Source organism: Polaromonas sp. (assembly GCF_016185115.1).
Lineage (GTDB): Bacteria > Pseudomonadota > Gammaproteobacteria > Burkholderiales > Burkholderiaceae_C > Polaromonas.
Window position 1 is genome coordinate 228326 of sequence record NZ_JACPOF010000029.1, and the last position, 57671, is coordinate 285996.

Here is a 57671-nt window from a genome sequence, read left to right on the forward strand (position 1 = left end):
GACCGCCTGGTTGGGTTGCGCAAGCAACTGCACAACCAAACCCGCGACCGGCGAGCTGATCACCTGCTCCGCGCTGGGTGGCAAGACTGTCTGCGCAGGGTAGCTGACACGTACGGGCTCGCCCTGCGCGCGCAGCGCAAGCGTTTCGATGCCAAGGAGCTGCAGTTGACTGGCTGCGACGGTAAACCGGATCGGACCGTTTGCCGCATGGACGGCTTGTATCGGCGCCAAAGTGAGGACAAGAACGGCAGCGAGCGTGCAGGCCCGGGCGTGCGTGTGGAAAGGGGCAGGAATCAAGTTCATCGCTAACCTCAAGGGAGATGACCGAAAGTTCGGATGTGGTCAGGCCGTCAAACCGGCCGACAAATACAGATACGCTCCGCTACCCGAATGCGGAATGCGGAATGCGAAGAAGATGAGCGCAGCCACCGCGTTCGGTGGCTGGCTTCACGCGAAAGCTGAGCTTCGGGGCGGACGGAACGGTGACTCAGGCACCGCCAGGAGAAGGCGGCGGTTGCTGGACAGCGCTGTCAGGACGTCCGTTGCAAAGTCCCAGGAGAAGTTTGCCGCACTGGCGGTGACCAGATGGATAGTTCCTACGGCATGCAGCAGTTGATGTTCAAGTTCCTCTGAGGAATCCGATGCATCAGCATGCGTTAGATCATTCTGGTTTGCGGTAAAGACTTCAGGATGCGCATGATCAAAAGCCAAAGGCGGCGTGTTGCCATGGTGGTCAAGGTCGTGGGCGAATTCTTTCGGATGAAACCCGAAGCCGCCCGCGCTGGTCATCAAGAAGACCAGTGCCATGAACATCGCGATGAACCTTGGCGCGCGGTGCATCTAGAGATACTTGGAAATGTCTTTGAATTGTGCAATTGAGGCTTGCATGCCTGCTGCGCCATTCCCTGCGATGCCTTCCATGCAGTGATCAAGGTGGTCATGGATCACCAGCTTTTTAGCAGCGCTCACGGCTTTCTCCACAGCATGCAACTGCTGGGCGATATCAACGCAGCTCCGCTCGGCTTCGATCATGGCAATCACGTTTTGCAGATGTCCCGTGGCACGCTTCAGCCGTTTGATGACATCCGGATGAGCAGTGTGAACGTGTTTGGGCAGATGTTTGTGGCTCACAATCGTATCCTACCCCCCAGGATGGCCTACAGTCAACGAATACCCGCACAGGAATCACAGACATGCTCCAGATATTGGCGAATAGAACTTACCGGCACCTGTTTTTTGCACAGGTTATTGCCCTGATAGGGACCGGCCTGGCCACCGTTGCACTTGGCCTTCTTGCATTTGATCTCGCCGGTGCCAACGCAGGCGCGGTTCTCGGTACAGCCCTTGCCATCAAGATGCTTGCCTATATTGGCATCGCGCCCATCGCTTCGGCTTTCGCGGAACGTTTGCCGAGGCGCGCCGTGCTGGTATCGCTGGACATTGTTCGCGCGGGAGTAGCCCTGATGCTGCCGTTCGTCACCCAGATATGGCAGGTCTATGTCCTGATATTCGTTCTGCAATCCGCATCTGCGGCATTCACGCCGACATTTCAGGCAACGATTCCAGATGTGCTGCCGGACGAAGAGTCCTACACCAAAGCGCTGTCTATGTCGCGGCTGGCCTACGACCTGGAAAGCCTAGCCAGCCCTGCGTTAGCAGCCTTGCTGCTCACCGTGATCAGCTATCACAGCTTGTTCATGGGGACGGTGTTCGGTTTTATTGCTTCAGCTGCGTTCGTAGTGTCTGCGGTCTTGCCAAGCCCGAAAATGCCGCCAAAACGCAGCATCTATGAAAGGACGACTCGTGGCCTGCGCATTTACCTGGCCACGCCTCGCCTTCGAGGCTTGTTGGCGCTCAACCTTGCCATTGCTTCGGGTAGTGCGATGGTCATTGTCAATACGGTAGTACTGGTTCAATCCGGTTTCGGCATGACACAAACCGCAACAGCCGTAGCCCTGGCCTGCTTTGGGTCAGGCTCCATGCTGGTAGCCTTGCTGCTCCCCAAACTACTGGACCGCGTGCCCGAGCGACCCGCCATGCTGTGCGGTGCAGGCGTGATCGCGGTCGGGCTGCTAACTGGTTTCCTCCTGGCATCACGGTATGCGTGGCTGCTGCCTCTCTGGTTCGTTCTCGGTTTGGGATACTCGCTGGCCCAGACACCATCTGGACGTTTATTGAGAAGGTCTTCGAGCGAAGGAGATCGTCCGGCGCTTTTTGCCGCACAGTTCGCGCTGTCGCATGCCTGCTGGCTCATAACCTATCCCCTCGCAGGATGGCTGGGTGCCAAGTTTGGCCTGACAACCAGTTTCATCACGTTGGGAGTGGTTGCCAGCGTGGCAGTGATTTTGTCGGCTCGTTTGTGGCCAGCTGAAGACCCTGTTGAGCTGGCGCATGTCCATAAAGACCTTGATACAAAGCATCCTCACGTCGCCGGCAAAGTCCTCAGCGCATCAGGGGTCAAGCATACGCATGCGTTTGTGATTGACGATGAACATCGGCATTGGCCAAGCTGACTGCGTTTAAATGTAGATTTGTAACCCCGACTTAGCAGCGCTGCATTTTCAATACCTATTCCCTCATAAGATGCCCTCAGGAGTTAAGCAAAGGCCAATAAAACGCGTCGCCTTGCCTCCGATAGGCGACAAGACGTAACGCCGTAGTTCCCGTAAACTCAGCCCATGTCCCGAAATCGCCATAGCCGTCTGATTACAGTGCTTATCGCGCTGACCAGCCTGCTTTTCATGCAGCTGGCAATCGCCGGGTATGCCTGTCCGGGCACTGGCACAAAGGCCGCTGAGATCGCGGCCATGACAAAAACTGGCATGCCCTGCGCTGAGTCCATGGACATGAGCATGGACGATACGCAACCCAACCTTTGCCACGCCCATTGCCAAGCCGGGCAGCAATCCGCTGACAAATATCAGACGCCAATTCCCCCGGCCATAGACACATTGCCACCCGACCTGACTGTGCAGGTCATCCCCCATCTTTTTGCGCAGGCGCCGCTCCAGCCGCCTCACCTTCAACGAACGACGGCACCGCCGTTAGCCATCCGGAACTGCTGCTTCCGCCTCTGACCTTCAAATCACTTTAGCTTCTGCCTGATGCATGTCACTGCATTGGCAGCTTGTGTTTGTGTTCTGGAGGTTTTATGTCTTTTTCATTTCGAATCTGGCGGTGCGCGGCCAGCGCGTTAGTCGCGAGCATGGTTTTCTCGGCGTGGAGCGCCGAGCCCTTGACGCTTCTTGAGGCGCAACTTTTAGCTGTAAATAGGTCACAGCAGTTGGCGGCGCAGGATGCAGGCGCGGTCGCCGTGCGCGAACAGGCGCTCGCCGCCGGTCAATTGCCAGATCCGGTCCTAAAGCTTGGGGTCGACAACCTACCGGCTAACGGGCCAGACCGATTTAGCGTCACACGCGACTTCATGACCATGCGGCGTATCGGTCTGTCGCAGGAAATCCCCCGCGCCGAGAAACGCCAGCTTCGGACTGAGCGGGTGGAGCGTGATGGGGACCGCATCCGCGCCCAGCGACGGGTGACGCTGGCCAATGTGCAGCGCGACACTGCCCTCGCCTGGCTGGACAGACACTACGCCCAAGCGCAACGCAACTTGCTGCAGCAACAAGTTGAAGAAGCGCGCTTGCAGGTGCAGGCCGCCGACAGTGCGTTTCGCAGTAACCGGGGCAGCCAGGCTGACGTTTTCGCGGCACGTGCTGCTGTCAGCATGCTACAAGACCGTCTCAGCCAAATTGACCGACAGTCACGCAATGCAGGCCTGATGCTGGGCCGCTGGGTCGGTGCCACCAACGCTGAACGTCCTACTTCGGGTTCGCCACCCTGGCAGGCAACGCCGCTCGAGGGCGCTCTCTCAAACGAGCAGCTCAAGCTTCATCCTGAATTAATGGCGATTGGCGCGGAAGTGGACGCGGCAGAGACGGAAGCCCGACTCGCGCAAGCCAACAAGAAATCCGACATAAGCGTTGAAGCCAGCTATGCGCAACGTGGTCCGGCGTATTCCAACATGCTGTCTTTTGGGATATCCATTCCCCTCCAGTGGGATCAGGCGAACCGGCAAGACCGTGAACTCAGCGCAAAGCTGGCCACGGTGAATGAAGCAAAAGCGCGCTATGAGGATGCGCTGCGCAGCTATGAAGCACAGGTCCAGAGCTGGCTGAGTGACTGGCAAACAGGCAAAGAGCGATTGCTCCGATATCGGGATGAATTGATTCCCCTCGCCCATCAACGTACGGAAGCGACCTTGACGGCTTATCGCACGGGAAAGGCTGATCTGGCCGCTGGGCTGTTAGCCCGACGCGATGAGATCGATGTCCGGCTGCAAGCCCTCGTACTGGAAATGGAGACGGCCCGCTCGTGGGCCCAACTGAACTTCCTCGTAGGCAACTCACAACCTGCAACCCCAGCCAAGGATCGACCATGAACAAGAAATATTTGATTGCTCCGTTGCTTGCGGCGGTCCTGATGGGCGGTGCTGGCTACGGCTTGTATGAGCTAGGCATAAAGCGCGGCAGCACTGCACCGGCAGCCAGTACCCAGGCCAACGCCGGGACCAGTCCCGCTGCAACCGAAGCCACTGCGGCTGTTCCTCAAAATGTTGCTGAAGGAGAGGACGCCACCCGAAGGCACATTGCTGCAGGTCTGAAAGCAGGCGACATGGACCCTGTGACTGGCAGCAAAATCCTTTACTACCACGACCCCATGGTGCCGGCCAGCAAGTTCGACAAGCCTGCAAAGTCCCCCTTCATGGACATGATGCTGGTCCCTGTGTATGGACAGGGTGCATCGGACCAGGGCAATGTAGTCATTAGCCCGCGCATTCAGCAGAATCTGGGGGTTCGCACCGTGTTGGTCACTGAAGGTACTTTGTCGCCCAATGTGTCTGCCGTCGGCAGCATCGCCTTCAATGAACGTGACCAAGCCATCGTGCAGGCCCGAGCGACTGGTTACGTCGAGCGCCTGCATGTCCGAGCCACCCTGGACCGTGTTTCCAAAGGACAGCCCTTGGTAGACCTTTATGTGCCCGACTGGGTCGCTGCACAGGAGGAATTTCTGGCTATCAAACGCATGCAGGGTAGCGACGTAGCCTCGCTGATAGACGGCGCTCGGCAACGCATGCGGCTGGCGGGCATGAGCGAAGATCAAATCAGTCGTGTGGAAACCAGCGGCCGTACGCAAGCCCGAATCACTTTAACTGCGCCTATTGGCGGCGTGGTGGTAGAGCTGCTTGCTCGTGACGGCATGACAGTCATGCCTGGAGCAACATTGTTTCGTATCAACGGCCTGTCTACCGTATGGGCCAATGCCGAGGTGCCCGAAAGCCAGGCGGCACTGGTGCGCCCTGGTGCGAAAGTGCAGGCGCGCAGCCCTGCGGCGCCCGGTACGACGTTTGACGGCAAAGTTCAGGCCATCCTGCCTGAGGTCAACCCGACTACCCGCACACTGAAAGCCAGACTGGAATTGGCCAACCCCGGCTCACGCCTGGTGCCTGGCATGTTTGTGTCTATGCAGTTCATGGACATGCGCGCCGACAAGGTCTTGCTTATTCCCACTGAAGCGGTCATCCAGACGGGCAAACGCACAGTGGTCATGCTGGCCGAGGAGAACGGACGCTTCAGACCCACAGACATTGAAGCCGGTATTGAAAGCGGTGGGCAGACTGAGGTCAAACGCGGCCTGCAGGTGGGCCAGCATGTCGTTGTGTCTTCGCAATTCCTGATTGACTCCGAAGCCAGTCTGAAAGGGGTGGAAAGCAGGCTCAACGAATTGCCAAACCCCGCCGCTGCGAACACGTCGCCCCGACATGAAGGCAAGGCCAAAATCGTTGCCATCAACAAAGATGCGATCACCTTGTCGCATGGAGCCATCCCCACCCTGAAGTGGGGTCCGATGACCATGGACTTCAAAACACTTCCGCCAAAGGACTTGCCCCGCAATCTGGAGCCCGGCGACCAGGTGAGTTTTGAGTTTTACATGGATGCAGAGGGCTTGCCCCAACTGACACGGGTCTCTCCGGCGAGTGCAGCGCCACCCGTCGCAGGAGCCAAAAAGTGATCGCCCGCCTGATTCGCTGGTCTATCGTCAACCGCTTTCTGGTGCTGCTGGCGACCTTGATGGTGGGGGCATGGGGCGTGTATTCGGTCATGCGCACACCGCTCGATGCGCTGCCGGACCTGTCAGATGTGCAGGTCATCATCCGCACGACTTATCCTGGACAGGCGCCACGCATTGTTGAGAACCAGGTGACCTATCCCCTGACTACCACCATGCTGTCGGTGCCAGGCGCAAAAACGGTACGCGGCTATTCCTTCTTTGGCGACTCGTTTGTGTACGTGCTGTTTGAAGATGGCACCGACCTGTACTGGGCGCGCTCCCGAGTGCTTGAATACCTCAACCAGGTGCAGTCGCGGTTGCCTGCTGCGGCCAAAGCCTCACTTGGCCCCGATGCCACAGGTGTCGGCTGGATCTACCAGTATTCGTTGATTGACCGCAGTGGCACACAAGACGCAGGACAACTGCGTGCGCTACAGGACTGGTTTTTGAAGTACGAACTCAAAACCGTCCCCAATGTGGCCGAGGTGGCGTCAATAGGCGGCATGGTCCGGCAGTACCAGATCGTGCTCGACCCTGAAAAGCTCGCCGCCTATGCCATTCCGCATACGCGCGTGGTCGAAGCCATCCAGAAAGCCAACCAGGAGGCTGGCGGCTCGGTGCTGGAACTGGGAGAGGCCGAATATGTGGTTCGCGCTTCAGGTTACCTGCAGAGCCTGGAAGACTTTCGTGCGGTGCCTTTGATGACAACACCCGGCGGTGTTTCGGTGCGCCTGGGCGATGTGGCGCGCATCCAGATCGGGCCAGAAATGCGCCGCGGCATTGGTGAGCTTGATGGCGAGGGCGAAGCCGTCGGCGGCGTGATCATCATGCGGTCCGGTAAAAACGCGCTTGAAACCATCGCCGCCGTCAAGGCCAAAATCCAGACCTTGCAGGCCAGCCTGCCCAGGGGCGTGGAGATCGTGCCGACCTACGACCGCTCCGGGCTGATCGAGCGTTCGGTGGAAAACCTCACGCACAAGCTGCTCGAAGAATTTCTGGTGGTCGCCGTGGTGTGCTTCATCTTCCTGTTCCATTTGCGCTCGGCCTTTGTCGCCATCATTTCGCTGCCGCTGGGCATTCTTGCCGCCTTCATCGTCATGCATTACCAGGGTGTCAACGCCAACATCATGTCGCTGGGCGGTATCGCCATTGCCATTGGCGCCATGGTGGACGCCGCGGTGGTGATGATCGAGAACGCCCACAAACACCTCGAGCACTGGAGCCATGAGAACCCGGGCGAAACGCTGCAGGGCGAGGCACGCTGGCGGGTGATAGGTGACGCTGCGGCTGAAGTGGGGCCTGCACTTTTTTTCTCGCTGCTCATCATCACGCTCTCGTTCATACCGGTGTTCACGCTGGAGGCGCAGGAAGGCCGTCTGTTTGCACCGCTGGCATTTACCAAGACCTATGCCATGGCGGCAGCCGCGGGCCTGTCGGTCACGCTGATCCCGGTGCTGATGGGTTACCTGATACGCGGGCGGATTCCTGATGAAAAATCCAACCCGCTGAACCGCCTGCTGATTGCGGCCTACCGCCCTCTGCTGGACATGGTGTTGCGTGCTCCGAAAATCACACTGGTGATTGCCGCGGTCGTCCTGGTTGTCAGCGTCTGGCCGTTGCAGCACATTGGTGGCGAGTTCATGCCGCGTCTGGATGAAGGCGACCTGCTCTACATGCCCTCCGCGCTGCCGGGCCTTTCTACCGGTAAGGCGAGTGAACTGCTGCAACAGACCGACCGCCTGATCAAGACGGTTCCGGAAGTCGCCAGCGTCTATGGCAAGGCCGGGCGGGCTGAAACAGCCACAGACCCTGCGCCCATGGAGATGTTTGAAACAACCATCCAGTTCAAGCCCAAAGACCAGTGGCGGGCAGGCATGACGCAGGACAAACTGGTCGATGAACTCGACCGCATCGTCAAGGTGCCCGGGCTGTCCAATATCTGGGTGCCACCCATCCGCAACCGCATCGACATGCTGGCCACGGGTATCAAAAGTCCGGTCGGCGTGAAGGTGGCCGGGACAGAACTGGCGACCATTGACCGCCTGACCGGGGAGATCGAGCGCGCACTGAAAGACGTGCCCGGTGTCTCCAGTGCACTGGCCGAACGGCTGACCGGTGGCCGTTATGTCGACATCAACATCAAGCGCGATGCGGCCGCCAGCTTTGGCCTGAACATCGCCGATGTGCAGTCTGTTGTCAGTTCTGCCATCGGTGGCGAAAACATCGGCGAAACCGTCGAAGGCTTGCAGCGCTTTCCCATCAACATGCGCTACCCCAGGGAACTGCGCGACTCGATAGAAAAATTGCGAAGCCTGCCTTTTGTGACAGAGCGTGGCCAGCGGCTGGTGCTGTCGGATGTGGCTGAGTTGCGCATTACCGATGGGCCGCCCATGCTGCGCAGCGAGAACGCCCGGCTTTCAGGCTGGGTCTATGTGGATATCCGGGGTCGCGACCTGCGCTCCGCCGTGCAGGACATGCAAACGGCCGTCGCCGGCAAGGTCAAGCTGCCGCCGGGCTATTCGATCTCTTGGTCGGGGCAGTTCGAGTTTCTTGAACGGGCAACTGCCAAGCTCAAGGTGGTGTTGCCGTTCACGCTGCTCATCATCTTTGTGCTGCTGTACCTAACCTTCAAACGCTTTGACGAGGCTGTTCTGATCATGGCAACACTTCCGTTTGCCTTGGTCGGGGGTATCTGGCTTCTTTACTTGCTGAGCTACAACCTGTCGGTTGCCGGTGCGGTGGGCTTCATCGCATTGGCGGGCGTTTCCGCCGAATTTGGAGTGATCATGCTGTTGTATCTAAAGACAGCCTGGAATGACAAGCTTGAACAAGGAAAGACGACGACGGATGATCTGCTGGAAGCTATTCGAGAGGGAGCAGTTTTGCGCGTACGCCCAAAAGCCATGACGGTCGCCGTCATTTTGGCGGGCCTGCTCCCGATCATGTGGGGCACAGGCACCGGCTCGGAAGTCATGCAGCGCATCGCGGCGCCCATGGTTGGCGGCATGATCACGGCACCCTTGTTGTCCATGTTCGTTATTCCCGCTGTGTATCTGCTGATGCGGCGGGCGCGTGAACGTCGGGCTGGCAGACAGTTTTCGGGCAAACCAACCCGCTCCGCTTGAACTATTCTCCAGACAGTTTTATCAACCACTCTCCAAAGGAGCTTTCCATGAAGAAAATCGCCATTGCTTGGCTCGTTCTAGCTACCGCGTCTGTCGTTTTTGCCCAGGAAAAGATGGGCGACATGAAGGGAATGGGCATGACTTCAAAACCTGCGGCCGGTGCCCAAACCACGCATGAGGCCAAAGGAACAGTCAAGAAAATCAACATGAAGACAGGTTACGTGATGATCGAACACGGGCCGGTCAACAGCCTGAGCTGGCCACCCATGACCATGAGTTTCAAGGTCAAAGACAAAGCCATGCTCGACAAGCTGGCTGTGGACAAGAAGATTGACTTTGGATTCGTCAAGGAAGGTGACGATTACGTCGTGAAAAAGCTTCATTGACGCAGACACCGACCGTTAGCCTTCGAAGCCTCGGCTGGATTGCGTCAATGTGCTGCGAAGGCCTGGTTCATTCAGTCGTGACAGTGCACAGATCAAATTGCGCCTTCAAAGGTAAACCGCTCAATAGCTATCGGATTATTTGGAAAATATCAGCGTGAATTTAGTGTTCTCTTCCAGCTCACTTGTCGCTATAACTTGCCCGCCATGAGCAGTCATGATGGCGCGCACAATTGCCAAACCCAGGCCTGCACCTCCGTCTAGGCGTGTACGACCTGAGTCAATCCGGAAAAAACGATCAAATATTCGCTCAATGTGAGCCGCAGGCACACCTTTACCTTGATTGGTCACAGACAAGGTAACGACACCGTGATCCTCGACTATCTCTACAAGAATTTTCGAGTTCGAATACGCATGACGTATTGCATTGCTTAGCAGGTTTGTAATGGCCCGCTGTACCAGCAGCCGATCCGCCCATACGGAGGCTCTTCCCCTTACCTCCATCAAAACCCTGTTCTCTTCCGCAATAAAAGCCAAATAGTCAACTACGCGGTGAGCCTCTTCGGAGAGCGCAAGTTGTTCACCATGGATGGGGTTCTCAAGCGCACCAGCGCTTGCAATAAGCAGCATGTCTGAAATCAGTCTTGACAGACGCTCAAGCTCCTCAATGTTGCCCTCCAGGACTTCCTGCAAATCGGCAACGTTTCGCTTCTTCGACAAGGCAACCTGCGTGCGACCAAGCAGGGTTGCAACCGGGGTGCGCATCTCATGAGCCAAGTCGCCGGAGAACTCATGGAGCTGACGATAACCCCGGTCAATACGTTGCAGCATGCCATTGAACTCTTTGGCCAGTTGAGCCAGCTCTGTGGGGAGAGAAGCCTCTGGCAGGCGTTGCCCGAGCGATTTTGCGCCAATGGAGGCAGCCAGTCGCTCAAAGCGACGCAAGGGACTCAGGGCTGTGCGTGCAATCAGCCATGCGCCAAGTGCCACGACCATCAGTAAAACAGGCAGGCCCACCGCAGTGGCCTTTGCGAAACCCGATAGCAGACTTTGATCATTTTCACGGTCAAGGGACAGGTAAAACCGCACAGCCCTTCCATCTGCAGTCATGGCGATGGCGCGCATGCTTCTCATGTCCTTACCGGAAGAAGTCGTCCAGTCAGCGATGGTCATCGAGCTGTCTGCATTCGTAGCCAATACAGTCAATGACTCACCTGCCAATGAAGAAAAGCTGGCGATGGGCTGATTGCTTTTGGGATCTGTCAGGGCCAAGTGCAAATCATCGTGCCCAATCAGCAAGTCACTGAACCGGTGCAGGTGCTGATTTACTGCTTGCGCTGTGGGAATTTCCTGCAGAACGTGCGCAAGCGAATCGCGTTTTCCTTGAAGCTCTTCATAAGAACGGGCATCCAGCTGCTTTGCCAAAGCCCAAAAAGCCACCGCAATCGCACCACTGACAACAATCAGGCCAAAGCATGTACTGGCCAGCGCTATGTGCGTTGCGAGCGAATTTTTCAAAAACCGATGGCGGATGTACCGGCGCATATTAATTGCGATCTTCGAGAACGTATCCCACCCCGCGAACGGTGTGAATCAGTTTGACCTCAAAAGGGTCATCAATTTTGATACGCAAGCGTCGTATTGCCACTTCCACCACGTTGGTGTCCGACTCAAAATGAATATCCCAGACAAGCGATGCGATCTGCGTGCGTGACAAAACTTGACCAACCCGCTGGGCGAGAAGGGTCAGCAGTGCAAACTCTCTGGCTGACAGATCAATGCGCTGACCGGCGCGAGTTGCGCGGTGACGGATAGAGTCGATTTCCAGATCGGCAGTTTGCAAGATCTGTCCAGTAGCTACGGACTGTCCACGTTTTAAGAGCGTCCTGACTCTTGCCAGCAATTCGGGAAACTGAAATGGTTTGACAAGATAGTCATCCGCCCCCAAATCAAAGCCTCGGACCTTGTCATCTGTCGTCCCTCTGGCCGAAAGCATCAGGACCGGCACCTGCCGGGAGGTACGGAGCGCCGACAGTAAGGCGAAGCCGTCAATTCCGGGCAGCATGACATCCAGAATGACAAGACTGTGGTCACCAGTGACAGCCAGATGCAGTCCGTCCGTTCCCGTATGCGCAACTTCAACGACATAACCGCTCTCGGACAGGCCCTGACGCAGGTAGTCGGCGGCTTTGGGCTCGTCTTCAACCACAAGAATTTTCAAAGAAGCACCCAGGAAGTTAGATGACAGATTTGTAATAAACGGGTAAGCGTGGCGTACCTCGCATTTTTCTACAGTAGAACCGTGATGCAAAGGTTGCATCGCAGTCAACCCATCGTTGGGTTGGCACTTTGCAAGCAGTAAAAAGGAGTTTCATCATGATGGTTCGTCAATCAATGTTCGCTATCGCCCTGATCGGTGCCATTGCAACCCCGGCATTTGCAAACAGCCCTGTTCACATTGTGAGCGGCGAGAAGGCATTCGAATTTCACAACATGCCAAGTACGAAAACACGTGCGGAAGTAATGGGCGAACTCGCAGAAGCGCGCAGAAATCCGTTTACGGCGGATGGTGGCAAGCTGGTTGCCGGCGGCCTGCTTTATTCTTTCCCACAACACAGCCTAGAGTTCAGGGATGGAAAAGCGGTCCATACCGACAAACTTTCCCACGAAGTCACCGCAAAGCCAGACTTGACGATGAGCGCTGATGAGCGGCGCGCTCAATATCGCCAGAATGCCTTCTGAACCAGCTTGGGGAAGAGCGCAGAAACGCTCTCTTCCTCGGTAAAGAGTTGAAGTCAAAGTAGATCCGCCGAAGGCTAAACAGCCGGTTGCGAATTTTCTTTGTGCGATGGCTCGTGTGCAGTGAAGTTGCAGCCATCTTCCGTATGGGCACAAGCAACGAGTTCACACTGAAATGTGGTGTGAAATACATTGAAGCGCTCGGCCAGAACTCCCTTTAACTTGTTGATTAATGCACCGGTCGCCACCTCGGGAGCGTGCACAACATGTGCTGTCAAACTGTTCTTCCCGCTGGTAAGTACCCAGACATGCAGATCATGAATGCCAGTGACTCCCTCAACGTCCAACATGGCTTGCGTTACCTCGTCGGGTTCTACGCCAGCTGGCGTGCCTTCGAGCAGGATATTCAAGCTCTCCTTGAGCAAAATCCAGGTGCGAGGCAACACCCATAGACCAATACCTACCGCAATCAAGGTATCGACCCAGGCCCAGCCCGTGAAACGAATGACGACAGCGCCGACAATCACGCCAAGAGAGCCGAGCATATCGCTCCAGACCTCCAGATAGGCACCTTTGAGGTTGAGGCTTGACTCCTTTCCACCGCTGAGCATCCTCATGCTGATGAGGTTGATGATCAGTCCTAAAGTGGCGATAACAAGCATCCCAGTCGTCTGAATTTCGGCGGGACTGCGAAAGCGCTGATAGGCCTCGTAGAGGATATAGATCGCCACTCCGAACAACAACAGAGCATTGAATGTCGCCGCAAGGATTTCAAACCGGTGATATCCAAAGCTGCGGCGGGCATCTGCCGGTCGGCGCGCAACACGGATGGCAGCCAAGGCAATCCCCAGCGCCGCGGCATCCGTAAACATATGAGCTGCATCGGCAAGCAGCGCGAGACTGTTAAGCAAAATCCCGGCAACCGCCTCCGCAAGCAGAAATGTTGAGGTAAGCGCAAAAGCAATCCACAAAGTGGTTTCTTTTTTGTTTTCGGGGATGGCATGGGAATGACCTTCACTCATATCCGGGTCCTTTGAGAAAATAAATTGCAATCAGGCCGATTTGGCGAAAACTCAGGTTTGTGACTGGCCACAGTTCGGGCAAAATTTCGTACCTGCAACCACTTTCGTATTGCAAGAACTACAGGCTGCAGGCATCAATGATTTGCCGCACTGCGCACAGAATTTCGCACCAGGTGCATTCAGACCTGAGCATGCGGGGCAAGATATGCCGCCACCTCCGGACGGGGGCGCTGGCACCGGTGGTGGGGGTGGGCTGCGATAGTCGTCATCGCGGTAGCCACCATGTCGGCCTCCCCCGTGTCCACTGCGGTGACCACCATGATGGCCTGAGTTCATGGTCGAGAAGAGTTTGTCCAGAAAGCCCATAGATTTCTCCTTGAAATAGATACGTGTCGATAAGTTTTAGTCACGTGTGGCCTTGGCGGCTGGCGTGTCTGAGATCCGTTTCACACTCTTGCCAGTCAGCTTTCTCCAGCCAGGCACATAGGGGAGCAAGAGAGTGCCGAGCAATAGCAGGCTGGACAGCACTGCCAGCACATACATCCCAAATGCAGCAGCCATTCCCACTGCGGCTGTGGCCCACAAGGTGGCTGCCGTAGTAAGCCCTGCGATGCCAGCTTTTTCCTTGAAGATCACGCCTGCACCGATAAATCCGATGCCTGAGACGACTTGCGCTGCGATGCGCGTCGGATCGCCTCCGCCGTGTGTGGAGATGAGACTGAAAGCGCAAGCTCCCATGGAGGTGGCCATGTAAGTTCTGATGCCGGCATCGCTGTCACTACGCTGACGTTCCCACCCTATGACACCGCCAAGAAGTGCCGCCAGAAGTATGCGGAAGGCATAAAGAAGCTCGTTCGCGACATCCATACTTGTTCAGGCTCTCTCTTGAGGCGATAGTGATAGGAATACGCGCAAGTCATACAACAGGCACCGCTGACACCACATCCATCACATAAACCCAGCCGGAGTTGGGACGGCCTGTTTTGGCAGAGGCGACGATGATCTTTACCAACTCATCCACGTGATCTTCAGAACAATGGAGCTCCAGCTTGTATTCGTCGATGATTTCGTCGCCAAGCTCGACCGAAAAGCGGCGCTCGCCCTCGTCCAGCGGGACCAGAGATCCCTTAACCATATAAGCCGTCAGGTTGTGTTCGTCGTCCCCGACGGAAGTCCAGGCCACCGAGTTTTTGAGTGCGCTGATGACTTCAGCGACACGGTTGCGATGGATATAAGCCTTGATTTCTTTCATGATGCCGCTCTTTCTGCTGCAATGGATGTCTCGGTGTGCCTTCTCGCTCTGCGTTCAGCCCGTAACTCGGACCATTCGTACAAAAGAGGAAGCAAAAGCAGAGTCAGCGCAGTGGAGGTAAACAATCCACCCACCACGACCGTGGCCAGCGGTCGCTGGGTTTCCGCCCCTACACCTGTCGACAACAACATGGGTATCAAACCCAGGATGGCGACCGATGCAGTCATCAGCACCGGACGCAAGCGCAGCTCCGCTCCACGCCTGACCGCATCTCGTACAGACAGTCCTTGGCGCCGCTGGTCATTCAAGAATGACACCATGACGATGCCGTTCAGCATGGCTACCCCGAACACGGCAATAAAGCCGATGGCCGACGGCACCGACAAATACTGTCCGCTGACGAACAGGCCCACGATCCCGCCGATGATGGCGAATGGCACGTTGGCAATGATCAGGGTTGCATGGCGAACCGAATTAAATGCCGTGTACAGCAGCATGAAAATCAGGCCGATGGTCAACGGCACGATGACCGCAAGCCTGGCCATGGCGCGTTGCTGGTTCTCGAACGCACCACCCCATTCCACCCAATAACCGGGAGGAAGCTTGACTTGTTCCTTGATTTTGAGGTTCGCTTCCTTGACAAAGCTGTCCACATCCCGTCCCTTGACATCCAGTTGCAGGACTGAGTAGCGCTGCAGCGACTCTCAGCGAACAAACGAATAGCCTTCGGCAAGCTCAATGCTGGCTACCTGTGAGAACGGAACCAGCGCACCTTCGCTGGTACGAATAGGGATGGCGCCAATAGAGGCCGGGTCAGCCCTGAATCCGTCCGATAGCCGCACCGCAATATCAAACCGCTTGGTGCCATCAATCAGTGTGGAAACCGCCTCTCCGCCAATGCCGGCCTTCACAAGTTCGAGGATTTCATCGGCATTGATGCCAAACCGCGCTGCGGCCTCCCGATTCACCTTGATGACGAGCTGGGGTTTGCCCTTGTTGGCTTCGGCTGCCAGGTCGGCCGCGCCAGGCACCTTGTCCAGTACACCTTTCAATTGACCTGTCAGGCGATCAAGCGTTTCCAGATCCTGGCCATAGAGTTTCAGGGCCAAAGTGGCACGTACGCCTGAAATCAGCTCCTCTACGCGAGACTGGATGGGCTGCGTGGCACTGAACACCGCGGTGGGGACCACTTTTTCAAGTGCCTCCTGCATGTCCGACGCCAACTTGGCATAGGTGATTTTCTCGGGCCAGTCAGACTGCGGCTTGGTGTCGAGGTTGACTTCCATGTAGTTCACGTCAGAGGTCTCGCCGCCTTCTGCGCGTCCAATGGTCGCCAATACAGAGCGCACCTGGGGAAACTGCTTGTGCAGCTCTGCGCTGACCACGTTGGATACACGGATGGATTCGTCCAGCGACGCTGAAGGAATGCCTGTGACGCGGAACTGAATGGTGCCCTCCTGCAATTGCGGCATGAATTCTTTTCCCAGGAATGGGAACAGCGCCAGGGCGGCCACGAGCAGCGCCAGCGCCGAACCCACCACCAGCTTCTTGCGTTCAAGCGCCCAGTCGAGAAGTGGCAGGTAAGCGCGCTTTGCGTGACGCACTAAAAAGGTGTCACGCTCTTCCTTGGGTTTCAGAATCAGGACTGCCAGAACTGGCACCAGGGTCAGAGACAGCAACAAGGAACCGGCCATCGCAAACGTGATGGTGTAGGCCATGGGTTTGAACAGCTTGCCTTCGAGCCCGGTCAGCGAAAACAGCGGCATGAAGACCACGATGATGATCATGATGGCGAAGGCAATCGGGTTCATCACCTCGCGTGCGGCTTCCAGGATCAAATGGGTTTTGTTGATCGGTTTGCCTGACTCCTTGTTCTCCTCCCTGGCATGGGCCAGCAGGCGAAAGGCGTTTTCCACCATCACCACAGCGCCGTCCACCATCATTCCGGTTCCGATGGCAAGGCCGGCCAGCGACATCAGGTTGGCCGAAATACCAAACTGCTGCATCAGGATGAAAGCGATCAGCATGGCCATCGGCAGTGTGACCACGACCACGATGGCCGAGCGGAACTCCCCCAAGAACAGGAACAGGATGATGGCCACCAGGATCGCACCTTCAACCAGTGAGCTTTCCGCAGTTTTGAGCGCCTTGCCCACCAGCTCCGCCCGGTCATAAACCGGTACCAGGGTCATACCCTGAGGCAACGCTGCCTGAGCGACTGCCAGCTTGGCTTTGACGGCATCGACGACGCTCTTGGCGTTCTCATTCACGCGCGCCAGTGCAATTCCGAGCACGGCCTCCTTGCCGTCGCGGGTCACAGCGCCAAACCGGGGCGCTGGGGCCTCCTTGACCTGAGCCACATCGCGCACATAGATGGGAGCGCCGCCGCGCTCGGCCACCACGATCCCGCCAATGTCTGTGGTGCTGGCCACCAGACCCAGTCCGCGCACCAGGTATTGCTCCGCTCCGACGTTGATGGACTGACCGCCAACCTGCTTGTTATTGGCGGTGATGCGTTCCATCACCTGTTTGAAGGACAAGCCGAATTTGATGAGCTGGCGCGGATCGACCTGTACCTGGTACTGTTTGACGTTGCCTCCCCAGGAGGTCACGTCATCAACGCCTGGCGCGGTGCGCAGAAGCAAGCGGACGTTCCAGTCGTGGGTCGTGCGCAGATCCATGGTGGACAACTGTTTGTCTGCCGATTCAACGGTGTACCAGAACACCTGGCCCAGACCCGAACTGTTGGGGCCCAAAACCGGCTCACCATAGCCTTGTGGCAAACGTCCTTTGGCTTCCTGGAGCTTTTCTCCGACCAGGCGGCGGGCGAAGTAGATATTGACCTTGTCTTTGAACGTGATGCTCACAGAGGACAGGCCGAACAGCGAGACCGAGCGAACCTGCTCGACGCCAGGCAGGCCTGCCATGGCGCCTTCGATGGGCTGGGTGAGCAGTTTTTCGACGTCTTCTGCCGCCAGACCGGGCGATTCGGTCACCACATTGACCTGTATGGGTGTCACGTCCGGGAAGGCATCCACCGGAACCTGACGGAAAGCCTGTACGCCCAGACCGATGACGATCAGAAAGGCGACCAGGACGAGTACTTTGTAACGCAGCGAAGCGTCAACGATGGCATTGAGCATGGTGTGGGTGTCCCGCTCAGTGGGTATCGCCGATTTGCGACTTCATCAGGCGCGCCTTGAGCGCATAGGCGCCGGCAGTCACTACCTGCTCCTTGGCTTTGAGACCGGACTTGATCACGGTCCGGCCAGAAAGCTTTTCTCCCGTCTCAATGGCACGTGCTTCAAACCCACCATGTTCGGCAACAAAGATGGAGGGCTGCCCCTGCAGAAGAAGGATCGCAGTGTCCGGCACCGAGATGGCCTCCAGTTGCCCGCCGGTTGAAATGCTGGCGTTGGCGAACATTTCCGGCTTGAGACGGCCGTCCTTGTTGGCGACCTCGATACGCGCTGCGATGGTCCGGCTGTCCTTGTCCAGCACATTGGCAATGTAGGCCACCCGGCCACTGAAGCGTTCACCCGGATAAGCACCTACGGTCACCGTGGCGGCCGCGCCGGTCTTGACTTTTGCCAGCAGGTCATCGGTCAGATTGGCTTCGATCCAGACTCTGGAAAGATCCGCAATGGTGAAGATGGCATCGCTGGGCGTTCCCAGTTCGCCTATCGTTGCTTTCTTCTGGATGACGGTTCCAGCAAATGGCGCGCTTAGCGCAAAACTGGATTCGGCACGTGTTCCCACAGCGGCAGAACCTCCGAGCAGGCGCAGGCGGTCCCGCGCGGCGCGGGATTCGGCACTTGCCCGCTCCAACTCGCCCCGGGCGCGCAGCAACTCTTTCTGCGGAATGATTTCCTCGGCGCTCAGGGATTCCGCTCGCTTGAAGTCCGCCTGTGCAACCCGTTCAGAAGACTGGGCGCGTAGCAGCGCCGACTGTGCTTCCCCAACAGCCAGGCTGTCCATGACTGCCAGCGCCTGACCAGCCCGTACCTGGTCACCCAAATTGGCAGAGACGCTCACGATGCGGCCCTCTACCCGAGGTGCAATTTTCGCAATACGGTCCTGGTTGGGACGAATGGTGGCCGTGACATTGACCACATCATCAAACGTTCGGGGAGCGGCCTCTTCGATCTTGATGCCTGCCCGCTCCTGTTCTTCTGGCGTGAGTTTCAGGCCTTTTTCTTCTTTGGCCGCCTCACCTTTGGCTTCCTGCGCGGCAGGCTCGGTCCCTTTGGCAGACTTATCCCCGCATCCCCCCAAAACGAGCAGGATGGCGAGCAATACAGACGCGCCAGTCAGGCGGCGCAAGCTGGAAGTATGGGTAAATTTAAAGGTGTTCATGGTCAATCTCATTCTTTGGGCCAACCCGCTTCGAGCTCCAGGGCTGCGCGGGTACTGTGGTATTCGGAAAGTGCTTCGATCAGGTCTCGGCGAGCGTCCAGCGCCTGACGGTTGACGACGATCAGCTCCAGCAGGCCGATCTGCCCGGCCTGGCGGGACTTGACCGAGAGGCTGAGGTTTTCAGTTAACGCTGGCAGCACAACGTCCTGCAGGCGGCGCACGCGCTGCTCCTGACTGGAAAGTCGTGACCACAGAGCGATTACGTTGGCTCTCACATCCCGCTGAGCAGCCTCCCGCTCTATCTGTGCCTGGGTGGCTTCGCTGGAGGCCTGACCAATGCCGGTCGCATTTCGTTTGAACAGCGGTAGCGGCACAGACACTGAAATGGTGGTGAGCCGCTCGCGGGCGCCACTGGAGCCCTCCCGCCCCACGTTCAAACCGACTGTCACGTCGGGATAAACACTGGCGCGTTCCAGCCGATACCGGGCGTTGGCGCTTTTTTCGCGTGCCGTCAGAGCAAGTAAACGAGGCTGAGCGTCCAAGCTGTTCAGCAAGTCGTTCAGTACAAAACCCAAGGCTTGCGGACTCAACTCCCCTTGTGCCTGCGGTAGGGAGGGGCCTACAAGCTGCAGGCGGGACGCCAGTTCGTTGCGCTCTTCATGCAGCTGTTCTTGTGCCTGCGCCAGTTGGTTGCGTGCGCGCTCCGCTTCCACCATCGCGACGTTGGCATCAAGCTTGGTGTCTTCACCAGCCTTGCGGCGCTTTTGGACGGCAAGGGCGGCATCGTCAAACAGCTTGAGCGCCTGTGTTTCGAGGTCCACGCGCTGCTGCAATGCCAGTACACGGTAAAAGCGTGCGGAAATATCACTGCGAATTTGCCGTTGGGTATCGACGATTTCATACCGGAGGGCATCCAGGGCCGACGCAGCCGTCTCTCGCCGAAAGCCGCCTTGGCCACCTGTTTCAAAAGCTTGGGACAGACCGCCGTTCCACTCGTTTCGGCGCTCCGGGCTCATACCTGCCTGCGGCACGGTGCGCCGGGTCTTGTCTACCGATATCTGCGGGTTGTTGAATAGCAGGGACCTGGCATCGGTATTGAAGCCCTCTGCGGCAGAGAGCTGCGCTTGCTTGGCGCGTAAAGCCGGGTTGGCCAGTGCGGCCCTGGCCTGCGCTTCAGGCAGGGTGATCCGCGCCAGTTCCGTCGTTGGCGTGACTGCAGCGCTGACGGTTGGGGTGACCTGGCCAAAGCCGGGAGCAGATATAAAAAACAGTGTGCAGGCAAGCGCCAGCATGTTCGGTCGCATCGAATTCTCCTAGTTGCGAAAACCAAGGGGGAGAATCCGGCGGAAAGCTTGCTACCGAAGGGTAGCTAAAAATTGGGGAGCGTTCTCGCCGGATTTAGACGGCGAGACTCCAGTTGGGACGTTCGATCACATCCGGCACCCTGAACCGCATTGGGCGCATCTCGGTCGAAACGTCCATCGACGGCATGGCAATGGACAGGTTTAACAGGCTGCTCGGAGGTGGCTGGGCGCACCCGCTGTGGCAATAGCCGCAGTCCGGATCGCAGCCGCCCGCAAAAGAGACCGAAGAGTCAGTGCTTGCGCTAGAGGCTTTGTGCACATGCGCGTGATGCCCAAAGTGGCTGACCTGGTCACCTTTTTCGTGGGTGCAATAACCCGCCGCCGCCCCCCAGGCAAACTGGAAAGGCAGAAAAACTATGAAAAAGATGATGAGATAGCGACGCACAGATAAAGTGTATCAGCGCCCTGCGACCAGGGAGTTAAAGCGGGTGAGCCTGGGCGTCATCAATTCGCTGATGAATAAACGTTCGATCATTGGCGCACCGTATTTTTCTGGAGCCTCAGGTTATATCCAACGCTCACCAAGATAATGAGCAGGATCAAAACCTGGGCGCCTAGGGTTTGAAGCGAAGGGTAGACGCCCAGGGCGTCGATGCGAGGAATCAGGACTGGTGTGTTTTCCAGAAGCCCAACTTTCTGCAAGGCCGCAACACCTTTGCCCATGAGGACGACAGCGAGTACGCCAACGAGTGCAGAGCTGTAAACAAAGAACTGACTGATGGGCAGCTTTGCCGACGATCGCAACAAAAGCCATGCAACACCGCCCAGAATCACCAGGCCAGATCCCAAGCCTGCGAGCAGATAGATGCCGTTGTCCTGTGTCCAGAGGGCGGCGTAAAACAGGACGGTTTCGAAAACCTCACGATAGACAGTGATGAAGGAAAGCAGAAACAGCATCATGGCGGACTTGCGGTTCAGCGCCGACGACAGCTTTTGTTTGACGTAAGCCTGCCAGCGCCCGGCCATGCTCTTCTGGTGCATCCAGACGCCGACCGCCAGCAAGACGACGGAAGCGAAGATGGCTGAAAAACCTTCTGTCATCTCCCTGCTGGCGCCACTCAGTTCCACCAGATAGGTGGCGATACCCCAGGTCAGGCCGCCAGCCGCCAGGGCCGAGATCCAGCCCGCATGCACGTACGGAAGCACATCGGCTCTGTCCGCCTTTTTCAGAAAAGCCAGTATCGCCACCACCACCAGCAGGGCTTCCAGGCCCTCACGTAGCAGGATGGTCAAGGCGCCGAGATATGTGGACAACGGATCGTTTGCTGCGCCCAGGGCTGACTGACCGTCCGTGAGCAAAACCTGCAAGCGTTTCTCAATCGCCCGAGCCTGGGCTACCTGTCCTGCCGAAACAGCGTTACGAAACGCGCCCATGTTTTTTTCGATGTCTTCAAACAGTGGACGATTTTTAGCAGCCAATGCAGGCTCGACTGGTTCGAACCCATCCAGGTAAGCAGACAGGGCCAGACGAAGCGCGGCCGGTGTATCACCCTTGTCCATCGCGATAAGGCTGGCTTTCAGTTTGTCCTTGGCGATCACAAGACTCTCTGCGCTCTGTGCGCTCAGGCTATCGGGTGTACTTCTCAGATAGGCTGTCATCTGTCTCGCGTTATCCGCACCGACCGTCTTGGCCAACGCCACTTCCGAGCTCTCGCTCAATTTGGACAACGTCGGAATGGCGGCACGAAGCTCGGGACGAGAACTCCAAAGTCGCGCACCTTCCTGGCGGTCACGGTCTGTATAGGACAGCGTCGAAGCAAAATAGGCAATATTCCAGCGCTCGTCGTCCGACAGTTCTGTGAAACTCCGCATGGACGTCCCCTTGACCCCTTGCGTGATGATTTGCTGCAGAGCGAAAACACTGCGCTCTCTGGCGCGGTCATGATCGGATAACGCAATAGGGGGTGGGCTCAGCTTTGAAGCCAAGGGGCCATCAGCGTGTCCCGAGACGCCATGACAGGCTGCGCATTGGCTTTGATAAAGTTGCGCGCCTTGCTGGAGATCGGGCAGTTTGGCTGGTGACATCGGCACCGGGTAGGACAACAGCAAACTGCTGGACAGGCTGTGCGCGAGATCGCTGACAGTTGGAGACGCGGCTTTGGAGGCAATACTGGCTTTCAGGGTTGCCGCGTTTTTCAACAGTTCAGGTTTGGCGGGGACCGCCGGCAGTTCAGCCAATTGAGTTTCGGCCGCCTGCGCAAACTCCTGCATTTCCTTGTATTCACTTTCACTGACCGCCTTGCCGTCCTTCACGGCTTTCCCATAATCGACGGCAATGTAATCCAGCAACTGCCAAATCTGCTTGGCCTGATTCTGGACGGCAAGATCCTGGGCTTGAGCCCACGGCCCTGCGAAAAAGCAGGCCGCGAAGGTCAAGCATGCCCAGAATGCTTTTGAAAGAGACTGTGGATACATGGCCGTTTTCACAAGGAAAGATGGTTGTTTGATTGGCTAGAAGCTGCTCAGGCGTGTTTGACGCGCAATTGGCGGGTCAACCGCTTTAACCTGGACCAGAGCCGACTGCAGCCTGCTTTTTTATCCGAAGCAGGCGAAGACCATTTCCCACCACCAGCAAACTCGCGCCCATGTCTGCGAACACCGCCATCCACATCGTCGCGGTGCCAAATACGGCCATGACCAGGAACACTGACTTGATGCCCAGGGCAAGCGTGATGTTCTGCCAGAGAATTGAATGGGTACGCTTGGACAGATGCACCGTTTCAGCCACGCGCTCCAGGTTGTCGTTCATGATGACGACATCAGCAGCTTCCATCGCAGTATCGGTACCCGCACCACCCATGGCGAACCCTACATCTGCCTGTGCAAGCGCGGGTGCATCATTAATGCCGTCTCCCGTCATGCCCGTCGCGCCGTAGCGTTTTTGCATGTCCTTGATGGCTTCCAGCTTGGCCTCAGGCAAAAGATCACCACGCGCGTCATCGATTCCTGCCTCGCTGGCGATTGCCTTGGCCGTTGCGCTGTTGTCACCGGTCAGCATGACCGTCGTAACCCCCAGGGCCTTCAGATCCGCAATCGCTTTGCGGGAAGTTTCCTTGATGGTGTCAGCTACCGCGAACAAAGCCAACACCTCCTTGCCGTTGGCCAGCAAAGTCACCGTGCGCCCCTGTTTTTCGTGGGTTGCCAGCTCTGCCTTCAACTCGGTTGATGACAGGCCGTTTTCCTCCATGAGCCGGTGGTTACCCATCAGCAGTGTTTGACCATCAACAGTTCCCTGCACACCTCGGCCCGGAATGGCTTTGAAGTCCTGGACGTCGCTGACCTGCTGTTCCAGACTCGTCGCGATAGCTTTGGAAACTGGATGATCAGACCGGGAGGCCAGGCTGGCGGCGGCGCGTTTTGAGGTGGCTTCATCCGCATTTCCCCATATCCGCGAATCCACCAGCTTGGGTTTTCCTTCGGTAATAGTCCCCGTTTTATCCAGCGCGATGGCTTTCAAAAGCCGGGCGTCTTCAAGATAGGTGCCACCCTTGATCAGGATGCCACGGCGGGCGGCCGCCGACAGGCCGCTCACCACCGTTACAGGGGTAGAGATCACCAAAGCGCACGGACAAGCAATCACCAGCAACACCAGCGCTTTGTAAAGTGCCTCTTGCCAGGTCAGGCTCAAAAGAAATGGGGTAAGCACTGCGACCGCGACTGCAATCGCGAAGACGGCAGGCGTGTAGATGGCGGCGAATTTATCCACGAATCGCTGGGTCGGTGCGCGCGTGCCCTGCGCTTGTTCCACGGCGTGAATGATCCTGGCGAGCGTGGTGTTGTTCGCAGCAGCGGTGACGCGAATTTCCAGTTCACCTGTCTCATTGATAGTTCCAGCAAACACCTGGTCGCCCGGAGCCTTGTCGACAGGAATACTTTCACCCGTGATAGGGGCCTGGTTGATGGCACCATTGCCCTTGACCACCACCCCATCAAGGGGCACCCGTTCACCGGGCTTGATGCGAACCGTCGACTCCAGCGGTACTGCGGTGACAGCGGTCATGGCCCATGAGCCATCCGCAGAGAGCATGAGCGCTTCTTCTGGCGCCATCTCAAGCAGGCCCTTGATGGAGTTTCTGGCGCGGTCGACAGCCTTGGCCTCAATCAGTTCGGCGATGGCATACAAGGCCATCACCATGGCCGCTTCAGGCCATTGCCCGATCAAAAACGCGCCCGTTACAGCGACAGCCATCAAGGCGTTGATATTGAGCTTGCCGTGGATCAGCGCGCCCATCCCTTTTTTGTAGGTGTCGATGCCGGCCAGCCAGATCGCGATGGCCGCGATGGCCATGCCGCCAATCTTCCATCCCATGCCCTCGGGAGCGAAATATGAAATGGACTCTGCGCCGATGGCAAGCACCAGCGCAGCGACAAGTCGGTAAACACCTCCGCCGACACCACTTTCGTGCTCGTGTTCGTTGTCGCCGTCGGTTTCAACATCTGTCGCGGGTCTACCGGCTGGCTGGACAGGGAGTGGATCAAAACCTGCCTTGCGGATGGCGTCCAGGGCCAACGGGAGTGCGCTATCCGACGCATCGATCTTCAAAGTTCTTGCGCCAAGCTGGAATCCCAGGGAACGAATGCCAGAGATAGGCTCCAGAGCACGCCGTATCTCGGACTCTTCAGAACTGCAGTCCATGGTGGCGATGCGAAACAGGTTGCCATCTGCAACATGTGGGGTGGCAACCGTGCCAACCGCAGGGGTTGGGGTGCAGCATGCCTTGGATCCGCAAGAATCCGCAGATGGGGAAAGCGTATTTTCTGGTTTCATGGCTTAATTAGAAACCTTGTAGCGACCTTAAGGTCAAGTCGGTACTGCTGTTGCCCCTTCAAATACACCAGGTTTGGTCAAAAACAGCGCATTTCCCCAGGAGTCCATATGAAAATTGGTGAACTTGCCCATGCTGCTGGGACGCAAAGCGAGACCATTCGCTATTACGAGCGCGCTGGTCTTTTGCCAGAGGCGGACCGAACAGAGGCCAATTACCGGGTCTACCATCCCAGTCATATTCAGCGCTTGGCGTTTATTCGTCATTGCCGTTCACTGGACATGACCCTCGATGAGATCCAGACGCTTCTCCAGTTCAAGGATGCGCCAGAAGAAAACTGTGAGCAGGTCAACGCACTTCTGGATGAGCACATCGGGCACGTGGCCACCCGCATCAACGAGCTCAAGATCCTGCAAAAAGATTTGAAAGCTTTGCGGGAGCAGTGCACAAGTGACCGCATCGCCTCGGAGTGTGGAATTCTGAACCGCCTAGAAGAGGTTGCCAAACATCCTCAGGAGCAGGGGATTGATCGAAATCACCTTGTTCACGTTCACGGTGTTCACCAGAGAATGACCGGCACCAAGGCGAGAAGTTCAACCCCTACAAAGTAGCCTCGATACCAAGCCTGCTACTCTGGCCTGGACGAACATTCCACTATTTGAGTTCGGAAATCTCCTCCGTCACCACGCTCAAAACTTTGTTGACGGCTGCTTCATCGGACGTGAGCAAGTAGGCGAGCGTCAACAAGGTCAGGGGATGAACCCCCAGTACCTGAGCTAGGTCATCGATCTTGCTCAGCGTCGGAGACTTCATGCTTCGCTCCAGGGTGCTGACATAGGTTCGACTGGAAGCCAGGCTGAAATCTTCCTGACTCAAACCCTTAGATTTGCGAATGGCTTTGAGCGCTCTGGCAAAGTTGTTGGTCGACTTGGAGGCATTGGACATCCCCTCCGATTAATCAGCAATGACTCTTATAGGACTACAATCCATAGTGTTCATTTATTGCACCCATGTTCATTACTCGCGACGCTTATCAATCCCCAGTTGCAGCCCTTTTTTTGGGGAATGGAGAAGCCGGATGGTCAGCTACCGAGCTGGCGCTTCAACAAACATGGTTCCTGGTACTCCTCGAAGAATCAGATCCTGTCAATGATCCTGATTTTTATTGCAACCGTACCGTGCTGCTGTTTGATTTTCAGAGTGTCGAGCAGTTCATCCTGCTGGGCCAGGACAGCAATGTGCGACTGAAGTCAGTCCATATCGTCACGCCTGGGCATGTCAACGGCAGTGATAGTTGGAAAATGGATCAGCTGCGTGCGGTCTGGCAAGGCAGGGAACCAGTCGATGAGTATGAAATTCCCATGGATATTTTTGAAACCGTTTGCGGCAAGAAATATCCGGCCTCTTTCTCGGTTTTGTCCAATGACGAATTGGCTGCCGAGACGCTCAAGTTTGAGTTTTCACATTAACTAGCCGCTTCTGATGGTTGACTATCCAACCCACTCAGGCGTGCCATCGGATTTTGCTCTGGGGCACATGTCCTCCCATCGGCCACCAATAACTTTAAATGCTCAGACGGTAAGGAATGAAGCTGCAACAGAGATAAGTTTCATAGCCGCCCTGCAGGATCCGGTTCTTGCACCCATGCTTTCACCCTTGCGTTACATCAGCCTGCTTGGCATGGATGTTGAAACGCTTGCCCGAAATGCAGGGGTCTCCGTTGGCGCGCTAACCCATACGCCGGGTAGTGCCGCTATCCAAAGCCATTTGAGAAACAACCTTCGAGTGATCAAAGCCGCCTATGACGCATCCGGCGGAGACCTGGCGAAATCCCTTCGTTGGTTTCGAGCAGAGCCACTGCAGGCGTTCGGTCAAAAGACGGCAGAGCAAGCGGTCTCAAATGGCCAGGCGGATGACGTTGTTCGCCTGATTGACTCTCTATACGCTGGCGCTGCAGGCTAGGTGGCAAGGGACCTGAAATGAGCTTCGTGTCACGCCCCGGCACAAATGTCGACAACGATGAACTACTGTTGGTGATGGCCAGTTCCGCCGAACTTATGGAGGCAGGACTCGATATGCAGTTGATGGACGCGGTACTTCTTCCAACCTCCGTAGCTGGTGAGGCAAACGTCAACAACGATTTGGCGCCCAGAATCATGATTGGGCGGCTCAGGACTGTGAAAGCAGAAACTGAAGATGACGTGAAATCGCAGCTTTTTTACCTAAAACAGGCATTACATGCTATCCGTCAAATGTCCCAGGAGGAGGTGGCAGCGCTCCTGCAGAATTTGTGGTCACCGATTTATAAACAAGAGCAGGAGCCCGGGCCGCTTGGCGCTAGTCCTTAGGTAGGACCCACGACGGATATTTGCCGAAAAGTGGCGACAACGAGCTAGCGATATGGTTTTGTCAATTTGCCATCCGGCGTCAAAATGCCAGCTGCCTTCATAAGCTCTGCTGCTGCCGCACCGGACATTTTCGGAAAAACGAATTTAGGGTTGCGACCTGAAATGGCTAATTGCACCGTGCGGCTCGCAATGACGTCCTTCAGTGCCTGTCTGCGTTTTGTGCTGGGTGTGAGGCGCTTTTTAGTAGCGGTCTTTGCAACGGAGTTCTTCGACATGCGATGAGTGTGCCAGAGGCTGCTCTTGGAGGCTAGCCAAAACCATGTCATCTATGACAGCTGCACGGATATTCTGTCTATGTACGGCGCCTGCCCGTTACTCTTGCCAGTCGTAAAACTTGAGTTCAACACCACCGCAATTTTCGATATCTATGCCGCGATAGATGCCGATTAGGCCGCTCGTATTGGTCAGGGGTGTTAAGCCTCCTTGTTTGAGAATATTCAGCTCAATGCCACTCCTGACTGTCTCTCCGGCGTATTCATCGGATTATTACTTTGGTGGTCGCAATGTGGCGTTGTTGGAACTGGGATTGAGAAGTTGGTTTGAGGGTAAACGGCCGAGTATCCCGTCTTGATCGGATGACCGGTTCCGCGTGGCCGATGCATTGATCATGGCCGTGCGGCGCCGGGGAAAACCCATGGAGCTAACGGCGTCACGGCCAACCTATTCAAGCTAGATTCGAAAGATGAACTGCTCAGGACACTGCAGATTGCTAAGGCTCAAATTATTAGCGGGTCTCCAAGCCCAGTAAGATTCGGATCGATTGGCTAGTACCAAGAGACGTTCACTAGGGTAAATGACGCATCCCAGAATTCAAATCTACCTTTGCGTGTTGAAGAACTTTTGCAATGCCGGTGATATAGCCAGGTTCAAAAATGGATCTACGGCGATCGTCCAGAATTGCGCCAGTATCCGTCGCGATCCAGCCGCGTGTTGCAATCGACTTGGAATCAATGGCCTTGGCTATCGCTTTCAGTTCAGAGTCTGTCAGCACTAGAACAGATTGGACTCCATGTACGATTGGCCCTTCACTTTTAGGGCGCATGTCAACATACCATTTTGTGGTGGATTTGAGCATGTTGATCTCTGCTCTAAGCTTGTCTCTCTCTCCTATCGCAAGTTGACAGAGACTACGCACCGCTGGATCCGTAATTTTTTCCAAGAATGCGTATTTGTTCTCCGGTGCAGCAATGCGTTTCCCAGCTAGTTGAGACTTCGGTCCATTGAACGCTTCCCAAGCCCGTATCAAAGTGAAGTAGTCTTTGGACTGGATATTCCAAACGGTTTTCTGTTTAAACAAATTGTTTGCTTCTGCTATGCGCGCAATGTTGGCGACGCTTAGATCTCGTGCCCCTTGAGTATGGCGGTTGTACTCTGTCAAACAAATCTCGTGTAGGCGACGCAGTTTGGCCTCCTTGTCTTTGCGGCAACCTCGTTCAAGTATGGCTTTCAGCACTTCGTCGGGGTGAACTGAATTCATCATTGCGCTCTCTTAACCTGCAAGAGTAAAGGGGTAGATCCAAGTAGTTTATTTTTTGATGGAATTACTTGTGCTAACGACGACACGCCGAGAACTTCTCTCAACGATTCCATCCGATCAATCGTTCGCGCAACCAATCGTCTGCCTAAACGTGGATTTTCGGGATTCGCACGACTCCCAAGATCACGCATGATTGCATTGCAACAAGTGAGCTGCTCTTCGTTAGAGAGATGAGCTAACTTCATGACATGTCCTTCGCGTTCAAACGCGGTGTCAAGCAGGCGAGTTAATTCAAAGACTGCATTGCCAGGCTCCAGCTCTGGCCAAAACTCGACGTCTTCAACGACCTCACAGAGCAAGACAGTACTTGAATCAACATCTTCAATAATCGTTTCCAGGGTCTTCTCATCAGCCCGACTTACTAAGGATAGCTTTCCTGGTTCTTCTGGGAGCTGGAGAACTTTTTCAATGGTCAATTGAATTGCAAGCATATCTGCAGCCAATTGTTCCAGTTGATGCATGGCAGCCAAATGGTGTCGCTCTGCCTGCGCTAACTCCTCAATTTCCATGAATGGCAGTCCAGAATTTTCTGCTCTCGCCTTCTTCTCTAAAATTTCGAATCGCTTGCGTTCTGTATCAATTGCCGTTTGACCCGCTTTGGATCTCCAGTAATTCTTATTGTTGTATGCAGCTTGCAATGCAAGAAGATGCTTTTTCCCGGAGCATTTCCAGCGGCATCTGGAGCAGTTTCTAATACCTCCCGGAACTAGTCCATGAATTCCCTTTTCTGCATTGCTATTAACCTGTGGGCCACCATTGTGGCAGCCAGCAACGTGATAGTCCCCGGCAACAGGTCCCGTATTTCCCCCGGCCAAGCAAATCCCATCTAGCATTTCCAACCAGCCAAGTGGATTGCGACTTGACGGATCCGATTGAATAACATCGCTCAGGTCGCACGCATTATTTACTACTCGATTACGAAGTTCTTCGAGCTGCATGGATTTCAAGTCTCGGATCAAAGTGTGATCCTTTTTTGCGTCCAAAACAGCAGTTGCTGACTTTAGAGCCTCTTGAAGTCTGGCCATGCCCGGCTTCACGTAGTAGATGGTCATCAGAAAATTCACGTGACCTACGATTCTCACCATCATTTCGAGTGGCATTCCCCCATCAGTGATCAAATGAGTAATCAGACTTACACGAAGACCATGCGGACTGACTAAGGCCCTTCCATCTTCTGTCAATTCGATATTGGATCCATCAGAGTGTGCTACCGACTCTTGGATAAGCAATTTTTCATAGGTGATCAGTAGATTTGTCCACGTTCTATAGCAAGAGCTATACCCAACAGGAAACATCTCCTGGCCTATTGATTCCGCGGTGCGGAGAAGGAACATAGCGTCAGGATAGGTAGAGCAAACTACTTCTGACTTACCTCTGAGCCTTCTCGATGATGGGACGTCCTTCCAAGCAACAGGTTGACCAACTGGGTTGTACTTTTCTTGCCAGCGAGCTAATTTCGATATCAACCAATAGGGATCGTCTCGGTAGTCATCCAGGTGCGGCCAAGGACATTCAAACCCTTTCTCCGAACCAACCTTATTGATATCCTGGGTTTTATTGGTGTTGAAATACAGGACGGCTGTCCCGTCTGAACCATTTCGGATTGCGCCCTGTTCTCTGGGCCTCTTCTTTGTCCCACTCGCTAAGGGGCCCGAGTTGGGAACAAACCTGCCTCCGACGTAACGAATGAGATCCGCCTCTCCGCTATCCAGCATGCGGATTTGACCTAGGCGCGCAGTAGTCTGCAATTTGAGCAAAACTGCTACCGTTCGAACCGGACTCCACATTTCCAGAACCGGTTCGTTTGAGCTAATTAATTCTCTCAAGCGCCATACGCAATCAGGATCGGACCGATCGATCCGATTTTCACTGACTTCAAACCATTCGGGAGCTTCTTTGTCGCCGCTTAGAGTCTCTTTCCCGTTCAAGCTCTGGGCTAACCGCCAGTCGGTGAAATTGGGTCCCTGAATAAGACGGCGCCTGAGATCATGAACCATCCAATAGGGCATAACAACCTTATTTGATTCACTATTTCTTTGCACGCGGTGATCTGCTCGTCTCTCTACCCGAAGAGGATTGCGAAATATTCCTAGCGTCTCAGGGACGTCATCGTCATTAGTGTCGACAAACTCGTCTTGATGAAGTATCCAATCGATGAAATCAACTATCGCATTATTGATAGCGGCACCGTGATCAGACTTCAAACCTTTTAACTCATAAAAGCTGGGAATATATTTGCTGTTGGATTTGAGTAAAAAATCTGCTGGAATTGGATAAAGACTGTTTTCGGAAAGAAACTCAAAAAATCTATGGATTCCCGTTACCAATACTGCGAAATTCCCTTTTCTTACTTTGTAGTAGGCCAATGCATACTGCCGCCATTTATCGTACTCTGGGTACATGCGTTGAATCTTGTTTAGTTCTCTATCATCTTCCATGTTGATGGAGATTCGTGATTTGACAAGTCCGGACTCTGAGTATTTTCTATAAATCGCCTTTACCCGAGATAGATTTATTCCATGCCGCTTCGTAACATCTTTATAAGCTTGACCTAAACTTATTGCTTCGGCGATGGAAAGCTCCTCTGCGTCACCCAAGGTTTTTACGCGAGGGCCAAGCACATGAGCTATTGTTTTTTGTGGAAATTTCAGCTCAACTGCAATTTCAAGGCGACTTTTGCCACTCAACTGCATGTTCCTGATCGTTTCAACTTCCTTCTTTGAAGGGTCTGGTATTGAGGCATTAACGATCTTGTGAGCCCAATTCAGATCTATTTGAAGTTCGCGAGCTATTTGTGCAACGGATTTCCCTGCATAAACGCCTTCGACAACCTTCTGTTGGATTTCAGTACCTATAAATCGGGTGTGATTTGTTGGAAGCAGCCCGACTATGCGCCGATCCACATTTAGCCGTTTCGCAACTTCAACTCTGGAGAGTCCAGCTTGCAACAAGACGACTGCGCGATTCTTAGTTGCATTAGATACGTATGCTCCCGTGGAAATGAGATCTACTGGTTCATCTTGAAGTCTGTATACATGTGTCAGTCGAACCTGAAGCGTTTCGGAAATATGCTCTGGTGATTTTTCATCTGCCAGATACGCCTTGATTTCCCCGATCTGCTTTTCATCAGGTTCTTTCATGAGCACGCTGCCGATGGAATAAGCCCGTTTAACTCCGATCAACAATTGCTTGGCTACAGTAAGAATAGATTCACCGCCCAAGACACGTTTATATAGAGCATCTTCTTTCATAGACGCTGGCAAAGGCGCTAAGGTTGGAGAGCCTGTTGCGTTTTCCAATATTCGTCTAGCATTTCCATAATCAATGCGCAAATTTCTTGCCACTGCTGCTACGCTTTCCCCACTTTCAACTCTGTCGACGAGCGTGGCTTTGATTTGTTCTGTGAGGAGTTCGCGCTTTTTACCGGGCGTCAGCTTGCCCACGGTACATCGTGATATGCCCAACCGCTTTGCAACCTCACTGTTACTCGCACCTTTTTTCACAAGCGCAATAACTTCATCTTTAGTTTCTTTTGTGATGAGGTGCGGTTTAGGTGCGGTGTATTTTCGAACCGCGCTATGGCTAATGCCGAGTTCTAAGGCGACATGAGTTTTTTTCTCTCCGTTGACCTCCACACGCCGCTTGATCTCAGCGATTAACTCGGTGGCCAATGGTTTATTGTTCGAATGGTTGGTGTAATTGGCCATTCCTTAGTCCTCAAAGTAACTTTCCAGCCTAAGTGGCTTCGGAACTTCTGCAATTGCGGAGAGCGTGTTCATGCCGGCTTTCAAAGCAGCAGTGATTTCCTTTCTTTCGGGGACGGTATAGACTTTCTGACTTTCTGGTGAGCAGTGGTGCATTACTCGTTGGATCGTGATGTCATCAACATGCCCTTTTTTCAGCCTTTGAGCATAGGCATGCCTGAATCCATGCTCTGTTGTCCCAAATCGTTTTCTGGAGACTAGACCAATTCGTTCCACCGCTCGCTTTAAGGCGCGACTGTATTGTTTAATTGTGTATGGCTTACCGACCGTCGGGCCTTGAAGATTGATAAAGGCATAGGGATGGTTTCTTTTCGCACTCGCCAGGATTGGCAGATAACGTTTCCATATCTGCATGAACCATTGGCCATAAATTTCCGGAAACCAATACACCTGCATAAATCCATCACCATCTTGAGCGTTGTGCTTCCAACCAGCATCCTTTCGAATTTTGTTTCGTGGAACCAAACCAAACACCGCTGATAAATATTGCTCCCTGGTTCCCTGTTTTCCGGAACTATTTCTCCAATTTGAGGGTGCCGTTCCATCCTGTGGGTTATGCACTAACACCAGTGCCGCATTCGAGTCCGTCGCTGCATTTACATCTGAAACATACAAATGAAATGGCTCGCTGACGCGCAATCCTCCTCCATGCATAAGAAGAGTAATCAGCATCCCTCTGTAATCGGGTTTTCCTGCAACGACAAAACCTTTGAAGAGAAGTTCTTCAAAGCGTTCATCAGGAAATTTAGGTGGTCTATCTCTCCAAGTGATGCCTTGTGGGCGACTCCGAGTCAATCGACTTGGTGAATGCTCTAATTGCCAGGCATAACCTAGAAAGGATTTACTGCGTCTATGAATATAGGCAAGGTGGTCAATGCGCTTGTCGAACTCAATTCCGTTGAACTTGGGGTTGAACTGAGTTGCATTTGTTTCGTACTCCCGACTCAGCCAGTCGAACATGTCAGTTAGCAACTTTATTGTTCTAAATACCTCACGTTCTCTTTTGCCCTCCCAGTACAGTCCACTCCCATCCAAGCCGGTTGCCTCCTCGATTGACCCGCTTTGAAGTGAATGAGCAAAGTTCCGAAATCGCTTCCAGTTCTCTTCATTTAGATCTGCATTTGCTTCCAGATACTCCAAAAATAGTTTGCATGCACGGGTGACTTTTTCCATCCAAGACAGGCTTCGCTTCTTAGACAAGCAGTACTCAGCTACTGAGAGGACCGGGCCGTTCTGACACACAAGGAGTGGAATTTCTCTTGTGGCTCCAGTTTGATCCAACTTCAAAAGCCCAGTAACGATAGAAAATGGCATCCATGAACTCCATAATTCCCTCCCATACTATGGGAAAAAAGGTGGAATATCGAATGGATTGTTATGTAAATGACGACTGAAGTAATTAAAATTTAGTTCTAAATGCCTCAAAACAAATCAATTATGGACAAAAGATTTGGGGAAACTTCACGGTAAGGGTTCAGGCCGTAGTCGAAAAAGATGTCGGGCGAATCGTTGCTGGTGATGGCGCTGCGGGCGTCTTCGAAAATAATTTCGGTTTCAAGCCGTGGTGCGTCGCCTTCAGCCGCATCCTCAAGCGTGCCCCAGCCGTCGTCATAGGCCACGCGCGCATCCTTCTCGAAGCGGTGCGCCATGCGCGTGGCCGTGCCCCTGCCCTTGATGGCATGGACGGGGATGATGGTGTCGCTCATGGCCTAATCAAAATACTGTATAAAAATACAGTCTAACAATCTGGAGCGCCTTTCACAATGACCCTGCAATGTTTGTGGCGCAACCCAGTTCGCTATCATTTAAGTAGCTGCTCACGTGCGTATCTATTGGCTTACAGCCAGATTTGATGCATTTTTTGAGCTTTTTCAAGCTTCAAAACACCTCATTTCATGCCTCCGCCGAATCCAATCACTCCCCAAAAACAGCTGTTATAGCTATAACAGCTGTTTTTGAGGGCTATCTGATCAACACATCACCATAATGGGCAAAACTCTTCTTGATATCCGCCCATGACCCAGCGCCCCCAAAACATCTACGACCACTACCACGCCCATGTGTACTTCGGCCCCGGTACGGTTGAGCAGGCTCGCGCGCTGTGCAAGGCTGCAGGAGAAAAGTTTGGTATTGCGGTCGGGCGGGTGCATGAGCGCGAGGTCGGCCCGCATCCACAATGGAGCTGCCAGCTGTCATTTAACCGCTCGCAGTTTGATGAGCTGATCCCGTGGCTGGATAGCGAACGCAGGGGCCTGGATGTGTTTGTGCACGGCCAGACCGGCGACGACCTGGCTGACCACACCACGCATGCGTCGTGGCTGGGCAATGACTACAAACTCAAGCTGGACATGTTCAGGCGTCGGGCCTGACTGCTCCCGATCCCGTCAGCCGAGTTTCAGCCGCGCACGCGCTTCGTCGTATTCGCGCTTGAGCTGCGCCACCAAAGCAGCGGTACTCTGGACTTTGGTAATCGCACCAATGCCCTGTCCACTGCCCCAGATGTCTTTCCAGGCCTTGGATTTGGAACCTTCCCCGCCGCCGAAGTTCATGGTCTTCACGTCGCCCTCAGGCAGGTTGTCGGGGTCCATGCCGGCTGCGCGAATGGAAGCCGCAAGGTAGTTGCCATGCACGCCTGTAAACAGGTTGCTGTAGACGATGTCGTCAGAGTTGCTGTCGACAATCGCCTGTTTGTAGGCTTCCACGGCGCGCGCCTCATCAGTGGCGATGAAGGCCGAGCCAATGTAGGCAAAGTCGGCGCCCATGGCCTGCGCAGCCAGCACCGCGCCGCCGCTGGCAATGGCACCCGACAGCGCGATGGGGCCGTCAAACCACTGGCGGATTTCCTGGATCAACGCGAACGGGCTTTTCACCCCTGCATGGCCGCCCGCACCAGCGGCCACGGCGATCAGGCCGTCAGCGCCTTTTTCAATCGCCTTGCGGGCAAACTTGTTGTTGATGATGTCGTGCAGCACCACGCCGCCGTAGCTGTGCGCAGCGGCGTTGATGTCTTCACGCGCACCCAGGCTGGTGATGATGATGGGCACCTTGTACTTCACGCACAGCGCCATGTCGTGGTCAAGCCTGTCATTGGACTTGTGCACGATCTGGTTGATGGCAAACGGCGCGGCAGGCTTGCCGGGGTTGGCCTTGTTGTAAGCGGCCAGCGCTTCGGTGATTTCAATCAGCCACTCTTCCAGCTGCTCGGCGGGCCGTGCATTGAGCGCAGGCATGGAGCCGACGACGCCAGCGATGCATTGCGCAATCACCAGCTTGGGGTTGCTGATGATAAAAAGCGGCGAGCCGATGATGGGCAGCGGCAGGTTGTTCAGGGGCGCGGGAAGTTTAGACATGGTTTGTGCAGTCCGTCTGTGAATAGGGAGCAGTCATCCCGGACAGGGTCCGGGATTCATGGATTGCGGATCAGGTCCGCAAAGACAAAACTAGAACGCCTCAAGCGCCAGCGCCGTCACACAGTCAGCACCTTCGACAATGCTGTCGCGCATGCCGGGCGCCTTGGTGAGCAAATGGTCTGCGTAAAAGCGCGCTGTCGTGATCTTGGCTTTCATGAAGTCTGCATCCACGCCTTTGGCAAGCTCGTCCTGTGCAGCCAGCAGCGAACGGCCCATCTGCCAGCCTGCCACGACATTGCCTGCCAGCATCAGGTAAGGCACGCTGCCTGCAAACACGGCATTCGGACTGGCCTTGGTGTTGCCGGCCACAAAATCAACCACATCGATAAATGCCTCGCGTGCAGCCTTCAGGCGTTTGGCCACAGCGACCGCATCTGCACTGCCCTGTTTGACCAGCGCCTGCTCGGTTTTTTCGATCTGCGCCGCGATGGCCTTGGCCGTCTGGCCGCCGTCACGAGAGGTCTTGCGGCCTATCAGGTCATTGGCCTGGATGGCGGTTGTGCCCTCGTAAATCGTCAAAATCTTGGCGTCGCGGTAGTACTGCGCTGCACCGGTCTCTTCAATAAAACCCATGCCGCCGTGCACCTGCACGCCCAGCGAGGTCACCTCAAGACTCATCTCTGTGCTGTAGCCCTTGACCAGCGGCACCATGAATTCATAGAAGGCCTGGTTCTGTTTGCGCACATCGGCATCGGGGTGATGGTGCGTGGCGTCATACGCTGCTGCGGCCACAGCAGCCATGCCGCGGCAGCCTTCAATGTAGGCACGCATGGTCATCAGCATGCGCTTGACGTCAGGGTGGTGAATGATGGGTGCGCTGGCCTTGATGGAGCCATCGACAGGCCGGCTCTGCACGCGGTCTTTCGCAAACGTCACAGCCTTCTGGTAAGCCATCTCTGCAATCGCAATGCCCTGCATGCCGACGGCGTAGCGGGCCGAGTTCATCATGATGAACATGTACTCAAGCCCGCGGTTTTCTTCACCGACGATGTAACCGACAGCACCGCCGTTGTCACCGTACTGCAGCACCGCAGTTGGCGATGCCTTGATGCCCATCTTGTGCTCGATGCTGACGCAATGCACATCGTTGCGTGCGCCCAGGCTGCCGTCCTTGCCGACCATGAACTTGGGCACGACAAACAGGCTGATGCCCTTGACGCCTTCAGGTGCGCCAGACACGCGGGCCAGCACGAGGTGCACGATGTTCTCGGCCATGTCGTGCTCACCATAGGTGATGAAAATCTTGGTGCCAAAAACCTTGTAGGTGCCGTCAGGCTGCGGCTCGGCCCTGGAACGCACCATCGCGAGGTCTGATCCGGCTTGTGGCTCGGTCAGGTTCATGGTGCCTGTCCACTGGCCGCTGACCAGCTTTTCGAGGTACACCGCCTTGAGCTCATCAGAGCCCGCAGTCAGCAGCGCTTCAATCGCGCCGTCACTCAGCAATGGGCACAAGGCAAAACTCATGTTGGCGGAATTGAGCATTTCACCGCAGGCAAAACCAATCGCCTTGGGCAAGCCTTGGCCGCCGTAGTCCGCCGGGTGCTGCAGGCCCTGCCAGCCGCCTTCGACGTATTGTTTGAAAGCCTCCTTGAAACCAGGCGTTGTGGTGACGACACCGTCCTTCAGGCTGGACGGGTTGATATCGCCTTCACGGTTCAGCGGGGAGGTGACGCCCTCGTTGAATTTTGCGCACTCTTCAAGCACGGCCTGGGCGGTGTCAAAGCCCGCCTCTTCAAAACCGGGGATTTCAGCAATCTGGTCGATGCTGGCCAGGTGTTTGATGTCAAACAGCATGTCCTTGAGGGGGGCTTTGTAGCTCATGTCTTGTCTCCAGAATCATTACGAACAAGCTCGCGAGGAAAGCAATTTCCCGCCGGGCCGCCCCAAGGGAAATTAGCCCCCTCGGGGGGCAGCGCATTACACGAAGTGAAAAGCGTGGGGGCGGTATTTACAGCGCAGCGACCAGCTCAGGCACAGCCACAAACAGGTCAGCCACCAGGCCATAGTCAGCCACCGAGAAGATAGGCGCCTCTTCATCCTTGTTGATCGCCACGATGACCTTGCTGTCCTTCATGCCGGCCAGATGCTGGATGGCGCCGGAGATGCCTGCCGCCACATACAGCTGCGGCGCAACGATCTTGCCGGTCTGGCCAACCTGCCAGTCATTCGGTGCATAACCTGCATCAACGGCAGCGCGGCTTGCACCCAGCGCAGCGCCCAGCTTGTCAGCCAGCGGCGTCATGACTTCATTGAACTTCTCGGCCGAGCCCAGTGCACGTCCGCCCGAGACGATGATCTTGGCAGCGGTCAGTTCAGGGCGGTCGCTCTTGGCGATTTCAGAACCGAGGAAGGTCGACTTGCCGCTGTCGGCAACGCCTGCAGGCGTCTCAATGGCAGCACTGCCACCGGTGGCAGCAGCGGGGTCAAAGCCGGTGGTACGCACGGTGATGACCTTGGTGGCGTCCGAACTCTGCACGATGGCAATCGCATTGCCGGCGTAGATGGGGCGCTCGAAGGTATCGGCAGCATCAACCTTGGTGATGTCGGATATCTGGGCAACGTCCAGCGTGGCCGCGACGCGGGGGGCAATGTTCTTGCCCGAAGCGGTGGCGGGAAACAGGATGTGCGAGTAGGTGGAAGCAATGGCCAGCACCTGTGCAGCCATGTTCTCGGCCAGGCCGTGGGCGAAGTGCTCGCCTTCGACGTGGATGACCTTGGCGACGCCGGCGATGGCGGCGGCAGCCTTGGCAGCGGCTTCTGCGCCCTTGCCTGCGACCAGCACGTGGACATCACCACCGCACTGGGCGGCTGCGGTCACGGTGTTGAGGGTGGCGGGCTTGATGGAGTTGTTGTCGTGTTCTGCGATTACGAGTGCGGTCATGTCATTTCCTTGAAAGTGGTGGATCCCGGCTTTCGCCGGGATGATTTGCGCTTTGCGTCAAATCACTTTGGAGACGTTCTTGAGTTTGTCGACCAGTGTGGCGACATCGGGCACCTTGATGCCGGCGCTGCGTTTTGGCGGCTCGCTGACCTTGAGGGTCTTCAGGCGCGGCTTGACATCGACGCCGAGGTCTTCGGGCTTGAAGTTGTCGAGCTGCTTTTTCTTGGCCTTCATGATGTTGGGCAGCGTCACATAACGCGGCTCGTTCAGGCGCAGGTCGGTGGTGATGATGGCGGGCAGGCTGAGGGCCAGGGTTTCCAGGCCGCCGTCGACTTCGCGGGTGACCTTGACCTTGTCGCCGTCGATTTCAACCTTGGAGGCAAAGGTAGCTTGCGGCCAGCCCAGCAGTGCAGCGAGCATCTGGCCGGTCTGGTTGCAATCGTCGTCGATGGCCTGTTTGCCGAGGATGACGAGCTGGGGGGTTTCTTTTTCGACCAGGGCCTTGAGCAGCTTGGCGACGGCCAGGGGCTGCAGTTCTTCTGCAGTTTCAACCAGGATGGCGCGGTCTGCGCCAATGGCCATGGCGGTGCGCAGGGTTTCCTGGCACTGCAGCACGCCGCAGCTGACGGCGATGACTTCAGTGACGGCGCCCTTTTCCTTGAGCCGGGTCGCCTCTTCGACGGCAATCTCGTCAAACGGGTTCATGCTCATCTTGACGTTGGCGATATCGACGCCTGTACCATCGGATTTGACGCGGACTTTGACGTTGTAGTCGACTACTCGTTTGACGGGGACCAGGACCTTCATTGCAGCTCCAGAAAGTTTATTAATTGACGTTTACGTAAAGGTAAGCTCTACATTCTATGTCGTGCGGCATTCATGATGCGGGGGTTCAGCCCCTTGCTGGCGGGGATAAGCCAGGGGAAAGGCCAAAAACGAACGGTCGTTCTATTTTATTATACGACGTAAGTTCCGCGTAATTAGAGCATCAGCACCAAGCCCTCACTCGCCCATTGGCGACACCTATGCAGGCCTGGTTGCCGGTTGGGATGCGCCAGGCAGTACCCGGGTATGAACCACCCGTTGCGGGTAGGGAATATCAATATTGTTCTCACGCAGGGATTTGAGTATCTGCAGGTTGATGCGCGAGCGCAGGTTGGCCTGGCCGTTCTCGGGGTCCGTCATCCAGTAGTTCAGGGTGAACTCGATGCCGTCAGGGCCGAAGTTTGTCAGGTTCACGCCGGGGCCGGGATCCCGCAACACGCGGTCCTGTGTTTCTGCGGCTTCAATCAGCAGACGCATGACCAGCTCAGGGTCGCTGTCATAACCCACGGAGATGACGGTTGATTGCAGCACACGGAGATCCGACAGCGACAGGTTTTCAATGCGTTCCGTGATGAACAGCTCATTCGGCACAATGGACTCGCGGCCCGACAGCGCCCGCACCACGGTATAGCGTGCATTGATCTCGGTGATGCGGCCTTCAAAGGTATCAACACGCACGTTGTCGCCAATGCGCACGCTGCGCTCGGCCAGCATGACAAAGCCGCTCACGTAATTGGACGCCAGCTTTTGCAAGCCAAAGCCCACGCCGACGCCTATCGCGCCGCCCAGAACGGAAAGTGCGGTCAGATCTATGCCGACCGAAGACAGCGCAACGATCAGGCCGACAAAAATCAGCACCACGCGCACCACGTTGCTCACCGCCTTGCGCAGCGAGAGCTCGCCGCCCGTGGCCGAACGCAGCAGCCTGCCCTCGATGGCAGAAGATATCCAGAGCGTGATGAGCAGCACCACACTGGCGGTAACCGCGCCTTCAAGCATGGTGCGTACAGACAGCGTCGATGCGCCGACTTTCCACTTGATCTGGTCAAGCTCGTCAAGAATCACAGGCAGCAGGCCGCTGACCCAGAGCGCCATGGCAATCCAGGCCAGCCAGGATATCGTGCGCTCCAGCGGCTTGACCCACGTCGCCGTCTTGAAAGCCACCTGCAAGACCTTCACGCCCAGCCGTATGACGGCCAGCGACACCAGCACCGGAATGGCGACGACAAACACGGCCTGCGGCACCCATCGCGCAAGCAGACCCGCGCTGATATAGGCAAAAAAGAGAAGCAGCAGCGGGAACAGGACGCCATCGATGATGCGGCGGCCAAACATGACCGAGGTGTCATCGACATCACCGGCCGCACGGCGGGCAAGGCGCACCAACAGCCAGGCCAGCAACACACATGCAACCAGTACCGCCAGTTCGATCAGCGCGGCGGGCTTAAGCAGGGCAGCAATCCATTCGTCAAGCGAGGCAACCTTGCCTGCAGGCCTCGCGCCCACGGAAGAAAAAACAGATACGGAATTCATGGCAGGTCCGGCCATTGCGGTTTCCTTTTGTCAATGAAGGCCCGAACGCCTTCCTGCGCCACCGGGTGCATCATGTTGCAGGCCATGGTCTGCCCTGCGAGCTGGTAGGCCGCTTCAATCCCGGTTTCACGCTGTTTGTAAAAAAGCGCCTTGCCCATGGCAATCGCATCTTTGGGCTTGAGCAGTATGGCCTGCAAAAGTTTCTCAAGTTCGCGATCCAGCTGCGCAGTAGGCACCACACGATTGACCAGTCCGCGCACCCTCGCTTCGTCGGCGCTGATGAACTCGCCCGTCAGAAGCATTTCCATCGCCTGCTTGGCGGGCATGTTGCGCACCAGCGGTACGCTGGGCGTGGCACAAAACAGGCCGACATCAATGCCGTTGACACCAAAGGTCGCATGATCTGCAGCGACCGCGAGGTCGCACTGCGCCACAAGCTGGCATCCCGCCGCCGTCGCCAGCCCCTGCACTCTGGCAATCACCGGCACGGGCAGTTTCTGTATTGAAAGCATCATGCGCGTGCACTGCGCAAAGAGCTTCTGGTAATAGGCCAGCTCAGGCTGCGCGCGCATCTCCTTGAGGTTGTGGCCGGCACAAAACGCCTTGCCTTCGGCAGCGATGACAACCGCGCGGGCATTCCCATCACCGGCAATGTCATCAAGCGCCGCCTGCAGTGCAGACAGCATTTCTTCTCCCAGGGCATTGAAGGTGGCAGGGCTGTTCAGCGTCAGCACATGCACACCGTCGGTCCTGCGGGTGTGCAGCAACACGGGTGTTGTTGTCATGTCCGTCACACTCCTACAAATCGGCCAGAACGCGGATGTGCGCCTCAACGCTGCGAGCCAGCGCCTGCAGGTTATAGCCCCCTTCCAGCGACGACACGATGCGGCCCTTTGAATGGCGTTTGGCCACGTCCTTGATGCGCTGGGTGATCCAGGCGTAGTCCTGCTCGACCAGGCGCATCTGGCCCAGGTCATCATCGCGATGCGCATCGAAACCGGCGCTGATAAAAATCATCTCGGGCTTGAATTCTTCAAGCCGGGGTATCCACATGATCTCTATGAGCTCACGTACATCCATGCCTTTGGTGTAAGCCGGCACTGGCAGGTTGAGCATGTTGGCGGCGGGGTGGTCCGTGCCGCTGTAGGGATAAAGGGGGTGCTGGAAAAAACTCACCATCAGCACGCGCTCATCGCCCTTGAGGATGTCTTCGGTGCCGTTGCCGTGATGTACATCAAAATCGACTATCGCCACGCGCTTGAGGCCGTGACGTTCCAGCGCATAACGCGCGGCAATCGCCACATTGTTGAAAAAACAAAAACCCATGGCCTTGTCGTGGCAGGCATGGTGGCCCGGTGGTCGTACGGCGCAAAACGCGTTTTCAAGATCGCCTGCGATCACCGCATCGGTCGCGGCCAGTACGGCACCTGATGCCCTCAGGGCGGCGTTCCAGGTGTGCACATTGATGGAGGTGTCGGGGTCAATCTGCGCATGAGTCGGGCCGCCGGCCTCTATATCGTCTGCAAGACGATCACTCAGGCCGCGCAAGGCAGCCACCATCATGCGGTCGTGCGCCAGCTCAATGTCGGCAAGCGGCGCCTGCGGCGCCTCACGCGCATCAAGCGCATCCTTCACGCCGGTTGCCAGCAGCCAGTCATCAATCGCGTCCAGCCGCTCGGGGCACTCGGGGTGGCCCGGGCCCATTTCATGCTTCCAGCAGTCCTTGTGGGTGAAATAACCGGTCGCGTTCATCTCGTAAAAATTTTGGGTTAAGGTTACAGCTATGGATGTTAAAGACAAGCTTCAGGCGCTGACAAATCAGCTTAACACGGTGATTGTCGGCAAACCCGCACAGGTGCAGGACTGCGTAGCCTGCCTGCTGGCCGGCGGGCACCTGCTGATCGAGGACGTCCCAGGCGTCGGCAAGACCACGCTGGCCCATGCGCTGTCGCGTTCATTCGGCCTGCAGTTCTCGCGTGTGCAGTTCACCGCCGACCTCATGCCCAGCGATCTCTCCGGCGTCTCCATCTATGAGCGTCAAAAAGAAGGTTTCGTGTTTCACCCCGGCCCGGTGTTTGCGCAGGTTCTGCTGGCCGACGAGATCAACCGTGCCAGCCCCAGGACACAAAGCGCACTGCTTGAAGCGATGGAAGAAAGGCAGGTGACTGTCGAAGGTGCAACCCGACCGCTGCCGGTACCGTTTTTTGTGATTGCTACACAGAACCCGCACGACCAGCTCGGCACCTACGCCCTGCCTGAATCGCAACTCGACCGTTTTCACATGCGTATTTCGCTGGGCTACCCGGACCGCTCTGCCGAACGCGAATTGCTCAAAGGCAAAGACCGCCGCGACATGGTCGACAACCTCAAGCCCCTGCTGACACCGCATGAGTTGCTGGAGCTTCAGGAGCAGGTCAGCCAGGTGCATGCGGCAGAGCCGCTGCTCAACTACCTGCAGGACCTGATTGCCGCAACGCGCTCGGGCCGCTGGTTTTTGCAGGGCCTGAGCCCGCGCGCCGGCATTGCCATCATGCGTGCGGCCAGGGCCCAGGCTTTCCTGAGCGGCCGCGACTACGTGGCGCCTGACGACGTCGCAGCCATACTGCCCCAAACGGCCGCCCACAGGCTGGTGCCTGTCAGCGATGCGGGCAGGGGATCGGTCGAACAGATACGCGCCATGCTGGATGCGGTGCCCCTGCCCTGACGGCGCCTGAACCACGCCGATGTCCGGGCTGGCAGTTTTTCCCAATCCCCTTGCGCCCCTGCGCAGGCGCATGCGCGCATGGTTTGAAAACCGCCTGTCTTTCACTGACCAGGTCGAGCTGACGCAGCGCACGGTCTACATACTGCCCACGCGCCCCGGCCTGATGCTGGTCGTCACGCTGCTGACACTGCTGGTCGCCTCCATCAACTACCAGCTCAACCTGGGCTATTTGCTGACCTTTCTGCTGGCAGGCAGCGCGGTGGTCGGCATGCATGTCTGCCACGGCACGCTGCGCGGCCTGGCCATGAACCTGACCGCGCCGCCTGCGCAATATGCAGGCGCTACAGCCACGTTTGACGTCAGGCTCACCAACACGCGGCGTAGCATTCGCCACGGCATTGGCCTCAGCGTGCTCAACCGGCCGGGTGCGAGCGCCAAAGAAGCCAGAGAAACCCACTGGGCCTGGACGGATGTGCCCGCGCAGGGGAGCAGCACGGTAAAGGTCGGCTTCACCCCACCCAGCCGCGGCCTGCACCGCCTGCCCACATTGACGGCAGAGACACGCTTTCCGCTCGGGACATTCCGCGTGTGGACTGTGTGGCGGCCCGCAGCGCAGATTCTTGTCTACCCCGCACCTGAGTTGCATGCACCGCCCCTGCCACCGGGTGAGCCCCGCTCAGGCGGCGCGGCCGTCGCCACCCAGTCGCAAAGCTCGGGCGAATTTGACGGCGTGCGCGGCTACAGGCGTGGCGACCCCATGAAACTGGTGGTCTGGAAGAAGGCCACGCGCGCAGGTGAACACTCGATAAGCGAAGACGGCGGCCTCATCGTGCGCGACACGCAACAGGCGCAGCGGCACGAACTCTGGCTGGACTTCAAGCATGCCGGCGCGCAGGGTACTGAACACAGGTTGTCACGGCTGTGCGCGTGGGTACTGAGGGCTGACAAGCTCGGGCTTGATTACGGATTGCGTTTGCCTTCTGTTGAGGTCAAGCCATCTTCCGGGGAGGCCCACAAGAGGCGGTGTCTTGAGGTGCTGGCTTTATGTTAAGGGTGTGCCCTTCACTGCCAGGCCGGGACTCGCCCCGGCGGGCGAGTTACTTTTCTTTGCTTCGCCAAAGAAACCTAACGAAAAGAAAGGCGACCCTGTTCGTCGTCCCCTTCGGGGCACCCTGCGATGCTCGGTCCAGACGGGGTCTGAAACAACTCGCTGCGCTCAAACAAGTTTCAGCCCTGATCCGTCTGGCCCTGCGCTTCTCGGCTCCTCTCCAAGGGTTTGGGGGATGGAAGACAAACAGCCGGACTCAATACAAATACCAATCTCCGTTATCTGTCATTGCGGACCTGATCCGCAATCCATTTCGAACGAAGCGGGGATGGATCCCGGATCGAGTCCGGGATGACAGAGAAAAAGTCCCTGACCCCGAATTCGTTCTTCCCAATCCCGTTGAGGCTGGGCCGAGCAGCGCAGACGGAGGCGGAAGGTCAGGCCAAACCTGTTTGAGCGCAGCGAGTTGTTTGGACTGCCGCCGGAGTCGAGCAGCGCAGGTTGCCCGTAGCGAATCGCAGGGACCCAGACGTCGGGTCGCCTTTTCTTTGGTTACTTTTCTTTTGGCGAGGCAAAGAAAATTGACTTGCCGCCGGGCAACCCCCGGCCTCTGCGTGAAGGGCACAACGTCACCCCAGCGGAGACAGCCATGCTGAAAACCATTTCAGCAAAACTCCAGCATCTCCCAAGAGACAGCCGCGACACCCTCTTCCTTCTGGCAGTCATCGCCTGGCTGCTCCTGCCCCAAACCCCCAACCTGCCCCTCTGGTGCACAGCCCTCGCAGCAGGCGTGCTGGCATGGCGTGGCTGGCTGGCCATGGGCGCCAGATCACTGCCCGGCAAATGGTGGTTGCTCACACTGCTGGCGGTCGCCATCGCCGGAACACTCGTCACCCACCGCACCATCCTTGGCCGCGACGCGGGCGTCACCCTGCTGGTGGTGCTCTTGACCCTCAAGACGCTGGAGCTGCGCGCACGGCGCGACGCCTTTGTGGTGTTCTTCCTCGGCTTCTTCTGCATGCTGAGCAACTTCTTTTATTCACAGTCCCTGCTGACGGCATTCAACATGCTGATCGGACTGTTGGGCCTGCTCACCGTGTTGGTCAATGCGCATATGCCGGTCGGCAAACCGCCTCTCATGCATGCTGCAAAGACGGCAGGCTGGATGGCGCTGCTGGGCGCGCCCATCATGCTGGTGCTGTTTCTTTTGTTTCCTCGACTCGCGCCGCTGTGGGGGGTGCCCAGTGATGCGATGGCAGGCCGCAGCGGGCTGAGTTCCAGCATGCAGGTCGGCACCATCGCCAGCCTGGCGCTGGACGACAGCGTGGCCATGCGCATCAGGTTTGAGGGGCCGCCACCAAGACAGCAGGCCATGTATTTCCGCGGGCCGGTACTCTCCGACTTTGATGGCCGCGACTGGCGGCCGCCGCGCAACAACCTGGCCATGCGTTACGGTGTGCTGCCCGAGCTCGCTGTCTCGGGCGAGCCCATCAAGTATGAAGTCACCCTGGAGCCCACCAACCGCCCCTGGCTGTTTGTCATGGAAGCCGCCGAACAAAACCCCCAGCTCGCGGGCTACCAGGCCGCCATGCAGGCCGACCTGCAGTGGCTGGTCAACCGGCCCATCACCGATATCGTCAGGTACAAGGTCCAGAGCTTCCCGGCGTTCACGCACGGCCCGCTCAAGGGTGTTGCCGGCCTGGGCGTGTTCACGGAACTGCCGACCGGCTTCAACCCCCGTACCCTCGCGCTGGCCCGCGAGATACGCGGCGACGCGCGTTATGCGAATGCAGACAGCAGCCAACTGGTACAGGTGGTGATGGAGAGGCTGCGCACGGGTGGCTACACCTACACGCTGGAGCCCGGTGTCTACGGCCAGAACACCGCCGACGAGTTCTGGTTTGACCGCAAGGCCGGCTTTTGTGAACACATCGCCTCGTCGTTTGTCATCCTCATGCGCGCCATGGGCGTGCCGGCGCGCATCGTCACCGGCTACCAGGGCGGCGAGCAGAATTCCGTCGATGGCTTCTGGGTCATACGCCAGAGCGATGCCCATGCCTGGGCCGAGGTCTGGCAGCAAGGCCGCGGCTGGGTGCGCGTCGACCCGACCTCTGCCGTATCGCCCGGCCGTACCGGCGCCTTTCAGCGGCTGGCCGCACCACAGGGTGTGGTGGCGCAGGCGCTGGGCACCATCAGCCCCGGTTTTTCACTGCAGCTGCGCGCCACTTGGGAAGCGGTCAACAACGCATGGAACCAGTGGGTTCTCAACTACACCCAGGGCAGGCAGCTGAACCTGCTCAAGGACATCGGTTTTGAGTCCCCCAGCTGGTCCGACCTGAGCTATGTGCTGATCGGCATCGTGGTGCTTGCCGCCCTCATGGGCGCGACGTGGACGCTGTGGGAGCGTGTTCAGCACGACCCCTGGCTGCGCCTGCTGAACCGCGCGCGCAGGCACCTGGCCAAAGCGGGCATCGCAAGCAACGCATCCACATCACCGCGCCAGCTCGCAGAAAAACTGAAGGCAGATTACGGCACACCCGAGGGCGGGCCGACCGAGGCGCTGTACGACTGGCTGATGCAGCTTGAAGCAGAGCGCTATGCAGCAAAACCCGAAAAGGGACTACAGCACTTGCAGCGGCAGTTCGGCACACTCAATTGGCCCGCTTGATCTCACTCGGGCGCACCTAAAATTGATGCCAACCACCGATACCCCGAAAGCTGCATGACCCACCCCTTTCCGCCTGCCCACGCTTTTCGCCCGCTGGCCTGCGTTGTGCTGGTGTTCACCGGCATGCTGCTCTCCTGCACGGCCACCGCCCAGACACCCAGAAAGCCGGCGTCAGCCAAAACCTCACAGTCTCTGGGCGCACCTTATTCCACCCGCCCCGAGGTGATGCAGTTCGCAGACGACCTCGCCGCGCGGCGCAACCTGGACCCGGCCTGGGTGCGCGACGCCATAGGCCAGGCGCGCTACAACGCCACCGTGGCACGCCTCATGCAACCGGCCGCCAGACCTTTCGTCAAGAACTGGCGCGTGTACCGCAGCCGTTTTATCGACCCGATACGCATAGAAGCAGGCGCGCGTTTCTGGCGCGCCAACCAGGCCACGCTGGAACGCGCCGAAAAAGAGTACGGCGTACCAGCAGAAATCATCGTCGGCATCATCGGCGTGGAAACCATTTACGGCCGCGATACAGGCAGCTTCCGCGTGATGGATTCGCTGGCCACGCTGGCGTTTGACTTCCCGGCAAGCCACCCGCGCGCGCAAGAACGCAGTGACTTTTTCAAGGGCGAGGTCGAGCAGTTCCTGACCCTGCAGAGCCGCCGCGGCGCAGACCCCTTCGAGCCGCGCGGCAGCTACGCCGGCGCGATGGGCATGCCGCAGTTCATGCCGTCCAGCGTCGTCAAGTACGCGGTTGATTTCGACGGTGACGGCAACATCGATTTGCTCAACAGCACGGCCGATGTGATCGGCTCGGTGGCCAGTTACTTCAGGGCATTTAACTGGCAGACCGGCATGCCCACGCATTACCCCGTCAGCTTCGACAACAGCAGGCTCGACAAGGACGCCCTCATGGCGCCCGATATCCTGCCCACCTTCAGCGTCGCCAGCTTCACCGCCAAAGGCGCGGTGATTGAAGGCCCGGCGCTGGAGCACAAAGGCCCGCTCGCCCTGATCGAGCTGCTCAATGGCCCTGACGCACCGCAGTACGTGGCCGGCACCGAGAACTTCTACGTCATCACCCGCTACAACTGGAGCAGTTACTACGCGATGTCGGTGATTGAGCTGGGCCAGGAAGTGGCGGCGCGCGTGAAACGCTGATTTGGGATTCCGTGGCAGCTGTGGGCTGCACCGGCCCTAGCGCGATTCGCTATTAAATCAATAGCTGCTTACGTACGTATTTAAAGGGCTGAAGGCCTATTTGATGCCTGAAAATGGGCTTTTCAGGCTGATTTTCAGGTATTTTTGGCGCCCAATTGCGGCTAATTGGCCCATCTCAGAAATAATGCATCAAATATAAATCATTAAGCCGATACGGATTTATATACGACGCATTAAGTCCCGGGCGACCTTAAAGCTCACACCGGCACGATGGTGATGTCCACCGTCATTGATTCTTCACCCCCGCCCTGTCGCACACCCTTGATGGGCGGGCAGGCGTTGTAGTCTGTGCCCATGGCCAGTCGCACATGGCGTTGGTCTATCAGGCAGTGGTGGGTGACATCTATGCTGACCCAGCGGCGCGTGGCGACGTCCAGGCAGACATCGCACCAGGCGTGGCTGGCCAGGTCTGGCTCGTTGGCGGCGTAGAAATAGCCGCTCACATAGCGCGCCGGGTAGCCCAGGCTGCGGCAGATGGCGACCATCACATGGGCCTGGTCCTGGCAGACGCCGGCGCCGTTTTCAAAAGCCTGCAGCGCAGTGGTCGTGACTGTTGTGCTGTTCTTGAGATAAGCCACCGCATCGGCCACGCCGTGGCTCAGCGCCAGCAGCGCCTGCAAATCCGCCCTGCCGTCCACACTTTGGGGTATGAACTTGCGCCCGAACTCGGCCAGCAGCCAGTGTGGCTCGGCCAGATGGGTGGCGCGCAAAAAGAAATACGGGTGCGGCAGGGTTTCGGGGTCGTTGAACTCGGCAATGCCCAGCGTCTCGACATCGCCTGCCGCATTGACCAGGCTCCAGCGCACGTTGTCTGCATCCTTGCCGACAAAGGTGTAGGACTGGATGGTGTTGCCGAAGGCGTCTTTCTGGATGTAGAGCTTCTCGGGCGCACCCACGCTCCAGAACTTCACCGTTTGCCCGGCGCCTGTTTGCGGCGTGAGCCACAGCGTTTGCAGTGCGTAATGCAGCGGCAGGCTGTACCTGTAATCGGTGACGTGCCTGACATGAAGTTTCATATCTTTGCAAGCACCCGACCGCAAAAAAAATTGTGACAGCGCCGCGTCGAACGAAGCGGGGTTTTCCCAAGCAGGGGCCGCGGAACCGGCTTTGCCGGGCCGCAGGCGCAGCGCCCCTCCGGGGGGCAGAGAGCTACGCGCAGCGAGCGAACGTGGGGGCTCAATTCGTTGCCGGCACGAGAAACTCGCGGCTTAAATGGGCGCCCAATTCGTTCACGCGATCAAGGAACTGCGTGAGGAAGGCATGCAGCCCGTTGGCAAGAATCTCGTCAATCCGCGCGTACTGAAGGTCAGAGCGCAACTTGCCGGCGCGGCGGCGGGTTTCGCTGGACGTGTCGCTGGTCACCATGGCGAGGTTGCTCATGACTTCGTTGAGGCAGCCCAGCAATGATCGCGGCATGTCGGCACGCAGGATCAGCAGTTCGGCCACGCGCTCGGGCTTGATGACGTCGCGGTACACCTTGCGGTAGATCTCGAAACCCGAGACGCTGCGCAGGATGGAGCTCCAGTGGTAGAAGTCGAACTCCAGGTCTTTCTCTGTCGCGAGGCCCAGAAAATCGCTTTGCACCGCGTGGAACTTCACATCGACCAGCCGCGCGGTGTTGTCGGCGCGCTCAAGGAATGTGCCCAGGCGCAGGAAGTGGAAGGCCTCATCCTGCAGCATGGTGCCGGCGGTCACGCCGCGCGACAGGTGCGAGCGGAACTTTACCCATTCAAAAAACTGGCCCGGGTCGCGTTCAAAGTCGCCGTTGTTGAGCATGCGTATGACTTCGAGAAAGGTCTGGTTCTCGGTCTCCCAGACTTCCGTGGTGAGCGTACCGCGAACGGCGCGGGCGTTTTCACGCGCATTCTTCAGGCAGGAGACGATGCTGGAGGCATTGGCTTCATCGCGCACCATGAAGTCCATCACGTCGCGCTGGTTGATGCTGTTGCCGTACTTGGCGGTGTAGGCAGGCTTGAGCTCACTGATGCTAAGCAGGCCCTCCCAGCCGACCTGGGCGGCGCCGGCCGATTGCGGCAGCATGGAGGTCTGGTAGTTGACATCCAGCATCCTAGCTGTGTTCTCTGCGCGCTCGGTGTAGCGCGACATCCAGAAGAGGTGATCTGCGGTGCGTGACAACATGATTTAGGCTCCCGCGCCTTGAGATTGCGATTGGGACTGCGACTGCTTGGGCGGTGCCCCCTCGGCTTCAAGAATCCAGGTGTCCTTGGTGCCGCCGCCTTGAGACGAATTGACGACCAGCGAGCCGTCTTTCAGCGCCACACGGGTCAGGCCGCCGGGCACCATCTGCACCTCCTTGCCGCTGAGCACAAAAGGCCGCAGGTCGATGTGGCGCGGGGCGATGCCGCTCTCGACATAAGTCGGGCAGGTAGACAGGCTGAGCGTGGGCTGGGCAATGTAGCCGGAAGGATTCTTGAGCAGCGCGGCGCGGAACTCTTCAATTTCTGCGTTGGTCGACGCCGGGCCGACCAGCATGCCGTAGCCGCCGGCGCCGTGCACTTCCTTGACGACCAGGTCCTTCAGGTTGGCAAGGGTGTACTTCAGGTCTTCCGGGTTGCGGCACATGTAGGTGGGCACGTTTTTCAGGATGGGTTTTTCACCGAGGTAGAACTCGATCATCCTGGGAACGTAGGGGTAGATGGACTTGTCGTCGGCCACGCCGGTGCCGATGGCATTGCACAGCGCCACATTCCCGCTGCGATACACATTGAGCAGGCCGGCGCAGCCCAGAGTCGATGTGGGGCGGAAGGCCAGCGGGTCGAGAAAATCATCATCCACACGGCGGTAGATCACGTCGACCCGTTTCGGGCCGCGCGTGGTGCGCATGTAGACGAAGTTGTCCTTGACGAACAGATCCTGGCCTTCTACCAGTTCAATGCCCATCTGCTGCGCCAGGAAGGCGTGCTCGAAATAGGCGGAGTTGTACATGCCAGGGGTCAGCACGACCACGGTCGGGTCGGCGGTCGCGGGCGGCGCAGACGCACGCAGGGTTTCCAGCAGCAGATCGGGGTAATGCGCGACCGGAGCCACACGATTTTCGCTGAAGAGTTCGGGAAAGAGCCGCATCATCATCTTGCGGTCCTCCAGCATGTAGCTCACGCCGCTGGGCACACGCAGGTTGTCTTCGAGCACGTAGTACTCGCCGTTGCCCTGGGCATCGGGCGCACGCACGATGTCGATGCCGCTGATGTGCGAGTAGATATTGCCCGGCACATCGACGCCCATCATCTCGGGGCGGAACTGCGCGTTCTGGAAGATCTGCTCGGAGGGAATGACACCCGCCTTGAGGATTTCCTGGTCGTGATAGACGTCGTGGATAAAGCGGTTGAGCGCGGTGACGCGCTGGACCAGGCCTTTTTCCATGCTGGCCCACTCATGGGAGGGGATGATGCGGGGAATCAGGTCAAACGGGATCAGGCGTTCAGTGCCGGCGCCATCTTCATCCTTGGCGCCGTACACGGCGAAGGTGATGCCCACGCGGCGGAAGATCATTTCAGCTTCAGCGCGGCGCGCCTGCATGGTGTCAGCCGGCTGGCGGGCCAGCCAGCGCTGGTAGCCCTTGTAGTGATCCCTGACCGAATCGGCGGTCAGGTTCATTTCATCAAACATCGGTCGGCTCATGTACTTTATCTCCGGCTGCGGTGAACGCTGTTTTGTGACTCTAGCTTAGCAAGTTATGCGCCAAAGGTTTGACCCGCAGGGATTTTTTTACATGAAGGCGCCGGAGGCCACGGCCTGAAAGTGGGCGATTCAGGGCTGGTGATGCCAGTACCGCAGCCCTTGCTGCCGCTGGCACAACAATTGTGGCCGGGCGCCGCGCTAGGTCTAGGTAACAGCGCCGGATACCGCAACCGCCGACATCAATAGCGGATGAGAACGGCCACATCGAAAGCCATTTGGGCTTAAGCAGGTTTTTCTCTGGCCGTCGGAGGGCAGGACCAACCTATAGCCGATAGGAGATACTCTTTGAAACACACGGGAGATCGTCAATGACTCGATTTGCAGAGTGGTGCACTCAAGCAGAAATACCTGTAACCGTCCATAAATTGCAGGTTCTGCATGCGAATCCCAAGAAACAGGCAGAAGCCGTGGCAATAGTTGCAGAGGCGGTGCCGGACCACTACGTGATGCCTGACCGTCTCGCCCAACTGCTTACCCGTCTAGGACGGAGTGCCGTTGCAGCATACGTCAATGAGAAGCTTCCCACGGCTTTGCCCATTAAATCAGGTGATTTGGGCGAAATCCTATGCACGACCTTCGTCTACGAGAGCACTCCTTTCAGACTCGGCATCAAGCGTCTCCGCTGGAAGGACCATCGCAATATGGCCATGCGAGGCGATGACGTGCTGGCTTTCAGCCTTGACGGAGGAACGGGGCTTAATGTGCTTAAGGCGGAGGCTAAAAGTCGCGCCAAGATGCCAGCTTCCGTCATCGCTGAGGCTCGCAAGGCACTCTCAGCCTACGGTGAGCTTCCGTCGCCACACGCCATGAGCTTCATAGCAGATCGACTGGATGGCGCAAGCGACAAACCTCTCCGGGATGCCTTGGACGATGCGCAGCTCAAGCGCAGCCTAAAGCCCTCCCAAGTCACCCACATGCTGTTTACGTTCACTGGCAATGATCCGTCTACGCTGTTGACCAATAATCTGAATGCATACAAAGGGGGCGCAGCACAACACTATGTTGGTCTTCGGGTAGAAAACCACCAAGACTTCATCAAGGCGGTATTTGCGGGCGCGGGGGGCTAATGGCGACCACTCTCGAAGAACTGCGCACAAATATTGAGGCGGCGGTGACCCCGGGTTATCGCCAGCAATTGCTGGCGAGAGGGCAGGCCCGAGGGATGATTTGGCGCGCTGGACTTCTGCCCATTGACGCTCCCGACTTCAGCCCGGAACTATCAGACGACCTCCTGTCCTTCGGCTATTCGCTACTACTTCATGGGTTGCGATACGTTGACCTAGGTGGCGACTTCAAACTATCCCAGGTGGCATTCGAAGTCGCTGCAGAGTCAATCGAAGCCGTGGTCGCCAGAGGTGAAGTCGATGAAAACAGGGACTTTCACCGTTTGGTTGCAGGCGCAGCCTATCACCTAGGTCGCTATTCAGCTCGAGCCTATTCGTTGTTGTACGAAGGCCTAGGTGAATCAAACCTATCGGTCGTTGAACTCTGTTTGGCCAAGCTAATGCTCCGAGACATTGAAGGGGTCAACGCGACCGTATCCGGATGGTTCACATCAGACATCGGTTCAGACAACAACCTGATAGCGGCTTTCAGAACGGTTGCCAAGGACGATGAGGATAGCCCCAATGAGGACGGCGTTATAGAAGCGATGACGCTAGCGCTCGAAGGAAACTTCCTTTCTGCAATGTCCCAGACACTACTCGCCTTAGAACGCGGAGAACGGTCGTTAATTGAGAATGCTCAAGTCCGCCTACGAGAGGGCCTGTCGGTCGCGGGAGAATTGAATCTTGTCAGCCAATGGTGGACCCATAGGCTGGCCGTTTACATTGTCGATGGGCTCTGGGACAGCAGCTTTCATGTACTGCTGCCGAGCCAAGGGCCCGCAGGCGTTGATGTAGGTAACTGGCCGCAGTTGAGAAAGCTGTTCCTCGCCTCGCTTATGCGCCGCCGACGTGCAGAAATTGAATTGTGGCCTTCACAAGCGGACGCGGCGCAGCGCGTGCTCAATTTTGAGGCCAACCTAGTGCTGTCACTACCGACTAGTGCAGGAAAGACACGTATTGCCGAGTTGTGCATTTTGGCGTGTCTCTCACGCGGCAAGCGAGTAGTTTTTGTTACCCCGCTTCGAGCTTTGTCTGCCCAGACAGAGGTCACACTTCGACGAACCTTTGGTCCTCTAGGCAAGACCGTTTCGAGCCTGTATGGAAGCATCGGCGCGAGCGGCGCGGATGTCGACGCGCTCCGCTCTCAGGACATCGTTGTATCCACGCCGGAGAAGCTGGACTTTGCGCTTCGGAGCGACCCTGATCTGTTAGAAGACATTGGACTAGTGGTGTTGGACGAGGGCCACATGATTGGCTTGGGGGAACGCGAGGTTCGATACGAGGCGCAGATTCAAAGGCTATTGAGACGTTCTGACGCAGCTACCAGACGTATTGTTTGCCTATCGGCGATCTTGCCTGAAGGCGACCAGCTTGCAGATTTCACGGCTTGGCTCACTTTCGACAAAGACGACGGACTTATCAAGAACAACTGGCGCCCCACTCGCTTGCGATTTGGCGAGGTAAATTGGGACCCAAAAAGCAAACTTGGTCAACTAAATATAGTCGTTGGTGACGAACACCCCTTCGTACCAAAATTCGTGATCGGTAAGACTCTGAGTGCAAGAAGGAATGCCAAGGTCTATCCGTCCACACAGACCGAGTTGTGCATATTCAGTGCCTGGCGATTAATGGAAGATGAGCAGTCAGTACTAATATTCTGCCCTCTTCGGGCCTCTGTTATCCCCTTTGCAAAACGCATCATCAGTATGTATGGGGACGGACTGATTTCTCCCGTGTTGACGCAACCTGCAGATGTACTGGCCCCCGCTTTAGCAGTCGGAGCTGAGTGGTTCGGACCTAATCATAAAATTCTTCAATGCCTCCGACTTGGCGTCGCAGTACATCATGGTGATCTGCCAACCCCCTTTAGGAAAGAAGTCGAGAAGCTGCTTCGTGATGGAGCACTCAGACTGACGGTTTCATCGCCCACGCTTGCACAAGGTCTGAATCTTTCGGCGTCTAGTTTGGTATTTCATGGCCTTTCGCGAGATGGTGGAACCATTGCCGAATCAGAGTTCCGCAATGTTGTGGGCCGGGCTGGCCGGGCTTACGTTGACATTGAAGGATTGGTTGTGTACCCAATGTTCGACGACCACAGCAAACGTCGCGGCGCGTGGGCACAACTAGTCAGCAGCGAAAAAGGGCGGGAGATGGAGAGCGGTATTCTGCGGCTTTTGGCGTCCTTGCTCGTGCGGATGACCCAGAAACTTAAGACCAAAGATGTATCTGTGTTGCTGGAATATGTTGCAGGACAGAGCGGGTGGGATTTCCCTGTAATAGAGGGCGAGAGGAATCGACCTGCGACTGAAGCTGCTGCGGATTGGCCTAAGCACTTAACTAGCCTCGATACCGCCATTTTTAGCTTGCTCGGTGACGCTCAAATCGCCGAGGCGGAGGTGGAGGCGAAGCTCGACGAAGTACTAACATCCTCGTTATTCATGCGTCGGCTCTCACGGCGAGCCGATGGAACACGAACTGCTCTAGCTGGCGGATTGAAGGCGCGAGCCAAGTTCATCTGGGCTAGTTCCTCACCTGCTCAACGACGGGGCTATTTCCTTGCCGGTGTCGGACTTGCCACGGGCAAGGCTCTCGACAACAGGGCAGAGGAACTTGAGTATTTACTACTCCAGTCAAACCTAGCAGTAGACGCAAGTGAACCCGATAGAGCGGTGCAAGCCATCATCAGTTTCGCAGACATTGCATTTGAAATTCCGCCTTTCACTCCCAAAAAGCTACCGGAAAATTGGAAGCAAATTTTGGAACTTTGGCTTCGAGGGTTGCCGGTGCCACAAATCGGCGCCGACGACCCCGATGATGCGGTGTCTCTGATTGAACATGCTTTTGTGTACAACCTCCCGTGGGCCATGGAGGCCGTGCGTGTGAGAGCCGAAGCTCACCAAGACTTGTTCTCGGATGACATCACGGTTGCCAACTACGGCAGTACGCACGCGGTCGCAGCCGTTGAGACAGGGACGCTATCGGTAGCAGCCTCGACCCTTATCAAGGGGGGCTTCGCATCCCGACTCGGAGCAATTCATGTCGTGGCGGTCACGGAAGCTGATTTCGACACGCAAGCCGGTATGAGGGCTTGGCTAGCATCAGCAGAGATACAGGAACGGAGAGATGACCCTAGTTGGCCGACTATGGAGTCGCACGAACTTTGGCTCGAGTTCACTGCACCGCACGGCGTCGGCTACACAGCTCCTTGGACAGCAACTGAATATACCGGTCTCGTCACATGGTTTGGTGTACCCATGCCGCCCGGCACCCCCCTGCGACTAGGTGGTGGGCCAGGCAAAGAAGACGTGATTTACACAGCGGATTTTCAGAAAGTCGGCAAGATTGGATATAGGTTCAATCATCATGCGGTAGGACTGATTGTTGCGACAGCTACGGGGGCTGCCGACAAAATTCATTTTGAGTATGTCGGACCCAATGACCTGATAGGGCCTTAGCCGACAGCTAGTTCCGTCTATCAACGCTAGATCGAGCCCGCCGAGCACTTCATCAGCCGACCTCAGGCCCGTTCGCCAATTACACCCCCGGCTGGTGATGCCAGTACCGCGGCCCTTGCTGCCGCTGGCAAAGTACCGCTTCGGGCCGGTCGCTGCGCCAGGTCGCCGCCCCGCAGGACGGCGATTTGAATACCTGGGCACCACGTTCCGCATAACGCTGCATGACCGACTCCACCGGGTGGCCGAAGCGGTTGCGGTAACCGGCCTGGGCCAGCGCAAACTGCGGTTTGACGGAGTCCAGAA

Annotated in this window: 48 protein-coding genes and 2 pseudogenes (2 of these 50 running past the window's edge); 19 read left to right on the forward strand and 31 right to left on the reverse strand. The window is 56.8% G+C overall.

Annotated features, from left to right (window positions below):
• From HYX42_RS19905 to HYX42_RS19915, 3 genes are all read right to left on the reverse strand, one after another.
• Positions 1–303 carry the 5' portion of an efflux RND transporter periplasmic adaptor subunit gene (locus tag HYX42_RS19905; protein ID WP_293406403.1) on the reverse strand. It extends 864 nt beyond the left edge of the window, so the window shows 303 of its 1167 coding nt (coding positions 1–303); the start codon lies at positions 301–303; its stop codon lies off the left edge, out of view.
• A gap of 144 nt (positions 304–447) precedes the next feature.
• A complete protein-coding gene (locus HYX42_RS19910; protein WP_293406405.1) occupies positions 448–813 on the reverse strand; it encodes a hypothetical protein in 366 nt (121 codons plus the stop codon).
• A gap of 27 nt (positions 814–840) precedes the next feature.
• Positions 841–1134, reverse strand: coding sequence for a metal-sensing transcriptional repressor (locus HYX42_RS19915; RefSeq protein WP_366931170.1), 294 nt, complete (start codon positions 1132–1134; stop codon positions 841–843).
• A 59-nt stretch (positions 1135–1193) separates the two neighbouring features.
• On the opposite strand from HYX42_RS19915, the gene HYX42_RS19920 reads away from it, so the two are divergent.
• The 6 genes from HYX42_RS19920 (at position 1194) to HYX42_RS19945 (ending at position 9619) form a co-directional block, all read left to right on the forward strand.
• Positions 1194–2513 carry an MFS transporter gene (locus HYX42_RS19920; RefSeq protein WP_293406409.1) on the forward strand — a complete coding sequence of 440 codons (1320 nt, stop codon included), beginning with the start codon at positions 1194–1196 and terminating at the stop codon, positions 2511–2513.
• Between the two features lie 165 nt (positions 2514–2678).
• Positions 2679–3077 carry a hypothetical protein gene (locus HYX42_RS19925; protein ID WP_293406411.1) on the forward strand — a complete coding sequence of 133 codons (399 nt, stop codon included), beginning with the start codon at positions 2679–2681 and terminating at the stop codon, positions 3075–3077.
• A gap of 74 nt (positions 3078–3151) precedes the next feature.
• Positions 3152–4438 carry a TolC family protein gene (locus tag HYX42_RS19930; protein WP_293406413.1) on the forward strand — a complete coding sequence of 429 codons (1287 nt, stop codon included), beginning with the start codon at positions 3152–3154 and terminating at the stop codon, positions 4436–4438.
• Positions 4435–6069: an efflux RND transporter periplasmic adaptor subunit gene (locus HYX42_RS19935; RefSeq protein WP_293406414.1), complete on the forward strand. Its 1635-nt coding sequence runs from the start codon at positions 4435–4437 to the stop codon at positions 6067–6069. The genes HYX42_RS19930 and HYX42_RS19935 overlap by 4 nt, the downstream gene beginning before the upstream one ends.
• Complete coding sequence (locus HYX42_RS19940; RefSeq protein WP_293406416.1) at positions 6066–9233, forward strand: efflux RND transporter permease subunit; 3168 nt, start codon at positions 6066–6068, stop codon at positions 9231–9233. The genes HYX42_RS19935 and HYX42_RS19940 overlap by 4 nt, the downstream gene beginning before the upstream one ends.
• 47 nt (positions 9234–9280) lie before the next feature.
• On the forward strand, positions 9281–9619 hold the full coding sequence (locus tag HYX42_RS19945; protein ID WP_293406418.1) for a copper-binding protein: 339 nt from the start codon (positions 9281–9283) through the stop codon (positions 9617–9619).
• Positions 9620–9754: 135 nt separating this feature from the next.
• On the opposite strand, the gene HYX42_RS19950 is transcribed toward HYX42_RS19945, so the two are convergent.
• The gene (locus tag HYX42_RS19950) at positions 9755–11134 is read right to left on the reverse strand and encodes a heavy metal sensor histidine kinase (protein ID WP_293406420.1); all 1380 of its coding nucleotides are present in this window, start codon (positions 11132–11134) and stop codon (positions 9755–9757) included.
• A 28-nt stretch (positions 11135–11162) separates the two neighbouring features.
• On the reverse strand, positions 11163–11837 hold the full coding sequence (locus HYX42_RS19955) for a heavy metal response regulator transcription factor (RefSeq protein ID WP_293406818.1): 675 nt from the start codon (positions 11835–11837) through the stop codon (positions 11163–11165).
• Between the two features lie 155 nt (positions 11838–11992).
• Between HYX42_RS19955 and HYX42_RS19960 the strand changes: the two genes are divergently transcribed.
• A complete protein-coding gene (locus tag HYX42_RS19960; RefSeq protein ID WP_293406422.1) occupies positions 11993–12358 on the forward strand; it encodes a DUF4148 domain-containing protein in 366 nt (121 codons plus the stop codon).
• Positions 12359–12432: 74 nt separating this feature from the next.
• On the opposite strand, the gene HYX42_RS19965 is transcribed toward HYX42_RS19960, so the two are convergent.
• The 7 genes and pseudogenes from HYX42_RS19965 to HYX42_RS19995 all read right to left on the reverse strand — a co-directional run bounded on the left by HYX42_RS19965 (position 12433) and on the right by HYX42_RS19995 (position 20289).
• Positions 12433–13377 carry a cation diffusion facilitator family transporter gene (locus HYX42_RS19965; protein ID WP_293406424.1) on the reverse strand — a complete coding sequence of 315 codons (945 nt, stop codon included), beginning with the start codon at positions 13375–13377 and terminating at the stop codon, positions 12433–12435.
• Between the two features lie 51 nt (positions 13378–13428).
• Complete coding sequence (locus tag HYX42_RS19970) at positions 13429–13743, reverse strand: zinc ribbon domain-containing protein (protein WP_366931169.1); 315 nt, start codon at positions 13741–13743, stop codon at positions 13429–13431.
• 36 nt (positions 13744–13779) lie between these two features.
• On the reverse strand, positions 13780–14244 hold the full coding sequence (locus HYX42_RS19975; protein WP_293406426.1) for an MgtC/SapB family protein: 465 nt from the start codon (positions 14242–14244) through the stop codon (positions 13780–13782).
• Between the two features lie 49 nt (positions 14245–14293).
• On the reverse strand, positions 14294–14629 hold the full coding sequence (locus HYX42_RS19980) for a P-II family nitrogen regulator (RefSeq protein WP_293406428.1): 336 nt from the start codon (positions 14627–14629) through the stop codon (positions 14294–14296).
• Positions 14626–17772, reverse strand: a pseudogene (locus tag HYX42_RS19985) (CusA/CzcA family heavy metal efflux RND transporter). The gene HYX42_RS19980 and the pseudogene HYX42_RS19985 overlap by 4 nt, the downstream one beginning before the upstream one ends.
• A gap of 16 nt (positions 17773–17788) precedes the next feature.
• Positions 17789–18985, reverse strand: a complete 1197-nt coding sequence (locus HYX42_RS19990; protein WP_293406430.1) for an efflux RND transporter periplasmic adaptor subunit — start codon at positions 18983–18985, stop codon at positions 17789–17791.
• Positions 18986–18993: 8 nt separating this feature from the next.
• On the reverse strand, positions 18994–20289 hold the full coding sequence (locus HYX42_RS19995; RefSeq protein ID WP_293406432.1) for a TolC family protein: 1296 nt from the start codon (positions 20287–20289) through the stop codon (positions 18994–18996).
• A gap of 113 nt (positions 20290–20402) precedes the next feature.
• Here HYX42_RS19995 and HYX42_RS20000 point away from each other — a divergent pair, with 113 nt between their 5' ends.
• Entirely contained in the window at positions 20403–20537 is a 135-nt protein-coding gene (locus HYX42_RS20000) for a hypothetical protein (protein WP_293406434.1), read from the forward strand.
• Positions 20538–20820: 283 nt separating this feature from the next.
• On the opposite strand, the gene HYX42_RS20005 is transcribed toward HYX42_RS20000, so the two are convergent.
• On the reverse strand, positions 20821–22764 hold the full coding sequence (locus tag HYX42_RS20005; RefSeq protein ID WP_293406436.1) for a cytochrome c/FTR1 family iron permease: 1944 nt from the start codon (positions 22762–22764) through the stop codon (positions 20821–20823).
• Between the two features lie 85 nt (positions 22765–22849).
• Positions 22850–25117, reverse strand: coding sequence for a cation-translocating P-type ATPase (locus HYX42_RS20010; RefSeq protein WP_293406438.1), 2268 nt, complete (start codon positions 25115–25117; stop codon positions 22850–22852).
• A gap of 108 nt (positions 25118–25225) precedes the next feature.
• Between HYX42_RS20010 and cadR the strand changes: the two genes are divergently transcribed.
• Complete coding sequence (gene cadR / locus HYX42_RS20015) at positions 25226–25726, forward strand: Cd(II)/Pb(II)-responsive transcriptional regulator (protein WP_293406440.1); 501 nt, start codon at positions 25226–25228, stop codon at positions 25724–25726.
• Between the two features lie 43 nt (positions 25727–25769).
• Here the strand turns inward: cadR and HYX42_RS20020 are convergent, their stop codons facing one another.
• Complete coding sequence (locus HYX42_RS20020; protein ID WP_293406442.1) at positions 25770–26060, reverse strand: helix-turn-helix transcriptional regulator; 291 nt, start codon at positions 26058–26060, stop codon at positions 25770–25772.
• Between the two features lie 65 nt (positions 26061–26125).
• Between HYX42_RS20020 and HYX42_RS20025 the strand changes: the two genes are divergently transcribed.
• Genes HYX42_RS20025 through HYX42_RS20035 form a run of 3 tightly spaced genes read left to right on the forward strand, consistent with a single transcriptional unit; the run spans position 26126 to position 27463 of the window.
• Positions 26126–26584 (forward strand): hypothetical protein, encoded by a 459-nt coding sequence (locus HYX42_RS20025; protein WP_293406444.1) that lies wholly within the window; start codon positions 26126–26128, stop codon positions 26582–26584.
• A 13-nt stretch (positions 26585–26597) separates the two neighbouring features.
• On the forward strand, positions 26598–27077 hold the full coding sequence (locus HYX42_RS20030) for a DUF2384 domain-containing protein (protein WP_293406446.1): 480 nt from the start codon (positions 26598–26600) through the stop codon (positions 27075–27077).
• Between the two features lie 17 nt (positions 27078–27094).
• Positions 27095–27463, forward strand: a complete 369-nt coding sequence (locus tag HYX42_RS20035) for a hypothetical protein (protein WP_293406448.1) — start codon at positions 27095–27097, stop codon at positions 27461–27463.
• 44 nt (positions 27464–27507) lie between these two features.
• Here the strand turns inward: HYX42_RS20035 and HYX42_RS20040 are convergent, their stop codons facing one another.
• From HYX42_RS20040 to HYX42_RS20060, 5 genes and pseudogenes are all read right to left on the reverse strand, one after another.
• Entirely contained in the window at positions 27508–27738 is a 231-nt protein-coding gene (locus tag HYX42_RS20040; RefSeq protein WP_293406450.1) for a hypothetical protein, read from the reverse strand.
• 569 nt (positions 27739–28307) lie between these two features.
• The gene (gene gmtX, locus HYX42_RS20045; protein WP_293406452.1) at positions 28308–29000 is read right to left on the reverse strand and encodes a gamma-mobile-trio protein GmtX; all 693 of its coding nucleotides are present in this window, start codon (positions 28998–29000) and stop codon (positions 28308–28310) included.
• Positions 29000–32767 (reverse strand): VPA1269 family protein, encoded by a 3768-nt coding sequence (locus HYX42_RS20050; protein ID WP_293406454.1) that lies wholly within the window; start codon positions 32765–32767, stop codon positions 29000–29002. The genes gmtX and HYX42_RS20050 overlap by 1 nt, the downstream gene beginning before the upstream one ends.
• A 3-nt stretch (positions 32768–32770) precedes the next feature.
• Positions 32771–34138: a gamma-mobile-trio recombinase GmtY gene (gene gmtY / locus HYX42_RS20055; RefSeq protein WP_293406456.1), complete on the reverse strand. Its 1368-nt coding sequence runs from the start codon at positions 34136–34138 to the stop codon at positions 32771–32773.
• A gap of 149 nt (positions 34139–34287) precedes the next feature.
• Positions 34288–34530, reverse strand: a pseudogene (locus tag HYX42_RS20060) (radical SAM protein); the annotation flags it as partial.
• 309 nt (positions 34531–34839) lie between these two features.
• On the opposite strand from HYX42_RS20060, the gene HYX42_RS20065 reads away from it, so the two are divergent.
• Complete coding sequence (locus tag HYX42_RS20065; protein ID WP_293406458.1) at positions 34840–35193, forward strand: DOPA 4,5-dioxygenase family protein; 354 nt, start codon at positions 34840–34842, stop codon at positions 35191–35193.
• 15 nt (positions 35194–35208) lie between these two features.
• On the opposite strand, the gene HYX42_RS20070 is transcribed toward HYX42_RS20065, so the two are convergent.
• From HYX42_RS20070 to HYX42_RS20100, 7 genes are all read right to left on the reverse strand, one after another.
• Positions 35209–36174: a nitronate monooxygenase family protein gene (locus HYX42_RS20070; protein WP_293406460.1), complete on the reverse strand. Its 966-nt coding sequence runs from the start codon at positions 36172–36174 to the stop codon at positions 35209–35211.
• A gap of 90 nt (positions 36175–36264) precedes the next feature.
• Positions 36265–38055, reverse strand: a complete 1791-nt coding sequence (locus HYX42_RS20075) for an acyl-CoA dehydrogenase (RefSeq protein WP_293406462.1) — start codon at positions 38053–38055, stop codon at positions 36265–36267.
• Between the two features lie 127 nt (positions 38056–38182).
• Positions 38183–39115, reverse strand: a complete 933-nt coding sequence (locus HYX42_RS20080; protein ID WP_293406464.1) for an electron transfer flavoprotein subunit alpha/FixB family protein — start codon at positions 39113–39115, stop codon at positions 38183–38185.
• Between the two features lie 57 nt (positions 39116–39172).
• Positions 39173–39922 carry an electron transfer flavoprotein subunit beta/FixA family protein gene (locus tag HYX42_RS20085; protein ID WP_293406466.1) on the reverse strand — a complete coding sequence of 250 codons (750 nt, stop codon included), beginning with the start codon at positions 39920–39922 and terminating at the stop codon, positions 39173–39175.
• Between the two features lie 216 nt (positions 39923–40138).
• Positions 40139–41473, reverse strand: a complete 1335-nt coding sequence (locus HYX42_RS20090) for a mechanosensitive ion channel domain-containing protein (protein WP_293406468.1) — start codon at positions 41471–41473, stop codon at positions 40139–40141.
• On the reverse strand, positions 41470–42258 hold the full coding sequence (locus HYX42_RS20095; protein WP_293406470.1) for an enoyl-CoA hydratase: 789 nt from the start codon (positions 42256–42258) through the stop codon (positions 41470–41472). The genes HYX42_RS20090 and HYX42_RS20095 overlap by 4 nt, the downstream gene beginning before the upstream one ends.
• Before the next feature lie 13 nt (positions 42259–42271).
• Positions 42272–43225, reverse strand: a complete 954-nt coding sequence (locus tag HYX42_RS20100) for a histone deacetylase family protein (RefSeq protein ID WP_293406472.1) — start codon at positions 43223–43225, stop codon at positions 42272–42274.
• A gap of 31 nt (positions 43226–43256) precedes the next feature.
• On the opposite strand from HYX42_RS20100, the gene HYX42_RS20105 reads away from it, so the two are divergent.
• The 4 genes from HYX42_RS20105 (at position 43257) to mltB (ending at position 49048) form a co-directional block, all read left to right on the forward strand.
• Positions 43257–44177, forward strand: coding sequence for a MoxR family ATPase (locus HYX42_RS20105; protein ID WP_293406474.1), 921 nt, complete (start codon positions 43257–43259; stop codon positions 44175–44177).
• Positions 44178–44196: 19 nt separating this feature from the next.
• Positions 44197–45228, forward strand: coding sequence for a DUF58 domain-containing protein (locus tag HYX42_RS20110; protein WP_293406476.1), 1032 nt, complete (start codon positions 44197–44199; stop codon positions 45226–45228).
• Between the two features lie 646 nt (positions 45229–45874).
• On the forward strand, positions 45875–47893 hold the full coding sequence (locus HYX42_RS20115; protein WP_293406478.1) for a DUF3488 and transglutaminase-like domain-containing protein: 2019 nt from the start codon (positions 45875–45877) through the stop codon (positions 47891–47893).
• A 225-nt stretch (positions 47894–48118) separates the two neighbouring features.
• The gene (gene mltB / locus HYX42_RS20120; protein ID WP_293406822.1) at positions 48119–49048 is read left to right on the forward strand and encodes a lytic murein transglycosylase B; all 930 of its coding nucleotides are present in this window, start codon (positions 48119–48121) and stop codon (positions 49046–49048) included.
• A gap of 257 nt (positions 49049–49305) precedes the next feature.
• Here mltB and HYX42_RS20125 read toward each other — a convergent pair whose 3' ends face one another.
• The 3 genes from HYX42_RS20125 to HYX42_RS20135 form a co-directional block, all read right to left on the reverse strand.
• Positions 49306–50124 carry a transglutaminase family protein gene (locus tag HYX42_RS20125; RefSeq protein ID WP_293406480.1) on the reverse strand — a complete coding sequence of 273 codons (819 nt, stop codon included), beginning with the start codon at positions 50122–50124 and terminating at the stop codon, positions 49306–49308.
• A gap of 160 nt (positions 50125–50284) precedes the next feature.
• Positions 50285–51247, reverse strand: a complete 963-nt coding sequence (locus HYX42_RS20130) for an alpha-E domain-containing protein (RefSeq protein WP_293406482.1) — start codon at positions 51245–51247, stop codon at positions 50285–50287.
• Positions 51248–51250: 3 nt separating this feature from the next.
• Complete coding sequence (locus HYX42_RS20135; RefSeq protein WP_293406484.1) at positions 51251–52747, reverse strand: circularly permuted type 2 ATP-grasp protein; 1497 nt, start codon at positions 52745–52747, stop codon at positions 51251–51253.
• A gap of 368 nt (positions 52748–53115) precedes the next feature.
• Between HYX42_RS20135 and HYX42_RS20140 the strand changes: the two genes are divergently transcribed.
• Together HYX42_RS20140 and HYX42_RS20145 are read left to right on the forward strand one after the other, a co-directional pair.
• Positions 53116–53874: a Hachiman antiphage defense system protein HamA gene (locus tag HYX42_RS20140; protein ID WP_293406486.1), complete on the forward strand. Its 759-nt coding sequence runs from the start codon at positions 53116–53118 to the stop codon at positions 53872–53874.
• The gene (locus tag HYX42_RS20145) at positions 53874–57368 is read left to right on the forward strand and encodes a DEAD/DEAH box helicase (protein WP_293406488.1); all 3495 of its coding nucleotides are present in this window, start codon (positions 53874–53876) and stop codon (positions 57366–57368) included. Before HYX42_RS20140 ends, HYX42_RS20145 begins: the two co-directional genes overlap by 1 nt.
• Before the next feature lie 79 nt (positions 57369–57447).
• Here HYX42_RS20145 and HYX42_RS20150 read toward each other — a convergent pair whose 3' ends face one another.
• A protein-coding gene (locus tag HYX42_RS20150; protein ID WP_293406490.1) for a DNA internalization-related competence protein ComEC/Rec2 crosses the window boundary here: on the reverse strand, positions 57448–57671 show its end. 2287 nt of this gene lie beyond the right edge of the window; only the last 224 of its 2511 coding nucleotides appear in the window; its start codon lies off the right edge, out of view — the gene reads right to left on this strand; the stop codon is at positions 57448–57450.

What these genes read in the sequence shown, in the direction of transcription:
- HYX42_RS19960 (WP_293406422.1), top strand. Translation starts at nt 11,993, where the DNA reads ATGATGGTTCGTCAATCAATGTTCGCTATCGCCCTGATCGGTGCCATT.
- HYX42_RS20005 (WP_293406436.1), bottom strand. Translation starts at nt 22,764, where the DNA reads ATGTATCCACAGTCTCTTTCAAAAGCATTCTGGGCATGCTTGACCTTC.
- HYX42_RS19990 (WP_293406430.1), bottom strand. Translation starts at nt 18,985, where the DNA reads ATGAACACCTTTAAATTTACCCATACTTCCAGCTTGCGCCGCCTGACT.
- HYX42_RS19935 (WP_293406414.1), top strand. Translation starts at nt 4,435, where the DNA reads ATGAACAAGAAATATTTGATTGCTCCGTTGCTTGCGGCGGTCCTGATG.
- HYX42_RS20010 (WP_293406438.1), bottom strand. Translation starts at nt 25,117, where the DNA reads ATGAAACCAGAAAATACGCTTTCCCCATCTGCGGATTCTTGCGGATCC.
- HYX42_RS20080 (WP_293406464.1), bottom strand. Translation starts at nt 39,115, where the DNA reads ATGACCGCACTCGTAATCGCAGAACACGACAACAACTCCATCAAGCCC.
- HYX42_RS20105 (WP_293406474.1), top strand. Translation starts at nt 43,257, where the DNA reads ATGGATGTTAAAGACAAGCTTCAGGCGCTGACAAATCAGCTTAACACG.
- HYX42_RS20110 (WP_293406476.1), top strand. Translation starts at nt 44,197, where the DNA reads ATGTCCGGGCTGGCAGTTTTTCCCAATCCCCTTGCGCCCCTGCGCAGG.
- HYX42_RS20100 (WP_293406472.1), bottom strand. Translation starts at nt 43,225, where the DNA reads ATGAACGCGACCGGTTATTTCACCCACAAGGACTGCTGGAAGCATGAA.
- HYX42_RS20025 (WP_293406444.1), top strand. Translation starts at nt 26,126, where the DNA reads ATGTTCATTACTCGCGACGCTTATCAATCCCCAGTTGCAGCCCTTTTT.
- HYX42_RS20145 (WP_293406488.1), top strand. Translation starts at nt 53,874, where the DNA reads ATGGCGACCACTCTCGAAGAACTGCGCACAAATATTGAGGCGGCGGTG.
- HYX42_RS20135 (WP_293406484.1), bottom strand. Translation starts at nt 52,747, where the DNA reads ATGAGCCGACCGATGTTTGATGAAATGAACCTGACCGCCGATTCGGTC.
- HYX42_RS19925 (WP_293406411.1), top strand. Translation starts at nt 2,679, where the DNA reads ATGTCCCGAAATCGCCATAGCCGTCTGATTACAGTGCTTATCGCGCTG.
- HYX42_RS20130 (WP_293406482.1), bottom strand. Translation starts at nt 51,247, where the DNA reads ATGTTGTCACGCACCGCAGATCACCTCTTCTGGATGTCGCGCTACACC.
- gmtY (WP_293406456.1), bottom strand. Translation starts at nt 34,138, where the DNA reads ATGCCATTTTCTATCGTTACTGGGCTTTTGAAGTTGGATCAAACTGGA.
- HYX42_RS19980 (WP_293406428.1), bottom strand. Translation starts at nt 14,629, where the DNA reads ATGAAAGAAATCAAGGCTTATATCCATCGCAACCGTGTCGCTGAAGTC.
- HYX42_RS19970 (WP_366931169.1), bottom strand. Translation starts at nt 13,743, where the DNA reads ATGGGCTTTCTGGACAAACTCTTCTCGACCATGAACTCAGGCCATCAT.
- gmtX (WP_293406452.1), bottom strand. Translation starts at nt 29,000, where the DNA reads ATGAATTCAGTTCACCCCGACGAAGTGCTGAAAGCCATACTTGAACGA.
- HYX42_RS20070 (WP_293406460.1), bottom strand. Translation starts at nt 36,174, where the DNA reads ATGTCTAAACTTCCCGCGCCCCTGAACAACCTGCCGCTGCCCATCATC.
- cadR (WP_293406440.1), top strand. Translation starts at nt 25,226, where the DNA reads ATGAAAATTGGTGAACTTGCCCATGCTGCTGGGACGCAAAGCGAGACC.
- HYX42_RS19965 (WP_293406424.1), bottom strand. Translation starts at nt 13,377, where the DNA reads ATGAGTGAAGGTCATTCCCATGCCATCCCCGAAAACAAAAAAGAAACC.
- HYX42_RS20020 (WP_293406442.1), bottom strand. Translation starts at nt 26,060, where the DNA reads ATGTCCAATGCCTCCAAGTCGACCAACAACTTTGCCAGAGCGCTCAAA.
- HYX42_RS20030 (WP_293406446.1), top strand. Translation starts at nt 26,598, where the DNA reads ATGGTTGACTATCCAACCCACTCAGGCGTGCCATCGGATTTTGCTCTG.
- HYX42_RS20085 (WP_293406466.1), bottom strand. Translation starts at nt 39,922, where the DNA reads ATGAAGGTCCTGGTCCCCGTCAAACGAGTAGTCGACTACAACGTCAAA.
- HYX42_RS20065 (WP_293406458.1), top strand. Translation starts at nt 34,840, where the DNA reads ATGACCCAGCGCCCCCAAAACATCTACGACCACTACCACGCCCATGTG.
- HYX42_RS20115 (WP_293406478.1), top strand. Translation starts at nt 45,875, where the DNA reads ATGCTGAAAACCATTTCAGCAAAACTCCAGCATCTCCCAAGAGACAGC.
- HYX42_RS20050 (WP_293406454.1), bottom strand. Translation starts at nt 32,767, where the DNA reads ATGGCCAATTACACCAACCATTCGAACAATAAACCATTGGCCACCGAG.
- HYX42_RS20075 (WP_293406462.1), bottom strand. Translation starts at nt 38,055, where the DNA reads ATGAGCTACAAAGCCCCCCTCAAGGACATGCTGTTTGACATCAAACAC.
- mltB (WP_293406822.1), top strand. Translation starts at nt 48,119, where the DNA reads ATGCAGTTCGCAGACGACCTCGCCGCGCGGCGCAACCTGGACCCGGCC.
- HYX42_RS19920 (WP_293406409.1), top strand. Translation starts at nt 1,194, where the DNA reads ATGCTCCAGATATTGGCGAATAGAACTTACCGGCACCTGTTTTTTGCA.
- HYX42_RS20090 (WP_293406468.1), bottom strand. Translation starts at nt 41,473, where the DNA reads ATGAATTCCGTATCTGTTTTTTCTTCCGTGGGCGCGAGGCCTGCAGGC.
- HYX42_RS19910 (WP_293406405.1), bottom strand. Translation starts at nt 813, where the DNA reads ATGTTCATGGCACTGGTCTTCTTGATGACCAGCGCGGGCGGCTTCGGG.
- HYX42_RS20125 (WP_293406480.1), bottom strand. Translation starts at nt 50,124, where the DNA reads ATGAAACTTCATGTCAGGCACGTCACCGATTACAGGTACAGCCTGCCG.
- HYX42_RS20095 (WP_293406470.1), bottom strand. Translation starts at nt 42,258, where the DNA reads ATGACAACAACACCCGTGTTGCTGCACACCCGCAGGACCGACGGTGTG.
- HYX42_RS19975 (WP_293406426.1), bottom strand. Translation starts at nt 14,244, where the DNA reads ATGGATGTCGCGAACGAGCTTCTTTATGCCTTCCGCATACTTCTGGCG.
- HYX42_RS20040 (WP_293406450.1), bottom strand. Translation starts at nt 27,738, where the DNA reads ATGTCGAAGAACTCCGTTGCAAAGACCGCTACTAAAAAGCGCCTCACA.
- HYX42_RS20140 (WP_293406486.1), top strand. Translation starts at nt 53,116, where the DNA reads ATGACTCGATTTGCAGAGTGGTGCACTCAAGCAGAAATACCTGTAACC.
- HYX42_RS19945 (WP_293406418.1), top strand. Translation starts at nt 9,281, where the DNA reads ATGAAGAAAATCGCCATTGCTTGGCTCGTTCTAGCTACCGCGTCTGTC.
- HYX42_RS19995 (WP_293406432.1), bottom strand. Translation starts at nt 20,289, where the DNA reads ATGCGACCGAACATGCTGGCGCTTGCCTGCACACTGTTTTTTATATCT.
- HYX42_RS20035 (WP_293406448.1), top strand. Translation starts at nt 27,095, where the DNA reads ATGAGCTTCGTGTCACGCCCCGGCACAAATGTCGACAACGATGAACTA.
- HYX42_RS19930 (WP_293406413.1), top strand. Translation starts at nt 3,152, where the DNA reads ATGTCTTTTTCATTTCGAATCTGGCGGTGCGCGGCCAGCGCGTTAGTC.